This window comes from Shewanella marina JCM 15074 (assembly GCF_000614975.1).
GTDB classification, from domain to species: domain Bacteria; phylum Pseudomonadota; class Gammaproteobacteria; order Enterobacterales; family Shewanellaceae; genus Shewanella; species Shewanella marina.
Genome location: NZ_BALM01000028.1, coordinates 1 through 54,784 on the forward strand (window position 1 = coordinate 1; position 54,784 = coordinate 54,784).

Genomic DNA, 54,784 nt, shown 5'->3' on the forward strand with positions numbered 1-54,784 from the left:
CACTATGACTATATATCGGACGCGGGATGGAGCAGTATGGTAGCTCGTCGGGCTCATAACCCGAAGGTCGTCAGTTCAAATCTGGCTCCCGCAACCACTTTATAGTTAACAATTTAACGTAAAATTTGCCAGCTTATGCTGGTTTTTTTGTATCTAAAAATAGCACTTCCAGTCAATAACAAGCTAATGGCGCAGTATGGTAGCTCGTCGGGCTCAACTCTTTCCATAAAGAATCGAAGGTCGTCAGTTCAAATCTGGCTCCCGCAACCACTTTATAGTTAACAATTTAACGTAAAATTTGCCAGCTTATGCTGGTTTTTTTGTATCTAAAATATGCTAATAAAAATCATCAGACTCAGCCTGTAAGTCCATTGGGTAAAATCCTGCGCGGAATATCGGACGAGCGATGAAGCAGCATGGTAACTCGTCAGGCTCAACTCTTTTCATAAAGAATCGAAGGTCGTCAGTTCAAATCTAGCTCAAACTTTCATTTAAGCCAGCAAAGGTACAGCTTCAAACCTAGCGTATACAACATCTAGTTAATATTAAAGACTAACTATATCCCCTCTTCAATTCGCTCTTAATAGCATAATTGACACCATTAAGCGCAGGATAGAGCGATATGATTACTCATTGGACATATTCCAAGTATTGGCTTCTAATCAAATCAGGTTCTTGAAGCCAATTTTAGGTAATGATTGAACAGCCCCTCTTTTACTAGTTTTATATCTGAAATTCGATTAGTAAGATTGTTTAAGTAGTCTTCTATAATTACAAGCAAGAGCGTAGATTCAAGTCTACATTAGCTAATCGTCAGTCTAGTGCCGCATTTTGCTTCTTATAAGTTCGATAAAACGCACTATTTTCACATTAAAATCAATACAGTCCATTTATAATAACTCCGCCATATTAGAATATTTACTCAGTTCGAACGATATTAACGCAAATAAATAACATAAAAATAATCAAAGGTAATATTATCAAACCAACTCCTTATTAAAATAACCGTCAAGACAACAAAGTTCTAAATATCAATCGCCACATGTAATAGTTAATATTTAAAACCATTTAAAACACATGAGATAACATGTTAATTACAACTAGCGTTTAATAACCACATTCTTAATAATTAATAACAACTCTATAAATATCAATAAACTATAACCATTCGACAAAAATTTACTTTATTCCATTATTTAAATTACCGTTTCATCAATAATAATTGCATTTAATTGATACATTAAAGATCAAGTTCCAATTTATTACATTAAAAACTTAAGTGGATTGACTTAACAATAAAATTAGTGGTAAATAAATACATGTGTTTAGAACTTATAGCTAAACAATTTTAAATAAATAAATGTATAACAACTTAGCTTATTAATCACTCAGTATTGATACATAAGAACTCCATATATTTACATATTTATTAACAATAATATTTTATTAGACCTTGTCTATTTGCAATCACAAAATGGGATAAATGAATGAGTGCAGTAAAATCTCAAGGAACGTTCCTCGGTCACCCGAAAGGACTTTTCTTGCTTTTTACCACTGAACTGTGGGAAAGATTTAGTTATTACGCGATGCGTGCCGTTTTGGTTCTGTATTTAGTTGATCAAGTACATAACCAAGGTGGTGGTGGCTTAGGTTGGAGCCAATCTGATGCATTATCTTTATATGGCACATTTACCGGCCTAGTCTTTTTAACCCCCTTAATTGGTGGTTGGCTTGCTGACAACTTTTTAGGCCAGCGCAAGTCAATCTATATTGGTGGCGCAATGATGGCTACTGGGCAATTTCTACTCGCAGCGCCACATGCATGGTTTCCGAGTAATGAGATAACCATCTTCTATATTGGCTTAGGTGTATTAATTTTAGGTAATGGACTATTTAAGCCTAATATTGCAACTATGGTGGGTGATCTTTACCAAGAAGGTGATCATCGTCGAGACGGTGCATTTACCATCTTCTATATGGGCATCAACATTGGTTCTGCTTTATCTGGATTTGTTGTTGCTTGGGCTTATACTCATTTTGGTTATAATGACGTCGTTAATGGTCAAGATGTATTTATCAATAACTGGCAAGCGGGATTTTTCTGTGCTGGTGTTGGTATGCTTTTCTCACTAGTGATTCAGTTTATATTTGGACACAAACTGTTAGGAAAGATTGGCACTGTACCAGCGGCAAAATTGAATAAACATAAAAACCAGAAAAATGTAGAAAAACAGCCCTTAACCAAAATCGAGCGTGATCGTATTAAAGTTATTATGGTTATGGGCTTATTCACCATCATTTTTTGGGCTGGATTTGAACAAGCTGGTGGTCTAATGAATTTATTTACCAATGAATTCACTGATCGCCATTTAGGTTCATGGATTATCCCAACTACTTACTTCCAATCATTAAATGCTATTTTTATTGTACTTTTTGCCCCTGTAATCGCATCAATTTGGATCCGTTTGGGATCAAAAGAGCCAACCTCTCCTGTGAAGTTCGCTTTGGGCCTAATCTTCTTAGGTATTGGTTTCCTATTTATGATTGGTGCAGTATTACAAATTGACGGTGATGCAAACGCAAAATCTAGCATGTGGTGGCTTGTAGGTGCCTATTTCTTCCACACCATGGGTGAACTTTGTTTATCGCCTATTGGCTTATCGATGGTAACCAAACTAGCCCCACTCCGTATTGCCTCGCTATTAATGGGCTTTTGGTTCCTATTTATGGCGGCAGCAAATAAAGTCGCCGGTATTGTTGGCTCATTTATTGGTAATGATGGCAGTAAAGAGGAACAACTGGCTAACGCTATTTCAATTTTCTCGGGTATTGCCATTACAGCTGTTGTTTCTAGTATTATTTTATACTTTATGGCAGATAAACTGGTTGATTGGATGCATGGTGCTGAAAATAAAGCACATCACAATGAACCTTTAAATGAAGAAATTGAAGTTACCGCTGAGCATGAAGCTATTTCTGTAAAGCCAAACTAATTTAATTAGCACCGTATACCAATATATGCGGTGCTTTTATTTTCTATCATAAGCTGACATTAAACTTAACTTCAGACTAATCCACGAATCCCCCCATCTGAACTTTGCTATTTTAATCATCCAATTTATGTTGATTAATTATGTCTAAAAATACTTGAGTCAAACCAGATAATTCTATTGCAGCTTTCGTAATACAATAAAATTGTGAACTCAGTTGATATGGATAGATCTGTTTCAATTGCTTTTGTTCAACCCATTGCTGAGCATAATGCTGAGGTAAAAATCCGATATAATGCCCAGTATGTATTAGCGTCGCTTGTGCTTCAATATTATCAATAATAGCCGCGGCCTGCTCTACCCCCAAAATACTCAAGTCACGCCCAAATAAATACATTCTAGACACGACAGCAGCTTGATTTAACATTGCAGAGGTTACTATTTCCGATTCAAAAAAAGGATGTAAATGAGAACAATATAGGCAATGTTGCTCAACATATAACGCACGATATTCTAATCCTGGAATGTGTTGTTGGAACGGCCCAATGGCTAAATGGAGCTTCCGATTTAATACATCTTGTTCAAGTTGATATGGCGTGCCAATTTTTATATTAGGTACAACAGCACCTGATCGTTGCAAAAGTTGTTTTAATCCATCAATCACCGGCATCTGTTGATTCGAGATGGTGTTATCAATCATACCAATATGTAAATCACCTCTAAGATCTTGATGAAACTCACTCATTTTATCTTTAAAACAATCAATTGAATCAAAAAGTTGTTGGCAAGCTTGATACGTATGTTGCCCTGCTAACGTTAATTTAAAACCACTTCTTCCCCGTTCGCATAACTTGAGACCGAGTCGAGTTTCTAAGCGAGTCATATGCTCACTTATCGTTGAAGCACTAATATTTAATACTGATTGTGCAGCGCTAAAACTGCCTGCACGTACAATAGCGTCAAACACTCTTAACAATCTAATATCAGTATCTTGCAACTGCATCTATAGCCTCGTTTATAACTTGAAAATTAATAGCGTTAAATTACCTCATTTAGTTCGTTTTTATACGAATTAGACTTCTCATATTTGTTATTTATCTGCATCAATAAATAACTGATATTAATAAATGAGAGTTTGATCTTAATTTATAGAGAAAAAGCAATGAATGATAATACTTACGCAGCCGGCCGTTTAAACCTTCCTTTTGTTGGTCACTGCACATTTGCAAAATCACCAGTATGTACCGATTGGAATACAATTAATGCAGATGTCGCCATTCTTGGTGCACCTAACGATATGGGTTCACAGTGGCGCTCAGGCGCACGCTTTGGCCCAAGAGCAGTAAGAGAAGCATCAACATTATTTTCTTTTGGTCATGCTGGCGCATATGATTTTGAGGATGATAAAATGTATCTCACCCATGACCAAGTCACCATGGTTGATGTGGGAGATGCCGACATTGTTCATACCGATATGAATCAAAGTCATGCCAACACTAATGCGGCTGTTAGACAGATCCTAGCTCAAGGTGCGATGCCAATAATCATTGGCGGCGATCATTCAATTCACATCCCAGTCATTCAAGCATTTGATCAACAGCCACCACTCCATATCATTCATATTGATGCCCATCTTGATTTTGTCGATGAACGTCATGGGGTTCGATATGGTCATGGTAATCCATTAAGACGCGCATCTGAGATGTCGCATATTAGTGGTATGACTCAACTGGGGATCCGTAACGTATCCTCCTCTAATCGCAGTGATTATGATGCAGCTAAAGAGGCGGGTTCAAATATTTTATCGGTCAGGCAAGTGAGAAAACTTGGGGTTGCAGATGTATTAGCTCAAATACCAGCAGCAGAACGATACTACCTGACGATAGATATTGATGCCTTTGATCCTTCTATTGCACCGGGTACAGGCACACCTAGTCATGGTGGTTTTCAATATTATGAAGTACTGGAAATAATTAAAGCATTAAGTCAACGCAGTAAGGGGCAAATTGTAGGGATAGATTTAGTTGAAGTGGCTCCCGCTTATGATCCAACAGGAATTACGGCAATTTTAGCGGCTCAATTATTAATGAACACGATTGGCGCTATTTTTTACGACCGACAACAGGCCGCTAATTAGATAATAATTTAAGGGCGCTAATAATTAAGCGCCCCAATTATACCACTCAAAAATTAATGAGCAGAAGCATGTCCGTGAATACGGTGTTTCGTCACAAAGCCAACTAACACACACATAATAAACACTACTGCATATAAACCATTACCGGTTAATAGTGCCGCATGTGCACCGTAATATTTAACAATTGGACTCGTCACAATAAATGTCAGCATAGTACCAATAGTACCGCACAACAAAATAAAGTTGACTAATTTAGGTGATGCTTCTTTGGTTTGCTGTGAAGCAAGCGTAATTATTGTTGTATAAATAGCACTGCTAAAGAAGCCTAATACTGAAATAATTATCAATAAATGATCGGTATTACTATCCATATTAAAGCCCAACATTAATAATGTTGCTAAACCAGATAGCACTAATACAAAATAGTGAATATCAAAGCGTTTCATTACAATACTGAATATCCACATGCCAATCATATAGGCGCCCCAGAAATAACTCACTAATTCGCCAGCAGAGCTAATAGACATCGCCAATGTTTTAGTCGCATATTCTGGGATCCATGATATAAATGCCAGTTGACCTAAGATATAACATAAAGCAGCAATGGCTAAAAACAGCACACCAAGGCCCCACTTCTCAGTCGAAGCGGTAGTAACTTGTTCATCATCATCTTTACTTAATACAGGAAATACGGCAATAAGCGTTAAAATAAAGATACCAAGATAGATCACACCGATTGCAGCATAAACCCAATACCATTGAATATGTCTTGCTAAAAATGCAGCAGAGATCAGCGGGAATATAATACCTGCCATACTGAAAAATGAATCAGTAAACAACAATCTAGAACCTCGCTGTTTACCATCATAAAGATGAGTAATTAAATATGTACCAATTGACATAGTAATACCGCTCACCACACCAAGTACGAACATACAGGCAGAAAACAACGCAAGATTATGACCAAATATCAAACCTAATATGGCTAATACCATCAGTATAAAACCAAAAATGAGTTGTCTTTTTAATGAGACAATTTCCATTAACCACACGTTTAAGAAAATTGAAATTAAAATACCAGAATTCAAAAAAGTAAAAGTATTACTCATACTGGATATCTGTAAATTAAAAAATTTAGCGATATCTCCCATCACGATCCCGGTGACGATAATCAATGATCCAGTCAGTGCATAAGATAAGTAACTTATCCATGTAAGTAATCTGCGATTGTGATCTGTCATAGCAAATCCTGTAGTAATAAAACAAAAAAATCGACTTAATTGTTGCCGATTAAAAATTAAATACTAACACAGCAGACACAGGGGTTTGCGATCTAGCTCTCGCTTTGTAACCATACGTATCAAGGTGGTCTAAGTTTAATTTAGGTGACTTTAAAATAAAAAAATCACAAACAAAACCCTTACTTCATGCGGAATTAGCTGCGCTCAAATAATTAACTTTTGTTAATTATTTAAGCAAATATGGCTGTTCCTACAAAAAAGCATAAAAAAAAGCCCCCTCAAAAGAGGAGGCTCAATCATAAATATGATTAATTAATGGCTAGATGAATGACCATGAATTCGATGTTTTGTTACAAAACCGACTAATAAACACATAACAAATACGACTGCATACAACGCATTACCTGTCAGCATGGCGGCATGAGCGCCATAACTCTTTACAATAGGACTGGTCACAACAAAAGTTAACATTGTGCCAATACTGCCGCAGAATAAGATAAAGTTTACAATGCGAGGAGATGCTTCTTTGGTCTGTTGTGATGCTAATGTAATAATAGTCGTATAAATAGCGCTGCTAAAGAAACCTAACACTGAGATAATAATCAACAAGTGGTCAGTATCTGTATCCATATTGAACCAGAACATTAACCCAGTGGCTAAAGCAGAAAGCGTCAATACAAAATATTGAATATCAAAACGCTTCATTAAAATACTAAAGCCCCACATGCCAAGCATATATGCGCCCCAGAAATAGCTAACAAGTTGACTTGCACCACTTAAATCCATGCCAAGCTTCTTCGTTGCATATTCAGGTATCCATGAAATAAAAGCCATTTGCCCTAAAATATAACAAAGCGCAGCAATCGCTAAAAATAGAATTCCTAAGCCCCACTTCTCTTTTACAGCTTGTTGCTGATCATCCGACTTCACCAAGACTGGAAATTCACAAATAAGCGCAAGTATAAAGATAACAACGTAAATCATGCCAATGGCAACGTATACCCAATACCATGCAATGCTATGTGCGAGTAATGCGGCAGAGATTAATGGGAAAATCATGCCTGCCATGCTAAAAAATGAATCAGTAAATAGTAAGCGCGAGCCACGTTGTTTACCATGATAAAGACGAGTAATTAGATAAGTACCAATTGACATGGTAATACCACTCACCACACCAAGAACAAACATACTCGCAGAGAATATTGCAAGGTTATGACCAAACATTAACCCTAAAACAGCCAGCACCATAAGGATAAATCCGAAAATTAGCTGTTTTTTCAGTGATACAATTTCCATTAGCCAAACATTAAGAAAAATAGAAATTAATACGCCAGTATTTAAAAATGTAAAAGTGTTACTCATGCTGGAGATAGGTAAATTGAAAAATTTAGCAATATCTCCCATCACAATCCCAGTGACAATAATCAAAGATCCCGTTAATGCATAGGATAAAAAGCTTATCCATGTAAGTAGGATGCGATTGCGGTCAGTCATAGCAAGTCCTGTATCGGTAAAAATTGGATAAAAAAAATCGACTTCTAAAAGTCGATTCAAACTAGCCTATTTTAACACGATACAATTAGATACATAAATAGAAATCAAAAAACGTGCCAAAATAAATTAGCTTACACTAATTTATTTTACGATATAGATACGCCAGCACACTTACCCAAGCCAGTTTGCGCAACATATGTTACCTTGCGCCAACAAATACCACCTAACCACAACCAGCAAAAATTTAAGTGATAACAAACCTCATTATGTTTTGCTGCACAAAAAAGCCACAATGAATGTGGCTTTCAATATGCTTCAATAAATCAATATCAATACAGATTAACTTGCATAAACTAAATTATCTTAAGCTATTTTCAAATCAGCTTTGTCTTTAATTATCTCAAGATCAAAGTCAAATTCATCAACACGAATCGCTCGCTCACGTTTTAGATTGTAATCTTGCAATTTCTTGTGTTCATACTCGTTAATAATATTCGCTGCAAGTGCATTATCTACTGTTTCAGCAAACTTAACTCCAGCACCAAACTGTTTTCGACGCAGTGCTTTTTTGAGTTTAGCCAATAACTCTAAACAGTCGATTTTAGCTAGATAAGCTTGCTCATTAATATAGTTACCATCACCAACCACAGGTTTGACTAAATGAGTTAACTGTTTTTTTATTTGGGTATTGAGTTGTGCTTGTGTCGCTAACTCACGTACTAAATCATCACTTATTTTGGGCATTTTGGCGCTATAAGTACAAGTAATTAGTCGCATAAACTTTCGCGTAGCCGAAGATGGGAAGTTATCTAAGAAATCCAAAATCGCTTTTTCTGCATTTTGTAATGCCCAGCGCGTTGCGTAATGGAAGTATGGTGCAGCTTCCTCACGGTCAACACTGGCAACTTTAGTTTCATAATAACGAATTGATGCCATGGCGGCATAGAGATAACTCATGACATCACCAAGACGTGCGGACAACATCTCAGCTTGCTTTAACTTACCACCAAGCACTAATAATGAGAAATCAGCATAAACGCTAATTTAGACGCCAACAATTTGATCTTCTTCTCATATTCAATCACTTCAGCGATCTCTGAACTTGATTTAGCCGATGAGTTTACTAACCCTAAAGCAAACGCTCTTAGTGCATTGCGACTACTATAACCAACCGTTTTAACGAACAGACGATTAAATTCTTTTTCTGCATTCGCCTCATTGCTGTGGATAGACTCCACCATAGGCTGTAAATAAGGATGACAGCGCATTACCCCTTGACCAAAAATCATCAAATTACGGGTTAAAATGTTGGCACCTTCTACTGTAATGGCAATTGGCTGAGCCACATAACCAGAAGCTAGTGTATTTTGTGGGCCACATTGAATTGCTTTACCCGCTTGAATATCCATTGCTGAATCAAGTACATCACGTCCGATTTCAGTCATATGGTATTTTGCAATGGCAGTCACAACCGATGGTTTTAACCCTAAGCCTAAACCTTCAGTGGTCAGTACTCGCATAGACTCTTGCAAGTATGTTTTACCTGCAATGTCAGCTAGCTTTTCTTGAATCCCCTCAAACTGGCCAATCGCTAGGCCAAATTGCTCACGGACAGCAGCATATTCTGCTGATGATTTAAATGCTGCCTGACTAACTGAAACACCGAGTGCAGGCAGAGATATGCCTCGTCCTGCACCTAAGCAACTTACGAGCATCTGCCAACCGCGGCCAATATTGTTTTGACCACCGATGATGAAATCCATAGGAATAAATACATTTTCACCGCGGGTTGTACCGTTATAAAAACGGATCCCCATAGGATCGTGTCGATTACCTAACTGAACACCAGGATGGCTCTTAGGAATAAGTGCACAAGTAATACCTAAATTCACTTTGCCACCAAGTAATCCTTGCGGATCTTGAACCTTAAATGCTAGCCCAAGTACAGTAGCAATGGGCGCTAAGGTAATATAGCGTTTATCCCAAGATACTGATAATCCGAGCACTTCTTTACCTTGATAGTCACCTTTAGTCACGACACCTATGTCAGGAATACCACCAGCATCAGAGCCAGCTTCAGGACTTGTTAGTGCAAAACATGGTATTTCACGACCATTAGCTAAACGAGGTAACCATTGTTGCTGTTGTTCTTGCGTACCATAGTGCATCAATAACTCACCAGGACCGAGTGAATTAGGCACCATTACCGTTACCGCAACAGCAGAACTCTTTGCAGCAATTGTCGCAACAATCGTTGAATTGGCATAAGGAGAGAACGCTAAACCGCCAAATGATTTCGGAATAATTAGCGCAAAAAAACGATTTTCCTTTAAGTAACTTAGAATTTGTTCAGGTAAATGTTTACTTGATTGGATTTCAAAATCATCAATCATTTCAAGTAAAGTTTGTACTGGGCCATCTAAAAAAGCTTGTTCTTCTTCATTTAATTTTGCGTCAGGAATTGCACGCAATGTGTAAAAATCTGGATTACCTTGATAAATTGAGCTTTCCAACCACACATCACCCGCATCTAGGGCTTCCTGCTCCGTTGTTGAAATGCTCGGTAGAATTTTTTTTAGTTGTGTACGTAAGCTCATAGTAGTCACTCATCCGACTAGTTAACATAGCTCTATTACGTCACAAACAATTTAAATATGCAACAATTTTCAAACAAGCGTTTAACACGATCGTTTGAAAGATGTTTATTTACTTATAATTCAGTAATTTAATGTTTAACGCTATTCTGAACTGCCATTAGAATGAATCACAACCTGATTGCGTCCAGCTCTTTTAGCTTGATATAACGCGATATCAGCAAGTTTATATGCATTAATAAAATCACTGTCTTCAATACAGATACCACCAATCGATATGGTAATAGGTAACTGCTCAATCATTTCATCTGCGATATGCGATCTAATGCTTTCGGCCTTGGCTTCAAGTTGACTAGCTGACATTTGACTAAACAGTAATACAAACTCTTCACCGCCCCATCTAATCGCAATATCCGTTTTACGCATTTTATTATTGATTTTATGCGCAATGGCTTTAATAACCTGATCCCCTTTTAAATGACCATAATGATCATTAATCTGCTTAAAATTATCAATATCAATAATTAGCATAGAGAAACATCTGAATTTATTTAATTTATTTTGATAGTAATCACGACGATAAAACATGGTCATTAAATCGTGTTGTAATAAATAACTGCGATACTGAAAACAAGTCACTAAGCATAAAATAACCAAGCTAATAACCAAGGTCAGAACACAAAACTTAATAAAGAAATCTAGTATGTCTACGCCAATATAATTGTCTAGTTTCTGTTCACACGGCAGTGATAGTGGCAAAGACACATGCTGCGGCACCTTAGCTAACATTAACGAACTAAAATAATGAAGATTATTTTTTTGAATAAAATCATGGATAAAACTTTCTTTAATATCAATGACCAATAAAGTCTGTGCTTTTTTATTAATGTACACCGGATAATAAATAGTACGTAAATGTTCACCGCTATAGTCTTCAAAGTAAGCTGGTGACATTTTCATTTTACAGCGCTCTAGGTGCTTATATATATCAATTTCGACCCGATTACGACTCAATATTTGACCAATGGTCAACTGAGTATTCATCTTATTAAATGCTGCATAATTACTGCGCATAGGCATAAAATAACCATAATCAATGTTATCAGCTTTAGACTTTTCAAATGCCGCAACAAGCTGTAAATGATCAGGAATGATCGTCTTTAACTTATTGGTAATGCCCTGTATACCAACACTTAAATCTTTCACTGGTCCCGTTTTATTAATGAATAAGCCTATATCGCCGTCTTGTTTAAAACCTAATCGACTTTCGCGAGTTTCTGTATTAAGAAAATAGATTGCATAATCCGCTGCTAAATCAAATACCTGAGTGTATGTATCACTAATCTCATCAGCAATACTTTGCATTTGCGTATAATTATAAAAAGCCAAGCCACTAAAAATAACAAATGCATTAAGAATTAGTATCTTACAAAATGAAATAACACTTTTTCGAATAATATTCGCATCAATATATTGTGTAAATTTATAATTTAACATGACTTATATGCCTAAAATTCCAACAATAAGTGTCTAGCTAAATCTTAAAAAAAAGCAACAACACGGTTTGTCTAGTGAGCGTTAGGCAATTTTAAGCATATTAACCTTAGTTAAAGCTTAAATGTAATACATTCAACTGACTAAGTGACTATTTTTCAAGCAATTGTTGTTTGGTTACGTCCTTGTTGTTTAGAACTATATAACGCTTTATCTGCCACATTAAATACATCGACAAAAGAAAGCTCATGACTACAAGTTCCCCCAATAGAAACTGTAATTGTTAAGCTATTAATCGCTTCTTGTTCAACGGCCATTCTCAGTTGTTCAGCTTTATCAAATAGCTGCGCTTTAGTCATATAACTAAATGAAATTAAAAACTCTTCCCCTCCCCAACGGATGGCAACATCATCATTACGAATTTGTGCCCGCAGGCGACGACAAACCGTTTTAATCACCTCATCCCCCATCTTGTGACCATAGTTATCATTAACTTGTTTAAAATGATCAATATCGATGATGAGAATACTGAAAACTTTCATCGTCTGTAATTTCGCTTCAAAGTAATCACGACGGAAAAAATTAGTCATATGGTCTCGATGTAATCGCATACGTCTAAATTTAATCAATTGCACAAATACTGAAACAATAAACGACATAAATAGCGACAATATCCCTGAGGTAGCCACGAGATATTTATAATTAATACCTATAATAACGACCCCTTCTGATGAGCAAGGCAATAGAAACGAAATACTAAGTCCACTTAAATTAGATTCACGTTGTAAGAAAGTAAAATATTCATCATTAAAATCAGAAATGATCTGACTGATAATCCCAACTTTTAAATCTACGACTAATAATGAAGCAAGTGCCCTATTTGTATATACGGGGTAATAAATCGAACGGATCTTCTCATTACTGCCGTTTTCCACATAAGGCTCTGATATTTTAAGATTACAGCTATAAAAATCTTTATAGGTATCAACTAAGTCTTCTTTTTTAACAATATCATCTATCCACGAGGACTGATCTTTTTCATTTTCATTAAGCTTTATATACTCGGGTCTTAATGGCTTAAAATGCGCGTAATTATTAGCTGGTGATGTTTTTTCTAATGCGGCAACCGTCCACACATAATGAGGGGCGAGATCATTTAACCGTTTAGACAACTTATTCAAGCCAGTTGAAAGCACTTTTACTTCACCGGACTTATTAACCATTACACCAACATGGTTAATGTAATGAATACCCTTGTTTAAATATAAACTATCAGTGTTGTCATAATGTGAACCAAAACGTTGTGTCACATTGTATATATCATCAAACCTCTCGCTAATTTGAGCTTTTACAAGTTGTTGATTATGCAAATTGTACAAAAACAGCGCAGCCAAAAAGAGCAATAAAAAAGGAAAAAATATCAGTATAAATAAACGAAAATGTTTATGTTCAGAAAATAAATTAGAAAGGAATTTTTGCTGCAATTTTGAACTCATTAGAGTGTTTGACTAAAACACTAATCAATATTAATTTTTCGAGATTTATTATACCGCTACGGCAATTAACAACAAAAATGAATTTAAGTTAATTGTCCTTTTTTTATACCTTTTTTGTAAAATAGACCACCTTTTCAGTTAAACCATTGATTAATTCTGTTTTAGTCTCAACAAACTCCATCCCTAACTTTTTCATAATATTGATTGATGCAAGATTACCTTCTAAAGCGATAGCAGAAAGATGAGTAATTTGTGGTTGTAAAACTAAAGCTTCTGTAATCGCTAACGCCGCTTCAGTTGCATAACCTAATCCCCAGGTTTTGCGCTTAAAGCGCCAGCCAACCTCTAAATCATGAAACCTAGGTTCATCTGTATAATAATCCATAGGTCTAACAAGCACCCAACCAATAAAATAGGGGTCCTCATCCGCTAACAAGTTTTCCTGAACGCTGTGCGTCATGACCTTCCATAACCCCCACCCTTGTTCATTATTGGTAAAACCTTTTACTCTTGGCACAAAAAATTCATTTATCCTTTGCCAGCTCGTCATCACACCACCATTAATGTAACGCATCACCTCTGGGTCTTGATCAAGCTCATGCATTAAATGAGCATCTGCCGCTGTCATTAACTCAAATGATAACCGAGCTGTCGCTTTGACTTTCATAAAATTCCCCAATAAAAAAGATAACGTTAAGCTAACGCAAACCTAAAAAAGATTAAACCTCTGTTTAAGTGTTTGTGCCTGACGCCGACTAATCTCTATTTGTTTCCCCGATTGCATAACAGCCACCAAACCACCTGCACTAATAGCATTCTCTAATCTGACGATATGCTCAATACGAATAATCTCACTGCGATTCGCTTTAAAAAAAAGATTAGGATCTAAGCGTGTCTCGACCTTAGTTAAACTTGCGTATAAAAAAGCCTTTCCCTGTTCACAATAGACAGCAACATGGTTTCCAATTGACTCAAACAGCTCAATTTCATATAGCCTAACAATCTCTGCATTTTCACCAAACTTAAGTAATAAACCGTGATTATCATCTAAAAAGCACTCTGCATTTATCGACGGCACAATTCTAGATTTATCGATATAACGCTCAAGCGTTTGAACCAGCCTTTGTTCTACCACTGGTTTAACAATGTAATCAAGGGCATTTAAATCAAATGCATCAACGGCATGCTGATGAAAAGCGGTACAAAATACAAAATGAAGATGGTTTGGGAGCTGCTGTGCTAATTGCAAACCACTGATCTCAGGCATAGCAATATCTAAAAATGCGATATCTATGTCATGGCTGATAACTGCTTTAATGCATCATCAGCACAATTAGCTTCATAAATATCTGTAACATACTGCTGTTTACGCAATAATCTAACCAACTCGGCCCTTGCTAACCTCTCATCATCTACAATTAACACCTTGATATTTTGAGTCATTGCTTTCTCCAAGGTAATTGCATGATGACACAAAATTGATTATCTGATAATTGCCAAGTAATTGCGGCTCGGTCTGAAAACATCAACTGTAAACGCTGTTTAATATTGCTAAGTCCTGTACCATTTGATTTATTTGCTTTTCTGCTGCCAACACTATTGATAATCTTTAACTGCCAATAGCCAGACTCATTATGAGTTGCAGAAATAGCAAGATAACCAACGTCCTGATTGGGGGCAATTCCATGCTTGACGGCATTCTCAACCAACGTCAGCAAAGTTAAAGTCGGCAGTTTCTGAACTAAACATGATTCATCAATCTCAATTTTAATCTGCAATCGCTCTTCTAGGCGCATCTGTTCTATCGCTAAATACTTCTGAGCTAAATTCCAATCTTCATTTAATGTGACTTTTTGGCGTAAATTAGTCTGTAATTGCACGCGAAAGATTTCAGACAGCTGAGTCACCGCCTCTGCGGCTTTGTCCTTATCTTCATATATTAAAGCTCGAATGGTATTAAATGCATTAAACAAAAAGTGTGGATTTAACTGATGAATTGCGCTTGTTTTAATTGCTGCTGTAATTGTTGGTGTTGTAACCATTGGTGCCAAAAATAATAGAGAGCTGTACATATCAATAAAAACAGATACTGTTCAATTATCATCACAATCCATAACATTGATTGCTGTAGATTTGCATGATGAGCGGCAGTCTTATCACCTGTCATAAATTGAATGTTTTGGATATCAAATTGACTAAATATCGCTAATTTCATGATCCCATATTGCAATAAACTATTAGCAATAGCCACTATAGCCAAGTAAGCCGCTGTCTGAGCAAAACACTTTATCGTTAAACGCGCATGAATAAAATAAAGCTTAAGGTAAGCTCTTACAAAAAAATGCAACACAATAAATATAAGCAGAGTTTCAATTAATTGCCGCAAAACAAAAACTGGTATATTAATCATTAATGATGGCAACACGAAAGACACCGCCATCCATCCAAATACAGCATGGCAGGCCAAATAAAATACCATCGCTAACCAATAAGCACGACTCGCAGATGAACTCACTAAAAACATCTGTTTGATATGTTGTTTCAATATCATTGTCGTCATACACATCCTTAGCAATTAATTATTATGATGTTATTTATTCGTACCTTAACGCATCTACAGGATCGAGATTAGCAGCCTTAATAGCTGGCACCAATCCAAACACAATCCCAATCACAGCAGTGAAACTTAATGACAAAATCATCGCCCAGAACGGAATCGAAAATGCGGCATTCCCCGGAATAAATAACAGGATAAAAGCGGTCAGGCTCACGCCTAAAAAGAGACCAATGACACCGCCAAAAAATGACAATAAAACAGCTTCAATCAGAAACTGCAATTTAATGGTATTAGGGGTTGCTCCTAATGCTTTACGAATGCCAATTTCACGGGTCCTTTCAGTCACCGTCATTAGCATAATATTCATGACACCAATGCCACCCACCAATAAACTAATCCCTACTACCGCAGATGCCACTATCGTCACTGAATCAAAAATTTGATTAAATTGCTGTTTTAATTTATCTGCCGTTTCAAATTTAAAAAAATCACTCTCTTGACTACTTAACTTATATTTATTACGCAAAATGTCACGCATATTATCGATAATATCATCTGTTTGATTGATATTATGTGGAATAAACAACACTTCAATATTTTCAGTTGCATAGTCATTATAAATTGATCTAAACGTGCTAAAAGGGGTAATAATATAATTGTCTTGATCAATGCCAAATAAACTGCCTTTTGCTTCTGCAACACCAATAATTTTAAACCAGTCACCTGCGAGCATTAAATAATGACCGACGGGGTTTTGTGGTAATTTAAGTTGCTCAACAACCGATACGCCTAAAACAGCAACACGCCGCCTACGTATATCATCACTATGATTAATAAATCTGCCATATTGAGGATAGAGTTGTACCACTTGCTGATACTGCGCATTTGTCGCCTTTATATGAGTTCGACTCACATGTTGGCCATATTGTACTTCTAAGAATGAGCTCATCGGTGACATGACAGGCGCCATGACTTCAATATTTGTCATTCGACTTTTAAGCAACTGATAATCTGCATATTTAAGTCTATTTTCCACACCAAGTAACGCTTCATCAAGACGAGTATCAGCGCGTAAACTCACCATATTACTGCCTAGATCATCAAATTGTTTTGTGACATTACTTGCAAGCGCATTCATCACCCCAATAACGACAATCACCGCAGCTACACCAATGATAATGCCTAGCGTTGTTAAAGCGCTCCGTAATCCTTGTGATGACAAAGAAACAAATGCACTGCGATAGCTTTCAACCATCAAGTGAAAAAAATTATGCATAATCCTTCCTTGGTTGCCGGCAATCTTCAACAATTTGACCATCAACTAACTCAACTCTACGCAAACAATGTTGAGCGATATCATTTTCATGGGTCACTAAAATAATGATGTGCCCTTGCTGATGAAGACAATCAAACAATGCCATTATTTCTGTGGTTGTTTTACTGTCTAAATTACCGGTTGGCTCATCACCTAATAACACCTGAGGTTCCGTGACTAATGCTCTTGCAATTGCGACTCTCTGACGCTGACCACCAGATAACTGCGAGGGTAAATTCATAGCTTTATCGATTAACCCCACCTTTTCTAACTGTCCCATCGCCCGTTCAATTCGCTGTTTCTTAGTTTGAAATTGATAAATAAGTGGCAATGCCACATTTTCAAGCACAGATATCCTAGGTAATAGATGAAAACTTTGAAAAATAAAGCCAATGGTTTGATTACGCATTAATGCGAGTTGTGCCTCATCAAAATGAGCCACATCTTGTTGTTCAAACATTAATTGACCACTACTGGCCGTATCTAAACAACCCAGTACATTCATTAAACTTGATTTACCACTGCCTGATGGCCCTGTAATGGCAAGGTAGTCATTCTTATCAATTTTCAAATTAATGTTATGTAAAGCGATAAAAGCCTGCTCACCCGACAGGTATTGTTTACTGACATCAATGAGTTCAATCATAAGTCACCTCTGAATTAAGGCTATTAACACTCATATTTTCAACTAATTGATCCATCACACGAGCAGGTCCAATAACCACTTGTTGAGTTTGTTGTACGCCCTGCTTAATGATTTGTAGCATTTCGTTTGCCATGCCCAGTTCGACATATTGTTTCTTCGCAATACCCGCCTCAACTATCCACAAATAATATTGTTCCCCTTCCACTCCGACAGCAGATAATGGCACAACGGCAGACAATTCACTTTTGGCTGTAATCACTTCGGCGCGGCAACTCATACCAGGAAAAAGCATTGAATTGTCTTTTATCAGCGCTTTCACTTTAAAATATAAACTCTGAGTTCGTGGGTGCGCTCTTGCTGAAGCAGCAATACTCGTCACGCTGGCAGTTAATTTTTGATGAGGTGCCGATGCAATAAAGACATTAACTGTTTGACCTAGCTGAACATTAGCAATGTCAGCTTCATCAATACGAAGTTCGGCTAAAATTGACTCAGGATCTGCTAGTGTCATTAATGATGAACCAACAATATTGGTCGTGCCAGCTACGACCGTTTCACCGACCTTAATATCAACAGAAGCAATCAACCCATCCATCGCGGCCACAAACCTTGTTTTCGCTAATCTATCATTCGCAAAATCAAGTAAAGCTTGCTCTTGAGATAACCGAGCCAGTGCTGCATTAACACCAATATCAGCAAGTTGTAATTCATTTTGTAACCGCGCAATCTCATCATCACTCACTAACTTTTGCTGATATAAAGATTGCTTTAATAAAAGTTGCCTTGATAGTTCATTTTTTAAAGCCTGTACTCGTTCAATTTCAATTTGTTGACGGTTAACCAACGCTTGGTTTCTATCCACCTCCGCTTTAAATGAAGTGGGATCAAGCTCAAGTAAAAGCTGACCTTGCTTAACATACTGCCCTTCATCTACATAAATGGCCGTTACAATACCTGTTATCTCTGATCGAAGTTTTATTTCAGTGTTAAAACTCAAATTACCTGAAGCTAGAATCGTATCGCTAATTTGCGCGTGTGAGACCTCAGTAATCATAACGTCAGGCACACTATTCATTGATATTTGACGCCATTTAATTAAACCAAATATTAAGAAAAGCATCACAATGAGTACGAGTAATTTTTTCATATGAGTCTCTTAAATCAGTAGCAATAATAAAATGCAAAATAGCCATAGTGATAAATAAGCCGCTTTAATGCAACTTATTGAAAATATTTTCATTACCCGCTCCTATATGGCTAATACAAACCAAACACTAAATAGCAATACATAGGGAAGTGAGGCAATAAATACAGCTTTAATGATATCGACCTGACAACATTGCTTGATGCCTATGCTAGTGATAGCAATCACCCACAAATAAAACAGGTTAATTGTTTGCGTTAATTCAAAAAATGAAGATTGTGGTTGCAGTCCTAAAAATAGTTGATTTAACGATGCATAATCGGCCAGTAACAGAGACACGTCTGGACTTGGTGCCATTAATACGAATATAAACAAGCCCAATGCATTAATTGCTAAAGGCATAAAACACCAAATACTAAAAGCAAACCAATCCTGATATTGATAGCTAGAAGATAAAATTTTAAACTGACTTAATCCATACAGGTATAGCCCATTAAGCGCCACAATCACGACAATAAATACCGCACTGCTTAACAATGTAATCAGCGCCATATTGGGTGCAAGTTCAACTAGCATATTTGCAGTAGCCTTGCGCTCATTCATGTTTAAGTCATTCATTTGCATCATTTGTTGCTCAACTAACCAATGTAATGACATACCATCTACAAAAAAGTAATTAATGCCTGCAACAAATAAAGCTAATACCGCCAACGCCAACCAGCCGACTTGTCGGTATTGAGTCAACTCAGAAAAAATACTTTTGGGCCTAAGATATACGTCAATTAAAGCGCTGTAACGAGATGCATGAGTTGTCATCAGTAACTCCTTAATCATTAAGATTGATTACAAGCTAACTGAACCACACACAAACATGCTCAATATATGACAAGCGGTCAAAATAACTGATGAATGGTCACGGCTATCTAACACCGTTTGTATAAGCACATAAATTTATAAAGACAACTAGATTAGTAGTACATTAATGATTATTTAAAACAGTATAGATATTGCTTTAATTCATTAGTAAACACATAGAAAATAGACTGTATGTAGTAAAATAATATTTATTAAATCAATGAATTGACAGCCTTACTCATATCTGAAATAGTAATAACAACTATTTGAATCTCTTTTGGTTTATCAATTTTTAATGGGCTATTAATATGAGTATTACCTATAAACAACAGCCAGAAGCCGTTATTGCATTTCTAGAGCAAACTTATCACCGCATTAGCATGTTAACGACCCAATTAGCACAACAATTATGTGAGCACACTAGCTATCGCTATTTACCTAGTATTGCAAAATTTGGCGTATCGGCTCATGAGTCGTTACCCGAAAAGATACTTGTCACCCAAGATGGTGATGATGAGATAATTAAAGATGCGCAAACGTATCGCGCATTCACCAGTTTTAAAGCAGAAATAGATCAATCAACTCGGCTCGTAGAGCGATTCCCGGGTGTTATTGCTATTCCAAAAAATCAGCAACAGCCAATACAGGCATTAATAGAAGAAATTAATAAACAAAAGCAAACGTTTGCAGAGTTTGTGCGTAGCAGTTTTAAAAACCGTCAAACAGCACACCAAGTGTTACACGATCTGCTCCCTAACCTCATGTATCAACAGTTAATTAGGCCGATATACCTATTAGAGCAAGATCTCAGTATCTACTTTTATTGGTCAATACGGCCAATAGTCAGACGACTCAACAAAATAGATGCCATAAAAGAGTTAGAAGAAAGCCGTAAAACAAGGCAGTTCGAACTTGAACAATTAGACGAAAATCAGCGCGAGCAGCGAATTAACCATGAGATCGATCTTATTGCTCGTTTGAATAGTAAACAGTGCATCGTTGAACGCAGGATTGCCCGAGTCCAGCCCTATTATGACTGTTATCAAGCAAAACTCGGTACAGGTAAAAATAAAAAGATTGCATGTCGTAATGCAAGTTTACCCATTATCGTATTTGGCGAAGTACATTTAGCGAGTCCACTTATTAGTTATAACGCCAAACAACAACAAGCCAGTAAAATGCCAAATAGCCAATATATTGAACCATTAATCGCCAGAAAACATTGGTATGTTAGCGATAACAATTAACAAAGTACCCCCTATGTAGATACTTCTCATGGGTTACTGGTCATATATACAGCACTTGAATAACAAAACACCTTGAACGCGCAATATTTAAACAAACTCAAATTGCAGCAGTATCTAAAATCAAGCATACTGCCGCGCATTTTTCTTTTTAGATACAGGACTCAATGAACAGTTTCATCCCCTCTGTACAACAAGACCGACTCAAATTTATTGATTTCAAATTAATGTTTCAGGGTCACTTTACCCGCGCAGAAATTGTTCAACAGTTTAAGCTTGGACTCTTTTCGGCTACCCAAGACATTAATTTATACCGTGATACTGCACCGCAAAATTTTGTCTACGATCATCAGCAAAAGTGTTATTACCAAGCAAACCAGTTTCGTCCCTTATTTGTACATGACACCAAAGCTGCTTTGGCCAAATTAGCTTATCAAGATACTAATACTACGGGATTAAACTACCAAAGCTGCACTCAACTTAATATGCCCAATGTTGAAGTGTTTGCCTGTATTAGTCGTGCGTTACTGAATAATAAAGCGATAGAAATAGAATATGTTTCATTAACGACTGGCAATACTAAACGCACCATTGTGCCACACGCCATTGCAGATAGTGGCTTACGTTTACACGTGCGAGCATTTGATTGTTTGAGCCAGCAATTTAGAGACTTCGTCATCTCACGAATTGTTCGTGCAAGCTTGTCTGAGCAAATCATTACTGATGAACAACATCAGCAATATGATCAGCAATGGCAGCAAACAATAGAACTTGAACTGGTGCCACACCCGCATAATATAGCCCATCCAAGTGCCATAGAATTAGATTACGGTATGAGCCAAGGCAGATTAGTGATCAAGACTCGCATAGCACTGGCGCAATATATTCTAAAACGCTGGAATGTAGATTGTTCAACCGAAGCAAATCAACGCAGCTCGATTTATCAGCTATGGTTACAAAACAGTACTGCACTACAACTGTATTTGAATCCGCAGCCGGAACAAGCAGCTTATTATACCTAGGTAGCTTGGGAATGTATAAAGCCTTAACTTTTATAAGTTAAGGGCTTAAATTTATAAAGATTCATTTTATATTTCAGTTATAAAGTCAGGTAAAATAGATAACGCCAACTTCTCTAACTCGCGATCAATTCCTGTCAAAATAGCGAGCCCTAATAAAATAAGGGTAATGCCGAGGATATATTTACTCTTAGCCGCTATGTTACCTATTTTAGAGAACTGTTTCGCTGACATATACCCAATGATAATGAGTGGTAAGGCGGTTCCAAAGCCAAAAGTTAGCATCACGATAAATGCTAAAGGAATACTCTGTCCTGTCGACGCTAAGGCAATTGCTGTACCTAATGTAGGGCCCACACAAGGCAACCAAACTAAACCAAGTGATGCCCCAATAACCAATTGCATCGCAACAGAATCCCCCTGCCATTGCTGACTTGCGGCGTTACTGGTTAATCTAGACAACATAAATGACAACTTGTCATTTAATTGAGGGATCACTAAGCTAAGCCCATCAATATCATCAATGTAATTGAGAAATAACGTAACCACTCAGTGGAAATACCTAGACTTAATAATACAAAAGTCAGTACTGTTCCGGCTAATGCAAAAGATAAACTAAGTCCTAATGCCAAACTCAATAATCCAGCACGATTACTGTTCATTGATGCTGCCGTCACCGCTGGTAGCATAGGTAATACACAAGGCGAGAGAATACTCAGCAACCCTGCAATAAAAGCTAAAGGGATCGCCGTTAATTCCATTTATTTCACCTCTAATGACTGTAACTTATTAAAGATGCGTTCTTTATTGGTCTCAGCAACTGCAAACCACACTTTTTTACCATCTTGGTACGCAACAAACGTTGATTGGCGCGGCGCTTTAAAATAGCTTACCCACTCTTTTTGAGTATCAAAATTAAGCTGGAATTTTTTAATCTTACTCTCTGGATGGGCAGCAAAGTAATCGGCTAATATTTGTTGCTGCTTACGACAAGTCGAGCACCAATCAGCATAAATATCAACTAGCACGGTCTGATTTTCTGCAATAGCCTTTTCAAAAGCCGCTTGGGTAAAAGGCTCTGCAGATACCTGTATATTCACCATGAAAACTAACAATAATGACCATAATAACTGTTTCATAAACAACCTCACTCAATTAATAAACAGGGATTTACCGTGCCATAATTAGCAGCGTTATATTAAAAGACCGAGAAAGTAGGAATTTATGACATAAAAATTAAGGTGTACTATCAAAAGTACACCTTAATAAATAAAGCTTAACTGACCATCAACTTAATTCATATTATTGGTTAATCCAAAAATAGGTATGTTCATTTTTATTCTGAGCAGGTGCAGGAATACGCTCACCTTTTTTAAGAAACACTTTGTCATTGCTTAAATTAGCCCACCAAACACCATCACAAGGGCATTCATCACCGGCAAAAAGTATGTGATGCTTTGTAAAGTTTATCTTGTTGTAGCCTTGTGCTCGGGCATAATCTACAAAATCTGCAGGGTAATACAACATATGTCGATAGCTGCTATCATCTAAATCATATAATAACGTCACTAATCCAGCCTCAAATGCCCAATAGCCAAAAAAGGTTGGGAAACGTCCTTTATGACGGTTGTACCAATAACAATGCTTCATACCTTTATACCAACCCTTTAGGTACAAAGTGAGACTTTGCTGTCGTTCTTCTTTGGTTGGATTAACACCATCACCTTTTATCGCATCAAATAAATGTTTATACGAGTTGGGAAAAACTAATTCTTCTTGTCTTGGTAATCCCTCAATCCCCAAGCGAGCAAGTAAAATACTGAGTAAAGGATCATCATCTCCCATATTATTTTTTGCCAGCCAGCGCGTAATTGAGACTATTTGTTGAGACTCTCCGGTCATCACTGCCAAACTGTATAGCCATAGTAAATATTGGTAAGCATCAGGTTCCCAATATTGTAAAACATCATTTGGGAATTTATCTTTATGGGTTGTATAAAACGCTAAACTATCGCGCATGCGCTGAACAACTTCAGAAATTGGGCAACCCGCAGAGTAATCAAGAATTGTCTTTTCAAAATATTCACTAAAAACAGTCCAACTAATCCGCTTTCTATGTATAAGCGGCTTCGTTGAATTATCAATTAATTCGAAATATTCAATATCATTTATAGTGTCTTCAAAATAATTAATGGTTTTCTCATTAAAAACATCCTCTGTTAATAATGGTTCTCGTTTCTTTATTTCGAAATTATTCATATTTTTTCCAATTTAGAAATATTTACGTTAGATTCAGAGATAAAGTAACAGCTAGAAAACTTCTAATTTTTGATAATGTTCAGCTTGCCCAAAAGGCGTATAACCAGACAGTAATCCACATCTACTGACCTGAATAATAGCTGATATACCTCTCTTGTTTATCCATACCCACAGTTGTACGTTGGTATTAAATAGAGTGATACAGCCTCATTTATTGATATAAAAAAAGCCATTACATTTCATAACGGCTCTCAATCAATTTTGCTATCTGGCATGGGCTGCGTCGGTATAAAGCACCATATTCATGTTATCTATGTTTTGTTGGGCGAGTATTTCAGCTCTTATTTTTTCTTCTCCATGTAACGACAATGTAAATTTTAAATATCTATCACTCTTGGATAATAAATATATGGTTTGTGCTATCACGTATAAATCAAAATTTGAGACATTATTATCTTCTTCATTAAAATAATGACTTGCCCATGCTTTTCTTGAACCAAGTCGCATCCCCTGCTCAACTAACTTATAATACTCATTATTTTTTTTTGTTTTCAATACTCTAGCTTGTTTAGAGTAATGGCCCTTTAATGAATCAATCGCTGGAATGAAGTTATGATGGGCTAAATAGGTCAAGAGTTTTATCCTTAACTCAAGTTCATATTGATTTGCATCGTAAAAAAGCAGTTTTGCATAATCAAATAGCGGATAGTAATAATGATTATTGGCGGCTTCGATAATCGCGTCGACTCGAACACTGTAATCTACAGGTAGCATCTTGCTGTAATAGACAGCTCTTACATCACCCGTTGTTTGTGCTTGCTCTGCAAATATTTGCTGCGCCATCGTAATATATTTTTCATCACAATAACTGGAGAAGTATCTTTGACACATCGCCTCTTCAGGTGAAAATGCCATCATGGCATAAGGATTGCCCTGTTTTATCGACTCCAATAACATACGTGCAGCAATAGGTGTATTCTTGATACTCGATGCATAAATAATTTTTGCATGCCAAAAAAGCGCATCTGCATCATTTTGCTCAACATAAGGGGCAAGTAATATTTTTGCATCAGCATATCTATCTTGTTGATAGGCCAATACCGCAAAATACAATTTATCCAATTTAGAATATTGGCTGGCAATGTTCACCGGCGTGACGGGCTCAGAGACAGGATTCGCGGCTAAAAAAGTTTCTAACTTTTGGTACTCTATGTCATGTCGAGAAGGGCCACACGCACTCATCAGACAACAAATACTGATAACAGCAATTATTCTATTGATCATTGTGACTCCAATTCACTTGTTTGGCATTAACACGCTCAATGATGAGTTTTAAATTATTACGGGCAGTAATGTGCTCATCTTTGGTGAGCGGTATCTCTTGGTTTTCAGCATCCTTAGCTGCGTAATAGCTGATATACCTCTCTTGTTTAGCCATACCCACCGTTATACGTTGGTATTGAATATAGTGAAACCGCGTCATGTTTCTGCAAAGAAATTTTGAATGTTTATCAAAAATTTTAAAGAACTCATCTTCTTCGTTATCAAACTTATTGACAAAATCCCTTAACTTCAACCAATTCTCGGTAAAGATTTGCCACTGCTGGGTGGCTCCCGGAATAGTTTCTATATCAGTGCCCATTTTCATCAAGGTTTTTTCAAATTGACGGCATTTTTGCGCCGCTAATGGATCCTTATCACTGCTAGGCGCGATCCAACCCATCATCAGTAATATTGCATTCATCTGTAATTGATTATCTGCCAATACAAGATCACTGGCTTTTTTCAACTCATCTCTAGCATCATTACTATAAATGGATTTAGCGTAATTGAGCGCATAATCTGTAGTAACATCCACGGATTGCTCTTGAATTAAACACAAAAACAAATTCCCTAGTGTTTCAGGTGGCATGGTGGTCACCCATGCTTTCATCACTTGCTCTTTTTCTGTATCAGTAATACGCCTCGCCAAAAACGGCGCATATTTTTCTGACAACACCTCTTTTTTGTACTCAGATAAACTCACCAATGGGAACAATAATACTTCTCCTAGGGTTAGGCCTAACGACACTGCCACCAACAATAGATCGTTCAGCATCATGAAGTCTTGGTTAACCCCGTTTTTATCGACATCTCCGAATATGGCTAAACGCTTAAATCCCGATTGTTGCAATATGCCTAATAGGCACCCTATAAATCGATCCGCATTAGTATGATGTAATTTAATACCGACTTTACCACTGCAACCTGGGCCCAATACGGCTCTGGCTGCTGTTACAATCACAATAAAGCCCGCTTGAAAGGTCACCCTAAATTCAGCGCCAAATCCCGCCCCATAACTGGCAGAAAACTCACCACTGAGACTGCCAAGCAATAATAAATCCGTTATTGGGTTATCATTTTTACTTATTGGGGCTTGGCCCTTTTGTGAGCCTTCTTGCGTGTCACCTTGCTTAGCTTCTTGCTCGTTTTGGGCCAAGGTCACTTGCGGGGTTTGCCAATAGACACTGGAAGATAGCACCCCACCAGCTTCAACCCCTGCAAACACATCAATGGCCGCTTTAGCCTCAGCAGCACCTTTTATCTCTGACGTAGCACCAACCAAACGGGCTTTAGCTTGCTGGTTAGGTTGTTGATTATAATCAGCAATGGCAATACTGCTGCCTCTGATACCTAATTCGTTACCCGTATCAGCTGGCCCAAAAGCAACATTGGTACTTAACTGACAACTGGCCCCCGCCATGCCATATACTTTGCCTTTTAAATTCACACAAATATTTCCAGCATCATATTTTTTTACTTGGGTTTTATTGCTATCAGCCTCGGTCATTTCATAAGGAATACTTAAGGCATAGCCCTTCACTTTGCGTTTAGTCGCATTGATATTGTGAGCCACAAAAGGTAACCACACCTCAAAATCCATTTGTGCACTTAAAATGGATAATTGCCCCTTAATTTCGCCGCCAACACCCACTTTAGTGGCAAAGTTATCAACTAAATTTGTTGATTGGTTCAACATACCTGATGATTCAGAGGTAAAGCGCATAAATTGTGCGCCAGCATTAACGACATAGGCTGATTGACCATTAGGCCCTATGCCGCCTTGCCAGTGATAATTATCTTGCCAAAAAATAGAGTCAAATTTGGCAACGGTTTTAGAAAGGTTGAACAGTTCACTCTCCACTTTTGCCAGTGAAGTTAATGTATCAGTCAGCACTTTTTGGGGAGAAGTACCTGGTGATTCAGACGTAGACTTGATTAACTCAGCTTCAAATTTTTGAGTAATATCTTTTACATGACCAAGATTAGTCACCAAGTCGGTTGACATATACCAAGCTGGCCCTCTGATCCAGAACACCTCTCCTTCTGATAACAAGCTACACTCGACCACTTGTAAATCATGTTCACCCGCTTGATTAATCAGTTTACCTAAGCGTTTTTCTTTAGGCTTATAGGGTGTTTCATCCCATAGCAAACTGTAACGGGGTAATTGTTCAGCTTGTTTAAGCATCATGTAATTGAGGTTCGCTTGTTTAGCCCGGGTATGTGCCTGCTGTTTTAATATTTCTATTCGCGCTAACGTGACTTGTTTAACCCAAATTAATTTATGTAAAAACTTAGGCGCGTTATCGGCATTGTTTTTTTCTACGCCTTGTTGAGAGTATTTAGTGCCGAGCACAGATGCTAGCTCTGTTTGCAAGGTATGGAAGGTTTTATCAATCACCTTAATTAGTGCTAAGCAGGTATAAAAACTCCAATCGGCAAAACCTTGTTCATTTAATAGGGATTCTACCGTAATCTTATTTTTTGCGTGATCATTGCTAAAATTTTGCCCACCCCCCAATTCTTTAAACATCTGATTAACAATATTTTCATCATCATCACTATTTACAAAATCAAGTGCTTTAGGCTTAGCTCCCGTCCCCCAAAAGGTATCTGATTTTCGCCAATCGGGATATTGTTTGTTTAAACACTCAGGCCCCCAGTGAGTAGCTTCTGTGCCAATCAACTCTGCTTCAGTGAGACATTGCTCTTTAGTGACATAACCTAAACGATTAATCATCATTAATGCGTGGGCAAACAAATACCTCTTATCTCTAATTTCTCCATCCTTCGAAAAATGGATATTTTTACCAGATGCACCTTCTTTGAGCGCATCATCCCAAACATCCTTTAAGTATTTTTGATTATCTTCAACATCATCAATGGCGACTTCGACATCGGTTTTATAGCGCGCTTGATGCCATTTATTGACCCATTCATTAATATCCACTTGTTTAGTGCTAGTGAAATAGCGACAGTTCTCGTCATACACAAAATAAGTACCATCATCACTTTTATGATTTTTGGCAATTTTTTCGGCCAATTTTTCTGATTTAACGATTTCATCATCTAAATGTTCAATTAATTCAGCATGAAGCCCCATCAAGATTTTTTTCTTAGATGGGACTTTCTCTGTATCCGTTACATAATCATAAAATAGAACTGCATTATTATAAGTTCCAACACCAGGTGTAAACGAATTGCGTATTGTTTCATTTAAAATATGCCAATACTTTTCATAACGATACCAAGCATCAAGGTTAATACCTTCTTGTTCAGCTAAAGTTTTGACAAAATCATCAGCACCGTGTTGATAAAAATCTTCTGCTTGAGATTGCAGTACTATCTTTGCCAGTAGTAAATCATGATAGCGATCGCTTTGTGTTTTAGTTAAAAATTGATCATGTGGCTTACGGGTAAATTTAGATAAAATACTTAAGTCGGATAATTTTTGTAGCGTGGCTATTTTATCGTCCTTAACATACACATCAGCCAATGTTGCCTTTTCAGCCATAATTGCTTGTTGTGTTTGCTCTGTAATGGCAAGCCACATTTTTTTGCCGGTTTTGGGGTGAGCAGGAATATACAAAATATCAATATAATCCACGTTATCTACCGAGCAGGTCGTTTGCAAATTGGCGCATTCAGTCGGCGCTGCAGGTAATTGCGTTCGTGTATCAATTTCAAGCTCAATTGGATTCACTATCTCATCAGGCAGTTTTAGTTCATTGCCTTCATAAATAAGATTAATGTCTTTAATTTGATCGCTATTTAATTGCTCCAATACCTTTATATCTAAACCGTATTTTTCAGCAATCATACTTAAACATTCACCCTTTTTAATCTTATGCGTCGTCATATTAACTCCATGCTAAAAAAATAGGTGATATAAGGTGGTATTGATTAGTGTCAATTGGTGAGCTCAGCCGTGTTAATGATTGAGCTTGTAATTGTTTATCGCCCCAAATTAATACTGATGCAGGGCCTAAAATGGTTTGAATATCTTCATCTAGCAGTTGAGTCGCGGTTTGTTGCCAAATCACATTGGTGTAATAACGGAACAGCATCTTTTTACCGTTAATATTGACCGATAATAATTGCTGTAAATGATGAATTAAGGATGATTGATCTTGAGCTGCGACGACAAAGGCCACAGAACTGCTAGCAAAATCGGGTAAGTATAGCCATGCATTAAGTGCTGCCTCATCTGCCTTTATTTTGACCATTAACGGACTTTGATCTAGTAAATGTTCGAACTCACTGTTCGTAAATAACGACTTAGACTCGATGATGGTTAACACCTCATTTAACTCAATAAAGGCATCAGGTATGCGCACTGTATCGACAATCAGCCAATAATCAAATTGTGCTGGGGCAAACTCATCTAAAATTGACTGAATTTGTGCAGCACTCATTCGCTTTTCCCTCTACACGGACAATCAGCTAATGGGCAGCTACCATCGGTTTGTTTTTGACATAATTGCACTAGCGGTATGTTTGCCACCGCCAACATCTGCATGGTTGCGGGTGCGAGTTGTAACGGTAATGGATTGGAGATTTCAGGCTGCAATATATTAAAAGGCAAAGCGGGATTATTACCGCCATACTCACTGCCCTGACTGGCACTCCCCCCTGAATTAATATTGACTATAGCGCCAGATAGATGCACGCCAGCAGGGTCAACTTTGGCAAAGCTACTGCCTGCTTTTAAGGTCAGCTCAGCCCCTGCTTCAATGACAATTTTACTGCCCGCTTTTAAATGAATTTCACTACCTGCTTGCACCATGGCTGATTGTTGCTTTAAATGCTGTTTAGCCTCAGTGACTTGTGATTTATCTGCTTTAATATGTTCACGGCTGTCTTTATCGATCGTGGCATAGTCATTGACTTTTATTTCACTAAACTGATGTTGTTCAACTTCAAGATGTTTATCATTCAATATTTGATCGGCGCGATCATGTTGTACCAGCAAATTGAGATCTTTTTGCGCATGTAAGTATATTTGCTCTTGCCCTGCTTGATCTTCAAAACTTAATTCATTAAAACCTTGGCCTTGGTGGGTCTCACTACAAATTACAGTGCGAGTTTTATTATCTGGTAATGAATACGGACTGTTATTGACGGCGTGATAGGTTCGGCCGGTAATAATGGGCTGATCGGGGTCCCCCTCTAAAAAACTAACAATCACTTCATGACCAATCCGTGGCAATGCTAGCATGCCATATTGGCCACCCGCCCAATCATGACTGACTCGCAGCCAACAGCTGGATTTATCATCACTGTTACCATAACGATCCCACGGGAACTGTACTTTTACACGACCATATTCATCACAAAATATCTCCTCACCTTGAGGGCCCACTACGGTCGCAATTTGCGGGCCGTGTACTCTTGGTTTGGCATTTGGTTGTGGTCGCCATTGTCTATGTGCAGGTAGCAAGGTCAATGTATTATTGTAGGTAGTTGCACCTTCCCCACCTTCCTCTTCTAATGACTGAGGTTGCTTGCCTTCACATTGAAAATACGCAATAAACCAATCTCGATTAAGATGATCTTGGTTATGGTCAATCAGATCAAATAACGAAGCAGCTTGTATACCTATAATGTTTGAATTAGCGGTGGCGACAATAGAGTCTCGACGTAAATACTCGAGTCTTGCTTGGCTAATGGCTTTGCCAGCATCATCATCTTTGTATCGACCCGGGGCATCAAAATGCTCATAATCACCCGCTTGATAAGCTATCTCACCGCCTTGTTTGTGACTTAAAAAACTATATTGCGGCTTTTTAAAGCTGTAATCTTTTAAGCTGACATTTGACGGCGCAATTTGAGTGTGTAGCTGTAAATGTTGAATATAAGGTTCACTGCTTACGCCACCTGAGGTTGCATTGTAAGGATAGGGAATTGGCTGCTTTGTTAAGGTTTGGCTGTCATCACTAAATACGATGGTATGCTTGTTTTGCTCATAGATAAAAGCGTAAAAAATGCCTTCTTCTGCGGCTAAGCGTTCAATAAATTCCAGATCGGTTTCTCGATATTGCACACAGTATTCACGTTTAGATAAACTGCGAGACAATGAAAAACCATAATCATCAATTTGCATCTCTTGCAAAATAATACTAATGATATCTGCAACCGATTGCTGCTGAAAAATACGGCTATTATGGCGCAGTGCTAATCTTGCAGCGGCGGGTACAAGTGTTAATTGGTAACGAGTAAAATGGTGACCACTATCGCCTTTGGTAAATTGACTAACAATGCCACTCACTTGATGCTGCAACTCACCATCTTGATAAATCGCTAAACAAGCATGTCTATCAACTGTTTGCTGCGCATTAATTGTCTCATCTCGACTGGCAAGATTGATTTGATATTTATATAAGCTTGATAAACCTTCATCACCAGTAAAATCAATCAGGACAAGTTTATCAGCAGTTAAGCCATCTATTGTTAGCGTAAATTGTAATCCACTTGGGCTATCCATAGTCGCTCTTCATTATCGTTATTTATATCCATTGAGCTTTATTGTTCAAACTCAGAAAGCATTACTTTCAATTAGTTATTCAATTTTCAAGCCATAGCTATTAATTTGATAAATAAGAAGTTTTATTGATAGTTTTGTTTTACAGGCAATATATCGCCTAATCTTGGGCAAAAAATTGCCCGCTAAGCAACAAATTGCTCGGCGGGCAATCACTCATACATAATCATTATTGATTATCGGTCATATAATCTATACTCAGTTGTGATAATAATTTAACCCCCACATCGAGGGCTGCTTCATCTGCAAAAAACTGGGGGGAATGGTTGCTTGGCGCCGTTTTAGCGTCAACATCTACTGGTGTTACCCCTAAAAAGACAAATAACCCTGGGGTTTCGAGTGCGTAATATGAAAAATCCTCAGCACCTGTAATCAAGTCGGTGCGTATCACTCGCTGTTTACCTACCACTTTTTCTAACGTTGGTAACATTTGCTCTGTTAATTCAAGATCATTAATGGTCACAGGGTAACCATGTTTGATCGTAACATCGGCTGTCGCACCCGCTGAATCTGCAACGGTTTTAGCGGTATGCACTAAACGCTTTTTAATATCTGCACGCATCTGTTGATCAAAGGTCCGAATAGTACCAATTAATTCGACTTGATCTGGGATAATATTACTGCGAATACCCCCATTGATGGCACCAAATGAAATCACTGATGGCGCTTTAGTTACATTCACTTGCCTTGAGCTATCGTTTGTGTCGCCATAATAATTTGTGCGGCGGTCACTATCGGATCAACACCATTCCAAGGCCGTGAACCATGGGTTTGGCGACCATTAACCTTAATGGTGAACGAGTCTTCACTGGCCATTAACGGTCCTTCGCGATATCCAATAACTCCCATTGGCATAGACGAGGTTACATGTAAACCAAATACCGCATCAGGTTTTCTATCAGCAAAAATGCCTTCTGCTAACATGAGTTTAGCCCCGCCTTCTTCACCTTCTGGTGCGCCCTCTTCGGCTGGTTGGAAGATAAACATCACATCGCCATGTAATTGTGCTTTTATTTTACTCAAGGATTCAGCAACGCCCATTAATATCGCCACATGATTATCATGCCCACAGGCATGCATCACACCCACTTGTTGACCTCTATATTGCGCCTTTACCGTGGACTTAAAAGGTAAATCATTATCTTCAGTCACGGGCAGAGCATCCATGTCAGCTCGCAATGCCACTAATGGCCCCGCATGTCCTCCTTTTAACACTGCGATAATCCCTGTATGAGCAATATTAGTTTTGACTTCTAGTCCCAATGATTTTAAATGTTTGATGATATAAGCTGCCGTTTTAAATTCACGATTACTTAATTCGGGATACTGGTGAAGATGACGCCGCCACTCAATGACTTTATGACTGACGGCTTGATTGGCGTTATCAAGCGCTGGTTGAACTGGATTAGCATAGCTATTGACGCTAAACAATAAACACGTCACCAGCATAAATCCATGATATTTATTGCGCATTGTAATCTCCCTAATTATTGTTATTCCTATTCTTTACCTAAATCAGTAGTTAAAGCTTGGTACTGTCCGTCCCTAATCCAGCGATTAAATTTAGCTTGTAACTCTGCCAATCCTCCGGGATATTGGTTAACAATATCAATAGTTTGGTTATCCAAGCAGCGTTGTTTTTGGAGGTGGATCATCAAGCGTTTAATCAAAAGTTGTCCACCGCGATGAGACATCAAAAAATGCACAAAAGCATGTGACTTTAATTTAAGCTGCTGATTTTGTAGAACTTGCCAGTCAGTAATTTGTGCTTGAATTAACCAAGCAACATCTACTTTTTGATCAATAAATAACTGTTGCCACTGCAATGGCATGATGACTATGGCATCATCAGATAGCTGAAGTCCGCTAATTAGCCGTGCCATGCCTTCATTGAGCCAAACCGGGGTTGTTGCAAAAGCACTAGCGTTAATGAGATGAATTAATTGGTGTTTAATTTGTTGTAAGGTTTGCTCATGATTCAGCGGTGCCACGTAAATTGTTAATTGTGCAGGATCATAATAACTTTCACTAATCGCTAATCCATGCTGACTTATTGTGTTTGCCGCTTGTTCAAATTCAGATAGCGGCTCAAATAATTTGATCTTAAATCTTATAGGCGCTAACTGCTTAATGGGTAAATATTGTCGATAGAGCTGGTCAATTGCATCAACCTCTGCGCTTATTGTTTTGTCCAATAATGGCATCTTGTCAGTCGGTAGACCCATTATTTGATAACTCAATTGATAGGGCTGTGGCGATTGAATATTGTCATCAATAGACCGTTGAGCTGACTGATAAGTGATTGGCTCATCACTGTATTGATTATTACCCTGTTTATTTTGCGATTGATAAACATTTTGCGTGGCTTGATAAATAGCCTGCTGCTTTTTAAAACAAACATTGCTATCTCCCCCCATTAAATAGGCACAATTTGGTGCCGTTAATTTAGTCTTTAGTAGTTGTTTATTTATCGCAACATGGGGAGTAACGTAATTACTAATATAAGTCCGATACTGCTGGCACAAATGCTCAGTTTTTTCTGAAATATGAACTTGTAAGCAGGTTTGTTGGTAATGTGAGTGTACCGCGTGTTTTAAATTAATACGGCCAACATAATCAAGATTCAACCAACGCTCATTGATAAAAAGTAATATCAATAACGATGCGATGGAAAATATAATAATACTAATAAACCGTATCAGTTTAACCAAATTAGTATCCTTTAAATTAAATAGCTGTACCTCCACTTTGAAATATTCAGATAAGACTTGTCAATTTTTGCACAAAAAAAAGCCCAAAGTAGCACTTTGGGCTTTAATTGATTTGGATAAGTTAGTTTTGAATACCAACAATCAACCATGGTGAATTAGGACGGGTTAAATCACGTTCTAAATGCCAAATATCAGTAATGTTTTGTTCTGGCTCATTCGCATTGTCACGGTAACGGCCTGTGAACTTAACACTGATTTCGCCTAAACGAGGGCTATGGTCAATACGCACAACCTCAGCATTAACAAACAATACTTCAGTATGTAATTGTGCAGGCTCTTGCTGACGTTCTTGTTGTAATTCATTTAAAATTGCAGGTGAAACATATTCTGCAATCTTAGTTAAATCATTTTGGTTCCAAGCATTCTGAATCGCAACATAGTGGTCACGGGCACGAGCTGCAAAACCATTAACATCAAAACCTGCTGGTACGTTAAATGGTACATCACTTACGCTACCATTATATTGATTTTGAGCTTGATAGTTCATTGGCTGCGGCGCAGGTTGTTGATACGCTTGACGTGGAGCATTACCAGCATAGGCTTCTCGGTGACCTGTTGGCGTCGCTTTCTGGCGGCGCAACATCTTAAATAGCTTAAAGCCAATAAATGCTAAAATGGCAATGAGTAAGATATCCATAAACTGAATACCTTCAAATGCGCCGCTACCAAATAGTGCAGCTAACATACCACCTGCTAATAAACCACCTAACAAACCACCCATAAAGCCTTTTTTAGCATTACTGGCTGGTGCAGCTTTAGTTGGTTGCTGTTTTTGTAGGTTATTAGTTTGCTGTGGTTGTTGACGTGGTGCGGGTGCGGTCTTATAACTTTTACCAAATGATTTACCACCACCAAACCTTTTTGCTTCAGCGTGCGGTGCCACTAAGGTAAAGGCAAGAATGACAGTAAACAGGGTTAAAAACTTCTTCATGTTAATCCTGAATGAAAATTGACAACTTAGGTTGAGATTGCATCCTGAGTGATCAACAAATAAAAGTCAATCACTCAAGTGTAATATACAAAAATGGTTACATTTTTGTATCGTCTAACCCACTCTGTTACTTATAAAATTTGAGCAATTGCACGGCAAATAACAGGCACATTAGTCGCCGTCATACCGGCAACGCTAATCCGACCTGAGCCGACAATATAAATGGCATGTTCATCACGTAACAGATCAACTTGCGCTTTGGTTAAGCCTGAAAAACTGAACATGCCCGCTTGATGGCGAATAAAATCAAAATCTTGTTTAACACCGTTTGCAGCCAAAGTATCAACGAATAATACGCGCATCTTAGCAATACGTTCGCGCATTTCGGTTAATTCAGCTAACCACATAGCCTTTAACTCTGGCGTAGCCAAAATAGTACTAACAATCATGGCGCCATGAGCTGGTGGATTTGAATAATTAGCACGAATAGTACGTTTAACCTGACTAAATGCACGCTCAGCTTGTTCATTAGCTGCTGCAACAACGGTTACTGCACCAATACGCTCATTATACAAGCCAAAGTTCTTAGAAAATGAATTGGCAATAATCAATTCTGGTACCAATGCCGCCACAGTGCGTAAACCTAATGCATCTTCCTCTACACCGTCACCAAAACCTTGATAGGCAAAATCAAATAGCGGTACTAATTGTTTTGCGACACAAAGCTCAGCAATCGCTTGCCATTGCTGAGCATTTAAATCGATACCGGTTGGATTATGGCAACAGCCATGTAGCAGCACCAAGTCACCAATTTGCGCGGCTTCTAAATCAGTTAACATGGCATCAAAATCAAGATCATGCTGCTGCGGACGATAATAGCGATACTCTTTTACCGTAAGACCCGCCGTTTCAAAAATATTATGGTGATTAGCCCAAGTCGGGTTACTCACCCAAATCGTACGCGTATCGGTATTACACATCACAAATTCAGCGGCAACACGTAATGAGCCGGTGCCACCTGGTGCTTGAGCTGTTTTAGCACGCTTGTTGCTAATAATCTCACTTTGCTCACCAAATAATAGGACTTGCACCGCATCGTTATAAGCTTGAACCCCTTCGATACCGAGATAATTCTTGGTTGTTTCATGCTCTAACAAAATGGCTTCAGCCTCTTTTACCGAACGAAGCACTGGAGTATTGCCAGCTTCATCCTTATAAATACCTACACCCAAATTAATTTTATCTGCACGCGGATCGGCTTTAAAAGTATCGGTTAAACCTAAGATAGGATCTGCTGGAGCTTGTGAAATGGCGGTAAAGATCATTTAAGTAGTACCTATTATTTTATTGATGTAGGGAAATATTTAGCCGTTATAGCATTGGTACTAAGATTGCTCTAGTACTAATGTTCATAATTTAAAATATTCTGTAACTCGTTATAGTTTATCTAATTTTATCCATTAAAAATTATTTTTAATCTATTGATTATGCGATTTTAGTCACAAAAAAATACCGCCAATTGGCGGTATTTAAATTAGCAATATCTTAGATATCGGCAAGTGCTTGTTGGCACAACTGGGTAATTCTATCCCAATCACCACTATCTACTGCATCTTGCGGTGCTATCCAACTACCGCCAATACAATCAACATTAGGTAATGCGAGATAATTACGATATGTCATTGGTGAAATACCGCCTGTTGGACAGAAACGTACATTTGCAAGCGGACCTGCAAATGCTTTTAATGCGCCAACGCCACCAGAAGCTTCAGCAGGGAAGAATTTAAAATGAGTATAACCTAACTCAAGCCCTTGCATAATCTCTGAAATACTTGCCACACCAGGAATTAAAGGGACGCTACCCGCTTTGGCCGCTTTTAATAACTCAGGGGTTGCCCCCGGAGTAATGACAAATTGTGCGCCTGCATCGGTAGCTTGCTTTAGTTGTGCAACATTTAAGATAGTACCCGCACCAACAATCGCCTCAGGTACTTCTTCTGCAATCTTACTAATTGCAGCTAAAGCACATTCAGTACGTAACGTCACTTCTAAAACAGAAATGCCACCAGCAACTAATGCCTTAGCAAGTGGTACTGCTTGATCAATATGATTAATCACCATCACAGGCACAATTGGACTTTGTGCAAAAACTTGCTCTGGTTGAATGTTCCAAGAATTAGCTGACATTTGCGTTTCCTTAATAATTCATTTGTTCATCAATGGCACTGGTTGCTCTTGCACCTGTTTCAGGGCTAGACAAATTAGCACGCAGTGCACTAAACAATTCGCGCCCCATGCCAACGCGTGAATGACTTAAATCAACAGTTAACGCTTCACGAGCATCAAGCTCTGCTTGACTCAATAGTATGGTCAGTTCGCCTGTATTGGCATCAACTCGAATCACATCACCATCATTAATTTTAGCAATCATGCCGCCATCTAATGCTTCTGGTGTTAAATGAATAGCAGCAGGTACTTTACCTGACGCACCAGACATACGACCATCCGTCAACAATGCAACTTTAAAGCCGCGATCCTGCAAAATGCCCAAAATTGGCGTCAATTTATGTAATTCAGGCATACCATTGGCTTTCGGACCTTGACCTTTAACCACTACCACACAATCTTTATCAAGTAACCCTTGTTCAAATAGTGCTTGTAGTTTGTTTTGATCATCAATCACTACCGCAGGCGCTTCAACTAAACGATGTTCAGGTTGTACTGCAGAAACCTTAATCACTGCGCGACCTAAATTACCTTTCAGTAATTTTAAACCACCATTAGCTTGGAAAGGTGCATTCACTGAGGTTAAGACTTCAGGATCTAAGCTAACACTTGGTCCTTCTACCCATGTAAGTTCACCATCTATTAAGCGAGGCTCTTTGGTATAACGGGTTAAACCGAAACCTGCGACTGTATAAACATCTTCATGCACAAGGCCTGCGTCAAGCAATTCTTTGATCAGGTATGCCATACCACCAGCAGCATGGAAATGGTTAATATCAGCATGGCCATTAGGATAAACTCGCGCAATTAATGGCACTGCATCAGAAAGCTCAGAAAAATCATCCCAATTAACAATAATGCCAGCAGCACGTGCTGCTGCAACAATATGCATAGTCAAGTTAGTTGAACCACCGGTTGCCAATAATGCAACAATGCCATTCACGATTGATTTTTCACAAACAACTTCACCAATTGGCGTGTATTGACCGCTATTCTCAGTTAAACGACAAACTTGTTTAGCCGCCATTTCAGTAAGGGCAAGACGTAAAGGTTGATCAGGGTTAACAAATGAAGAACCCGGTAACTGCAGTCCCATCATCTCTAACATTAACTGGTTACTGTTTGCAGTACCATAAAAAGTACAAGTACCAGCACTGTGATATGACTGAGATTCCGCTTCTAACAGCGCACTACGGTCAATTTCACCTTGTGCAAAGAGTTGACGAATACGCGCCTTTTCTTTATTCGGAATACCAGATTTCATTGGTCCAGCTGGCACAAATAACATTGGCAAGTGGCCGAAACTTAATGCCCCCATCAATAGACCTGGGACAATCTTGTCACAAATACCGAGCAGTAAACCGCCATCAAACATATTGTGTGACAAGCCGACGGCTGTTGCCATCGCAATCACTTCACGGCTTAATAGACTCAGCTCCATACCCGGCTGACCTTGAGTCACACCATCACACATCGCTGGAACACCGCCAGCGACTTGAGCAACACTGCCGATTTCATGACAAGCACGTTTAATAATATCTGGATATTCAGCATAAGGTTGATGCGCAGATAACATGTCGTTATAAGCGGTGATAATACCAATGTTAGCTTTGTTTAACTGGCGTAATGCATTCTTATCATCAGGATTACACGCAGCAAAACCGTGCGCTAAGTTACCGCAGCTTAAACTACTACGGTGAACACCTTGACTTTTGGCGTCTTTAAGTGCGGCAAGATACGCAGCTCTTGAAGCTTGGCTACGTTCAATAATTCTGTCTGTAACTTGTTTTACTATCGGGTGCATAAAAAGCCTCCTTTTTAGACGCTCCAGTAAACGTCAACTGGGGTGGAATGCTGATTTAATACAGCCCGGATCGGCATTGCCTGTTCATCTATGTCAGCTAAAGCTTGACGATAAACAGTTAACTTCGATTCCCCCACTAAATGTAAATATATTTGGCGAGCATTTAAAATGGCGGATTTAGATAGAGTAATCCGCTCATAAGGTGCACTTGTAGGCGTAACGGCCACACACAATTTGTCAGTATTTAAGGCAGATTGTAGTTGTTCAGTCTTTGCACATGGGAACCATGAACAAGTATGACCATCATTCCCCATGCCTAACACCACCACATCAAAAGGTTGTTTGATGTGCGCTAGCTGTTCGCTAGTCATTGAGGCACCTTCAACAGCTGTTGCATACATGTTCTTAAGTCCAGTGAACTTTGCATTAGCAGCAAAATGTTGAAGTAAATGGGCACGAACCAAACGCTCGTTTGAATCCTTATCGGTTACCGCAAGCCAACGCTCGTCGGCTAAAGTAATGTATACCTCAGACCAATCAATTGCTATTTTGCTTAACGCTTCAAACAAAGGTAATGGCGTTGAACCACCAGAAACAACTAACGAGGCTTTACCACGTTTATCAATCGCTGTTTGTAGCTCATCGGCAATACGCTTAGCTAATTGCTCGGCTAAGTTTTGCGCTGAATCAAATGACTTAAATACTGACTCTTTAATCATGTTAGCAACCTACTCGTCCCAAGAACGACCATCTTTAGTAATCAATGCAACAGAAGCAACTGGACCCCATGTTCCTGCAGGATAACCTTTTGCAGGTTCACTGCTGACTTCCCACGCTTGAATAATTCCGTCAACCCAAGTCCAAGCTTGTTCAACTTCATCGCGACGCACAAACAGCGCTTGATTACCTAGCATTGCCTCTAATAATAGTCGTTCATATGCATCAGCAATACGATCGGTTTTAAAGGTATCAGAAAAGCTTAAATCGAGCTTAGTGGTTTGTAGACGAATTTTTTGATCAAGACCTGGCACCTTGTTCATCATCTGAATTTCAACCCCTTCATGCGGTTGCAGACGAATGGTCAATTTATTAGGCGGTAGGTTACGGTAACTTGAACGATATAAGTTATGAGGTGGGTTTTTAAAATAAACCACAATTTCAGAGCTCTTAAACGGCATACGCTTACCACTTCTCAAATAGAATGGTACGCCTGCCCAGCGCCAGTTATCGATATCAACACGCAGTGCCACAAATGTTTCAGTAGCAGATTGTTTATTCGCGCCCTCTTCCTCTAAGTAACCAGGAACTGGGCTGCCTTTTAAAAAACCTGCGGTATATTGGCCACGCACGGTTTTTTCATAAACGTTATTTTCATCAATCGGACGCAGCGATTTTAACACCTTCACCTTTTCATCACGGATGCTGTCTGCATCAAGGTTTACCGGCGGATCCATTGCCACAAGCGTTAATACTTGCAGTAAGTGATTTTGGATCATATCGCGCATTTGGCCCGCTTTATCAAAGTAGCCCCAACGACCTTCAATACCCACTTCTTCAGCGACAGTAATCTGTACATGATCGATAGTACGATTGTCCCACTTAGAGGCAAATAATGAGTTAGCAAAACGTAATGCAATCAGGTTTTGTACTGTCTCTTTACCTAAGTAGTGGTCAATACGATAGATTTGGCGTTCGTTGAAATATTCAGATACTTGGTTATTGATTACTTTAGAAGATTCGAGATCTGAACCAATCGGTTTTTCAAGCACAACACGTGTATCAGAATGAATGAGGTTTTGTTCATGTAGACAACGGCAAATGTCGCCGAAAATTGAAGGAGGAGTCGCAAAATAATTAACCATCACTCGATGTTCTGGTTTTAGCAACTCATGGAACTGAGCGTAACCGGCTGATTCTGTAAAATTAGTACCAATATAATGACAACGATCTAAAAAGCGCGCCATTGTCTCTTCACAAAGAGGTTCTTTTACAAAGGTATTTAATGCCTTTGTGACTATTTCGCGATAATCAATTTGTGAAAAATCATCTTTAGCAACACCAATTATTTTAGTCTCTTTATCTAAGAGACCAGCTTTGTCTAACTGATATAGTGATGGCAATAGTTTACGTCGAGCCAAATCACCTTTTGTTCCAAAGAGGACAAAATCACAAGCTTTTGCCTCTGATATTTTTCTGCCCATAGCGTAAAGCACTCCTTATGGCTGTAAGTGAAGTCCGATTGATTCGAGACTTACACTCTTTGTTGTAATATAACAACAGAATTTGTTAATTGCATCTATATTTTCAAAATATTGATAACTAGATACTCTAGCTATCCAAGCGCTAAATCTGCTATGATTTTTTGCACTTACAGATTGAAATCTAGTTAGTTTATTTCATTTACATTTGTATATTACTTACAATTTATATTAGGTTATGTACAAACTAGTTTCGGTTTTGATCTTAATAAAAAAATTATTACAACACTTTGAAAAAAAGCGGATGTGCTCATATGAACACCTTAGAAAAGGTACAAAAGAACCTCACCCATTTTAGCAAGTCAGAGCGCAAAGTGGCTGAGGTGATTCTTGCTTCCCCACAAACGGCTATCCATTCAAGTATTGCAACCCTAGCGAAAATGGCCGATGTGAGTGAACCAACGGTTAACCGCTTCTGTCGTCGTCTTGACACTAAAGGCTTCCCTGATTTCAAACTGCATTTAGCTCAGAGCCTTGCAAACGGTACACCCTACGTTAGCCGTCATGTTGAAGAAGATGATACACCTGATTCATACACGACCAAAATATTCGAATCATCAATGGCAGCACTTGATACAGCTCGCCAAAGTTTAGACACCAATGCCATCAATAAAGCCGTTGATGTATTAACTCAAGCCAAAAAAATCTCATTCTTTGGTTTAGGTGCCTCAGCCTCTGTTGCCCATGACGCACAAAACAAATTCTTCCGTTTTAATGTCCCAGTCATCTGTTTTGACGATGTGTTAATGCAACGAATGAGCTGTATTAATAGTACCGAAGGCGATGTTGTCGTGCTTGTATCACATACTGGCCGCACCAAATCATTAATCGAAATTGCCCGTATAGCGAGAGAAAATGGCGCTGCGGTGATTGGCATTACTGCCCGTAATTCACCGCTGTCGCATGAATGTACACTACCTGTCACAATGGAAGTGCCAGAAGATACCGATATGTATCTGCCAATGGCATCACGCCTAGCACAATTAGTGATTGTTGACGTGCTAGCGACGGGCTTTACACTACGCCGAGGCCCTCGTTTCCGTGATAGTTTACAACGCGTCAAAGAAGTACTAAAAGAATCACGCATAAATAAAGATCTCGGATTATAATTGACCACAATAAATAGCCTGTTCTAGTTTAAGATATTGGCATCGTTAAATACCGCAGTGACTAATAAGCTCTGCGGTTTTTTTTAAAACAAGGTGATAGTTCACAAATTTAGATATTTTAATAAAATATTTTGTTTGTAAGTTTCCTACATATAGAGGTATTGTTGCCTTAGATAAGCATTTTTCAAGTAAGATTTTTTCAAACTTAACGGAGTATCATATGTTCCGCAGAACTAAAATCGTTACAACCCTTGGCCCTGCTACTGATCGCGACGATAATTTACGCAAAATTATCAAAGCAGGTGCAAATGTTGTTCGCTTAAACTTCTCTCATGGCGCCCCTGAAGATCATTTAGCCCGTGCTACTCAAGCTAGAGAAATTGCAAAATCCCTCGGCACTCATGTTGCTATTCTAGGTGACCTACAAGGTCCAAAAATCCGTGTTTCAACTTTCAAAGATAACAAAAAAGTGCAGCTTGATATTGGTCAGGCCTTCACACTTGATGCTGAACTTGAAAAAGGCATGGGTGATGAACACCAAGTTGGTATCGACTATAAAGAACTGCCTGATGATGTAAACATCGGTGACATCTTAATGCTTGATGACGGCCGCGTTCAGCTTGAAGTTGTTGATGTGGTAGGTCGTAAAGTACATACCAAGGTCACTGTTGCTGGTCCTCTATCAAATAATAAAGGTATCAACAAGAAAGGCGGTGGATTATCAGCGGCAGCGTTAACTGAAAAAGATAAAGCTGACATTCTAACAGCGGCGCAAATTCAGGTTGATTACCTTGCAGTTTCATTTCCACGTAGTGGTGCTGACCTAAACTACGCTCGCTCTCTTGCTAAACAAGCAGGTAGTGATGCACTTATCGTCGCTAAAGTAGAACGTGCCGAAGCTGTAGTATCAGACGAAGCGATGGATGATGTGATTATCGCATCTGATGCAGTTATGGTTGCTCGTGGTGACCTAGGTGTTGAAATTGGTGATGCCGCGTTAGTTGCAGTACAAAAGAAATTGATTAGCCGCTCACGCCAGCTAAACAAAATCGTTATTACTGCAACACAAATGATGGAATCAATGATTTCAAGCCCGATGCCCACTCGTGCTGAAGTGATGGACGTAGCTAACGCAGTACTTGATGGTACAGACGCAGTTATGCTTTCAGCAGAAACGGCAGCAGGTGACTTCCCTGAAGAAACCGTATTAGCAATGGCAAATGTATGTGTGGGCGCAGAAGCACACCCAAGCGTACAAGTGTCTAAGCATCGTCTAGATGAGCGCTTTACTTCTGTAGAAGAAACCATCGCGCTATCAACTATGTATGCAGCTAACCACCTAGAAGGTGTTAAAGCGATTATCGCATTAACAGAATCAGGCAGCACACCATTAATGATGTCTCGTATTAGCTCTAAGCTCCCTATTTTAGCGCTATCTCGTCATCAAACTACACTGGCAAAAATGGCACTTTATCGCGGTGTACAACCGGTATACTTTGACTCAACTAGCTTTGCCGCTGATGCAGTAGCACAACAAGCATTAGTTGCAGTTAAAAATGCAGGTTATTTAAAAACTGGCGATATGGTACTAATGACCAAAGGTGACGTAATGGAAACCGTTGGTGGTACAAATACTTGTAAGATCCTTGTGGTTGCATAGCAACTCAATTTAGATCTCAGTAAAATAAAAACCAGCATATTAATATGCTGGTTTTTTTATAACATACACTCACTAAGAGTTAGAAATATTAAAATCGACACTCGTTAGAGTCGCGCTTTAGAGGTATACATCTTAAAAATATACTGTTTGTTCAGCAGTACAAGTTGATGTCCCTGCATCACAAGCTTTATAGATATAAGTACCACCGCCCTTTGAATTAATATTATCTGTATACGTTGTTGATGCTGCAACAGTCGCTATTTTAGTGCCGTTACGATAATAATCGACAGAATTAGCAGATGCACCACTAACACTTAAATCAACATATTTAGTACCTTTGCGCTTATACCCATTCGCAGATAACGCAAAATCACCACCACCGCCAGTTCCACCACCGGCACAACCTTGTGTATTAAGATATTCATTAGCTGCCGCAGCATCTACAATACCGTAACCAAAATAAACGTCTTTACCCGCAGCACCGCTATCCATCGCAGTTGCCTTTAATGCATCCCTAATTTCAGTACCAGTACAATCATTATGATTCGACCATACTAACGCAGCAAGTCCTGAAACAGCTGGCGTTGCCATTGAGGTTCCGCTCATAAAGCCATAATCAGAACCGCCAATACTTAATGATGCAGAAGATGCACCCAATAATGAATTACGGTCTTCTAGCGCTGCACCTACAGCAGGAATAGAAGTAGAGTTTGTATCGCCCAAAGTTGCATAGAGCATACCGGCTTCATTGTTAATGATGATTGCACCAACCCCACCTGAATTCTCACAATTTGCTACTTTATCGTGGAAAGAGATATTACCACGATCGATGACACATATATTGCCGTTAGCAGCGCCATCAACAGACTCTGCAGTTCCCATATAATACGTTGTGCTCGATACGTTGCCCGTATTTTCCATTGCGGAACTTGCGTAACTTACATTATCAGCAGATAAACTTGCAGACGTTGCTAAACCTGCAGGATAAGTTGATAAGGTATCAACACCCCCAGCAGTGACCTCAACACAAATATGCTCATCAGTTTTAACTTTTTTACCTCGCCCAGTCTTACAACTTGGGAATTGTGAAAAGTTAGCAATATTATTATCGGCATCGTTAGCACCAATCATCATCACTGAAGGATAGCCTGCAGGATATGAGCGAACACTATTGCCATCATTACCCGCAGCAGCGACGACTAAACCACCAGCATCAACAAAAGATTGGAATGCATTTGATTCTGTTGAGTTAGAACCACCACCACCAAGACTCATGCTGATGATATTGGCACCAGCATCACTACATAAATTAGCTGCATGAGCTAGATCAGATGAATAGCCCCAACCACTTGCATTAAATACTTTAATAATATGAAGGTCGGCACCAGGAGCCATACCTATAACTCCGAAACCATTATCAGCAGCGGCAATCGTTCCAGCAACATGAGTACCATGCGGCCCACCATGCTCATTCCAATTTCCAGTACCTGAATCATTATCGCCAGTAATATTAGCCCAAACAAAATCGTTATTGCTTGAGTCTAAACCTGAGTCGATAACACAAATTTTCATACCGGCAGCGGTATTGAAGTTGACTTGATTAGCTTTAGACTGGTAAACGGCATAAGGAGTCACTTGTTCCGTCATAGGGTTACCTACATCATCATTATACAAAGACATTAAATGTCGTCGCTGATCGACTTCAACAAGTTTAATATGGGGGTTATTCAGTAGACCTTTGACTTGACTAAGATCTTTCCCTGAAAATTTTGCAGCAATAAAGCCATTTCCATCAACCTTCAACTCACCACCGATTTTTTTGGCTAGTGCTTTTACTACACCTTTTTTATTATTATCAACTTGAATAATATATCTATCATCATCAGCAGATACTGCAAATGATGTACATATAGATAAAGTCATTACCGCACTAGCTATTTTTGTTAATTTCATGTTCCACTCCATATATATTTTTTAATTCAAGTACAACTCACATTTTAAAAATTACTACATAGATAAATAACAAATAAATATTTAACAAAAATCAACCTAGCAAGGTTATTTTTTCATAGCAATAATGGATTTACTTTCCATACTATACAAATGTAAAGATATTGTTCCGAAAAGCAAGATAACAAACTTTTACACACAAAGTTATTTATTAAATTCAAAACTTTACGAAAAAACAAATAAACATGACCACACAACAAAGATAACCCTAAACTACTATAGTTTAGTATCTAAAATTACTATTGACAAAGATGTAACGCCGAAAAAGCGTTACATCCGGCATCTTAAAAGTGTTATAAACCATTAATCATTTATAATTGCTCAACCTTAGTTTATTCATCACTATGTTTAACAAATCATCATATACAATAAAATTGAGAAATAACTTTTATTTAAGTTGATAAATATAATTTATTTAGAATCACTTTATATTTTATTTACACTTAGCTTTATAATATTTAATATCCTGCATGCTGATAATATATTCTGTATAAATCACGCTATATAACAAAATCATAATTTATCAATAATATATTGTTTCTTATTGCTCAAAATCAGTTGATAACGTTTGGATATGGCTATTTACCTATAATAAAAATATACTATCGCCATCATCCTCATTAGTACGATTCAATGACAACCAACAAAATTGATTTTTCGACATTAAACAAAAGCACAGCCAAATCATTTAATGATCAAAAAAACTTAATCAAACGGCTGTTTAAGGGGCAAACTGTAGCGTGTGAACAGTGCAAACAACCACTACAGCTTACATTGCCAGCCAATAAAAACCAGCTTGATAATCAACATGGTATTAAGTGCAAAAAAGGCTGTACCGATATTCAGCTTGAAGTTGATCTATAACGGCCCCACAAAAGAGATAAGGCGACTCGCCTTATCTCTAATCTAATACTTCCAATCAATAGTCCATCAGATAAAATCCAGCAACAACGGCCTGACTAACTCTAATGCCATTAACGTAAGTATCTTGTGTTAATCGCCCAGTTTGTGCGGCATTCGGCATCAAGCGAGCACTCATTTCATTAACGGCCTCTGCTGCAAATACCTCAGTTACAGGTGGATCGCCCACATAATTGGTATACCAAGGAAACCAGTAAAGATCACTACCGCTAACCGTTGCGCTTGGTGTATAGGTACCACTTACCCATCGATCAAACACTAAACTGTCAACACTGAATAAACCAAAGTCAGCTTGCACCATACACGCATCGGCAGCTTGATATTCTGGATAACTGGAGCTTGCAGAAAACTCATTACAGACATTGTGAGGTAAATTTGACGTATTAGCCGCAGCATATTTTACCTCTCTAAACATTACAGGTTTACTCGCACTCCCTATTGGGTAAATGATATTGGCCGCAACAGGAGATCCCCAGCGATAATGATACATTGCTGTTGCTAACGCTAAATGCTGCTTACTGCTTGCCGCATTATTAGGATGCGTCCATACCCCGTTAGGATCAACGGCAACACCTGCATCAGTGAAGATATTGCCATAAAGATTATCTTCTAACTGATTCATTAAATTAGGCGTCGTATTATCCACCACAGAAGTAGGAATATTGGCCGCTGCAGCACTTGGCGTGTATGTCAACGTTGGGTTATTTAGTGCCTTCCAGCAAAGTAATCCATAACCGTAACCATCATCAATATTTGGACAAGTAGCAACATTCGTTGCCGACTGGTTCATTTGATATGAATGATATACCGTTGCACGATTCGCTTCTCCCGTGCCAACCCTTATGCCCCAACGCCAAGGTTTAATCCACAATTGATTAATCTGCGCACTAGGGAAGTCAAATTTAGTTGCCGCGATAACGTCAAAGCTCGGCGTTAACTCAAAGATATACAAATCTTGCATACTGCTTAAATGTTCAGTCGGATACTGTACTAAAATGGGTACTCGACTCGCTCTAACCAAAGGTCCTTTATCAATTGCGCAAACAATATAGAGTCGATTTCTGATATATCGACTGGCAATATGGCGTTTTGAACAGGCGTTAAATTTTCGATTTTTAACAATAATATTACCGGTATCGTCAATCAACATTAGCTGCTTTTTATAATTAACCAACATTAATTCATCAACGAAAGTGAGCACTTTAGTTTTTGTTAACTGTAAACGTTGTTGATGATTATCATTAATAATATCAACTTGATCGCTGCTACCCGTCAAACGCTGCACATAACGTGCTTGGTTATCGTTAATATCAACCAATTTACTTTGCTTATATTCTCCAATTAAGCTGGTCAACTCGAGTTTTACCGCATCATCATCTGCAGTAACCAGCCATGTTCCTGCCTCATCTTGACTAAAATTGGCCCTGCGATATTGTCCCTCTCGATCAATGCTAAATGCCTGCCAACGGTAAGAACAAGGTGACTTACAGCCCCTAATGCTACGCAATAACGTCTGCCCATTCTCAATTACTTGACTGTGCATTTGATCATTAAATGTAAAGCTGATTTGTTTAAGTCGCTGTGACAGTGATAAAGAAAACAGTACTCGGCGTTGATTACCACTCATCACTAATTGACTTTCTAAATGTCGGCCCAAGCTTAATGTCGAAAAAGTTTGCGCCGCTTTTAAATGCCCAGGTTGACCAATCAGTAATTGCTGACGAGCAGGCTCACTAGGTTCAGGTTGCTTAAAATGCTCAAATACTATGGCTTGCTTGCAAGCTAACGTCGCGCAGGTAGAGAGATTGACTTGCTGTCTTTGATAGTTAAGTTCAAACCATGGGCTATTTGCCACATAACCCTGTGGCTCAGCATAAAATAATAATGGCAAAATGGTGACATCATAATTAGTTTGTTTAGCATTAAGCTGGCTAGAACATATAACTGCCAGCAGAAAAACAGTTACATAGGTTAAATATTTCATGTTAATTACCTCACAATATTCATCGTAAGAGATTGAGGCACCACACGCATGCAGTGCCATTGTGATTAATGAATAACACCTTGTTGTGCTGAGGCATTTACAGGCATCGCTAGGTGAATTGATAACCAGTTTTCAACGTCCGCTTGCAGTGAATAAAGATCTAATGGGCCAGATTGATTGGCATAGAACCACAAGCCAGTAGGTGCTGGGGGATTAACATCAGCTGAACAACTAAAGTTATTGGCGGCATACATCACAGCACCAGAACTGCCATATTCAAAGTGACTATCAGAGTATCCACCATAACCTCTTGCTTTGACTCTCGCTTTTGAATCTAAAGCAAAGTGGTAAACCTCGTTAGGTTGTAATCCGAATGGGCTGACATCGGCAGAATCAAAACGTGCCTTCATGGTTAAATTAACAATGGCTTCGTTACCTTCACGGGTAATAACACCAGCAAGATTAGAAATAAGATCGTTATATAAATCTGCTTCTAATAACGAACCGACATCTTCATTAATAATTGCTGAAGTAATTCCCAATGCAGCGGTTAGCGTGCCCATGACGGCGTTTAAGTCCCAACCTGTTTGGTATTTCATGACTGCACCAGCAGCTTTATTAAATAGAATAATTTCAGGCGCTGGCCCCGGTAAATCTACTGCAAATTTGGCACCGTCAGATGAGTGTGAATTAGTTGCCTTACTCCATAATTGGGTTGCGGTACCTTTTACATGATAGTTAGAAGCATACGTCCCTCTCACCTCTAGGTTACCACTACAGGTATTACTTAAATTATCACAAGCTTGACCAGAAGGTTTTACACATAACATATGCGCATAAAACTCGGTTGAATTATGGCCACTGGTATCATCAAAACTGATGACCTTATGCTTTGACCAACGCTCACCATCACCAGAATGAAAAGCGCCATATGCAGTCTTAGTTAAACTGATCCCATGTTTTTCATGCCGCTATTATCATTATCGGTATAAGTCGATGACCAAGGCGTTGCAGGATAATTAGTCACAACTGTACCCGATGTCGTACTAGGTAAAATCATCTGGCAACTACAAACACTTTTTTCACCACCTAACGGGCGCTTTGATAAAATGCTCATGATCTCTCTATGATTTTGTTCATCCATATCAGGGTCAAAATTAAGCAGTGATAACCCTTGAGTTTTAGGCGCCGCAAATTGTTCGAGCCATATTTGATAATCATTAGGAAACTTATGTTTTACAAATTCAGTTAAACTCGGTTGTTGCTGCTGTTGTAACCACTGATTAAATACATCTGGTTTAAACCACAACATATAGCGAATTAAATAATAACTTTGTTTTGGTTTTTTATCTCGATATGCATCTTTCCAAAATGCTAATACTTGTTTATCAATTGCTTTAAATTGCCTTAATAATTTTCGACCACTCAATTTACGTGTAATCACCTCAACATATTCATCAACTAATGGATTATTTTCTTCAAAAGCATATTCAAGTAGTGAAATCTTATCTGTTGACCAATTATTTATAATTTGCCACGTAGACTCACTGACTTTAGATGGAGCCATTTCTCCATATTTAACTTCATCACTATTTAATGTCGATACATTTGCATCAACAGCCTGACTATAAATAAAACATAAACTGGCTACTGATAATGCCGCTATCAATTTTTTAGGTTGAAACTTTCTTGATTCATAATTGAATATCATCATATATCCCTCTTATTAATGAGTGTGATAAAAAAGAACTCAGCTCAAGTTATTACCGATAGCTTGATAAAAATAAAGCGATTAAGCGGGACAAGTGGGATCTGTGCAGGTAAAGTTATGGGCAAACATAGTTGCTGTTATGGATGCTAATTAAATTAAATCATCATTTATACAATAACCAATACTTATCAATATATTACAATAAAAATCTACCCACTTTTACCCTAATTACCCGCTTCAACACGTGCTAATTCAGGCAATAGCAGACAAAATATCTCTATCAAATAAATATGGCTAAACAGAAAAGGATTTATTGTTATGAAATATTCACTATTATTATTAAGCTTTGGTATATTCATGAGTACACATGTAGATGCCCACAGTGATAAAGTTATTCAGCAATTAAAACTTGAACGTGCTAATGCATGCTCAAATCAACAAAGTGTTTTATTAGGGAAAATAAATCTCACCGCAGGTACATTTAAATATTTAAGAAGTGAAGGCAATGATACTTGTGAGACTAATAATAATGGCATAATCCAACCAAAAATGGACTGTGGTCAATTTGACGATTGGCAACTTGCATTCCAACTGGGCAATAAAATGTGTAGAGCATTAAAAAGAAACATGCTTAAATTTGATAACACCATACAACCTGAAATGCGAATATTTAGTCAATTTGAAGCCCCATATGAATTTAAAGGACCTAATCATCATATCGATTACTCAGGCAAACTCGGTATCAGCTTAGCTTGTTATATATGTGACCCGTATCAAGAATGAATTATTACAGCAGTGGTAAATTTATTTAAACACTATGCAAAAATGTGCAGAGCGAGTTTAATATTCTGCACATTTTAACATGAGTAAATCATAAAACTAATAATAAAACAAAACGAATTAAAAGCTTACCTCACATTTAATGTAAGATTTGATGAAAATATATTTAAAAATAAGGATAATACAACATTAATTAATAAGCTAGTAACTCCTCACCTAGACTATTAGATCATAAACACTAAAGCAGAAGTAACAAAAATACCAAACATTAAAAATCCGACTTGAGCGCTTTCTTACGTAACACGAACTCGGCGCGATAACCACACACGCTTAGTTTTTTACAAAGAGTTTATTTACAATTTATTTAAGAAAAGTTTATTTATGCCACCCATTTTAATTCCCAAAATTTATTTATGCCACCCATTTTAATTCCCCACAAATTTATTTATGCCACCCATTTTAATTCCCCACTAAGTTTATTTATGCCACCCATTTTAATTCCCCATACAATCTGCCTTACCCATATATAGAATTAATAACTCAAATATGCAGAAATTTACTTCGATATTGGTTGATTTTAGGAGTATTACATATTCATCGAATGTTAAAGCCTAATCATCCCATAATTCCCCCACACAAATGCTCGAATAATTAATCCGATACATTTTGAATATAATTTCGAGTGTTACTTAAGAATTACCCTAACATCTGCTGGCACATTTGCGCACCATGCCGTCGTCGTTTTTCTAGATGTTCACAATACTGAGTCAGCTCTTGTAGCGTACCTACAGCACCTTTAAATAATTCATGAAATTCTGACGTAATTTTAAGCCAATTTTCTAGCGGAATATTAAGCCTTGAAAGAATATCAAGGGTACTTGTAGCAATTGCACAGTTTATTTATGCCACCCATTTTAATTCCCCATACAATAAGTTTATTTATGCCACCCATTTTAATTCCCCATACAATCTGCCTTACTCATATATTAAGTTTATTTATGCCACCCATTTTAATTCCCCATACAATCTGCCTTACTCATATATAGAATTAATAACTCAAGTATGCAGAAATTTACTTCGATATTGGTTGTTTTTGGGAGTATTACATATTCATCGAATGTTAAAGCCTAATCATCCCATAATTCCCCCACACAAATGCTCGAATAATTAATCCGATACATTTTGAATATAATTTCGAGTGTTACTTAAGAATTACCCTAACATCTGCTGGCACATTTGCGCGCCATGCCGTCGTCGTTTTTCTAGATGTTCACAATACTGAGTCAACTCTTGTAGGGTACCTACTGCGCCTTTAAATAATTCATGGAATTCAGAAGTGATTTTAAGCCAATTTTCTAACGGAATATTGAGCCTTGAAAGAATAGCAAGGGTGCTTGCTGCAATAGCCCCAAGCTTACCATCACGCAGTTGTCTGCCCGTGTCATCGACCAATTGTAAGTAGTCTTGCACCGAAAACATTAAACCATTGTGCATATTGGCATGTTCGTTACCAATAAAGGGTAATAATTCTGATGGTTGCTCACCTTTCATGGCGGCTTTGATGCGGCGTTTGACACTAGTGTAATCTGAAGCTTCTGGTGTTTTAGCAATCTGCGCTCGAATTGGATTCAAATCGACATAAGCCATACACGCAAGTACAGCAGCTTCATCAAGTAAGGCTTGTGATTTAAACCGCCCCTCCCAAAATCTACCTGTGCATTTATCTTCTTTATTAGCTTTGCGAGCAATAGGCTCATTAAGACTGCGCATAAACCAACTGATATCAATTAGCCGTTTACGATATTCAGTAATAGTTTTATTTAAGGTTTCAAGTTCATAAGTTTCAATATTGTCACCTTTTAATAACTTCTGAGTCAACAAGGTACCTTTAAACAGTCTTTGCCACTGCACTATCACTTCTTCATCAGACCAAGATTGCGCTCGCTCAACATCAACCTTTAACACCACATGCAGATGGTTACTCATCACAGCATAAGCACAAATATCGATGCTAAACACCTGAGCAAGCCGTAATAATCGTTCTTCTATCCAATCCCGTCTATGTTCATAAGACTGTCCCGTATAACTATCAACACCGCACAAATAAGCCTTACGAACACAACGACTCACACAGTGATAATAAGACGTATCTTCTAGACTCACTAACCGCTCTCTTGGTATCGCCATAACATGCCTCCCAAAATCTCAATTTACTAAGTCTAGTCCAAGCTCAAAATATCACCACTATTATGGGTGGCTTAAATGATCCT

The 54,784-nt window shown here is 38.2% G+C and carries 42 protein-coding genes, 1 tRNA gene and 3 pseudogenes; 9 read left to right on the top strand and 37 right to left on the bottom strand.

Features of this window, described 5'->3' with window-relative positions:
• Positions 1-20: 20 nt before the first annotated feature.
• Both JCM15074_RS16580 and JCM15074_RS16585 read left to right on the top strand, forming a co-directional pair.
• Positions 21-97: transfer RNA gene (locus JCM15074_RS16580), tRNA-Met, on the top strand.
• A gap of 1,390 nt (positions 98-1,487) precedes the next feature.
• Positions 1,488-2,993, top strand: a complete 1,506-nt coding sequence (locus tag JCM15074_RS16585) for a peptide MFS transporter (protein WP_025822585.1) — start codon at positions 1,488-1,490, stop codon at positions 2,991-2,993.
• A 112-nt stretch (positions 2,994-3,105) separates the two neighbouring features.
• Here the strand turns inward: JCM15074_RS16585 and JCM15074_RS16590 are convergent, their stop codons facing one another.
• On the bottom strand, positions 3,106-3,993 hold the full coding sequence (locus JCM15074_RS16590; RefSeq protein WP_025822587.1) for a LysR family transcriptional regulator: 888 nt from the start codon (positions 3,991-3,993) through the stop codon (positions 3,106-3,108).
• Positions 3,994-4,152: 159 nt separating this feature from the next.
• Here JCM15074_RS16590 and speB point away from each other — a divergent pair, with 159 nt between their 5' ends.
• Positions 4,153-5,127 (top strand): agmatinase, encoded by a 975-nt coding sequence (gene speB / locus JCM15074_RS16595; RefSeq protein ID WP_025822589.1) that lies wholly within the window; start codon positions 4,153-4,155, stop codon positions 5,125-5,127.
• A gap of 53 nt (positions 5,128-5,180) precedes the next feature.
• Here speB and tsgA (JCM15074_RS16600) read toward each other — a convergent pair whose 3' ends face one another.
• The 14 genes and pseudogenes from tsgA (JCM15074_RS16600) to JCM15074_RS16660 form a co-directional block, all read right to left on the bottom strand.
• Positions 5,181-6,368, bottom strand: a complete 1,188-nt coding sequence (gene tsgA, locus JCM15074_RS16600; RefSeq protein ID WP_025822591.1) for an MFS transporter TsgA — start codon at positions 6,366-6,368, stop codon at positions 5,181-5,183.
• Positions 6,369-6,680: 312 nt separating this feature from the next.
• Entirely contained in the window at positions 6,681-7,922 is a 1,242-nt protein-coding gene (gene tsgA / locus JCM15074_RS16605) for an MFS transporter TsgA (RefSeq protein WP_234400262.1), read from the bottom strand.
• Positions 7,923-8,225: 303 nt separating this feature from the next.
• A pseudogene (locus JCM15074_RS22715) lies at positions 8,226-10,459 on the bottom strand (acyl-CoA dehydrogenase).
• A gap of 141 nt (positions 10,460-10,600) precedes the next feature.
• Positions 10,601-11,953 carry a GGDEF domain-containing protein gene (locus JCM15074_RS16615; protein WP_025822595.1) on the bottom strand — a complete coding sequence of 451 codons (1,353 nt, stop codon included), beginning with the start codon at positions 11,951-11,953 and terminating at the stop codon, positions 10,601-10,603.
• Between the two features lie 155 nt (positions 11,954-12,108).
• Positions 12,109-13,434 (bottom strand): GGDEF domain-containing protein, encoded by a 1,326-nt coding sequence (locus tag JCM15074_RS16620; protein ID WP_051536939.1) that lies wholly within the window; start codon positions 13,432-13,434, stop codon positions 12,109-12,111.
• Between the two features lie 115 nt (positions 13,435-13,549).
• Positions 13,550-14,113: a GNAT family N-acetyltransferase gene (locus JCM15074_RS16625; protein ID WP_025822599.1), complete on the bottom strand. Its 564-nt coding sequence runs from the start codon at positions 14,111-14,113 to the stop codon at positions 13,550-13,552.
• Between the two features lie 42 nt (positions 14,114-14,155).
• Positions 14,156-14,713, bottom strand: coding sequence for a LytR/AlgR family response regulator transcription factor (locus JCM15074_RS22720; RefSeq protein ID WP_051536940.1), 558 nt, complete (start codon positions 14,711-14,713; stop codon positions 14,156-14,158).
• 23 nt (positions 14,714-14,736) lie between these two features.
• Positions 14,737-14,889, bottom strand: coding sequence for a response regulator (locus JCM15074_RS24235; protein WP_148300829.1), 153 nt, complete (start codon positions 14,887-14,889; stop codon positions 14,737-14,739).
• Complete coding sequence (locus tag JCM15074_RS22725; RefSeq protein WP_025822601.1) at positions 14,886-15,488, bottom strand: sensor histidine kinase; 603 nt, start codon at positions 15,486-15,488, stop codon at positions 14,886-14,888. Before JCM15074_RS22725 ends, JCM15074_RS24235 begins: the two co-directional genes overlap by 4 nt.
• A complete protein-coding gene (locus JCM15074_RS16640; protein WP_025822603.1) occupies positions 15,431-16,006 on the bottom strand; it encodes a hypothetical protein in 576 nt (191 codons plus the stop codon). Before JCM15074_RS16640 ends, JCM15074_RS22725 begins: the two co-directional genes overlap by 58 nt.
• 34 nt (positions 16,007-16,040) lie before the next feature.
• Complete coding sequence (locus JCM15074_RS16645; protein WP_025822605.1) at positions 16,041-17,279, bottom strand: ABC transporter permease; 1,239 nt, start codon at positions 17,277-17,279, stop codon at positions 16,041-16,043.
• On the bottom strand, positions 17,272-17,964 hold the full coding sequence (locus tag JCM15074_RS16650) for an ABC transporter ATP-binding protein (RefSeq protein WP_025822607.1): 693 nt from the start codon (positions 17,962-17,964) through the stop codon (positions 17,272-17,274). The genes JCM15074_RS16645 and JCM15074_RS16650 overlap by 8 nt, the downstream gene beginning before the upstream one ends.
• Positions 17,957-19,111, bottom strand: coding sequence for an efflux RND transporter periplasmic adaptor subunit (locus tag JCM15074_RS16655; protein WP_025822609.1), 1,155 nt, complete (start codon positions 19,109-19,111; stop codon positions 17,957-17,959). The genes JCM15074_RS16650 and JCM15074_RS16655 overlap by 8 nt, the downstream gene beginning before the upstream one ends.
• A 102-nt stretch (positions 19,112-19,213) precedes the next feature.
• Complete coding sequence (locus JCM15074_RS16660) at positions 19,214-19,924, bottom strand: YIP1 family protein (RefSeq protein WP_025822612.1); 711 nt, start codon at positions 19,922-19,924, stop codon at positions 19,214-19,216.
• A 347-nt stretch (positions 19,925-20,271) separates the two neighbouring features.
• Here JCM15074_RS16660 and JCM15074_RS16665 point away from each other — a divergent pair, with 347 nt between their 5' ends.
• Entirely contained in the window at positions 20,272-21,210 is a 939-nt protein-coding gene (locus tag JCM15074_RS16665) for a DNA replication terminus site-binding protein (protein ID WP_025822613.1), read from the top strand.
• Between the two features lie 164 nt (positions 21,211-21,374).
• Positions 21,375-22,229 carry a BrxR family transcriptional regulator gene (locus JCM15074_RS16670; RefSeq protein ID WP_025822615.1) on the top strand — a complete coding sequence of 285 codons (855 nt, stop codon included), beginning with the start codon at positions 21,375-21,377 and terminating at the stop codon, positions 22,227-22,229.
• A 66-nt stretch (positions 22,230-22,295) separates the two neighbouring features.
• Here JCM15074_RS16670 and JCM15074_RS22730 read toward each other — a convergent pair whose 3' ends face one another.
• The 16 genes and pseudogenes from JCM15074_RS22730 to zwf all read right to left on the bottom strand — a co-directional run bounded on the left by JCM15074_RS22730 (position 22,296) and on the right by zwf (position 42,282).
• Positions 22,296-22,724: a cytochrome c biogenesis CcdA family protein gene (locus JCM15074_RS22730; protein WP_267880195.1), complete on the bottom strand. Its 429-nt coding sequence runs from the start codon at positions 22,722-22,724 to the stop codon at positions 22,296-22,298.
• Positions 22,724-22,987 (bottom strand): cytochrome c biogenesis protein CcdA, encoded by a 264-nt coding sequence (locus tag JCM15074_RS25315; protein WP_267880196.1) that lies wholly within the window; start codon positions 22,985-22,987, stop codon positions 22,724-22,726. The genes JCM15074_RS22730 and JCM15074_RS25315 overlap by 1 nt, the downstream gene beginning before the upstream one ends.
• Entirely contained in the window at positions 22,988-23,365 is a 378-nt protein-coding gene (locus tag JCM15074_RS16680; RefSeq protein ID WP_025822617.1) for a thioredoxin family protein, read from the bottom strand.
• Between the two features lie 163 nt (positions 23,366-23,528).
• Positions 23,529-24,485: a PoNe immunity protein domain-containing protein gene (locus tag JCM15074_RS16685; RefSeq protein WP_025822619.1), complete on the bottom strand. Its 957-nt coding sequence runs from the start codon at positions 24,483-24,485 to the stop codon at positions 23,529-23,531.
• Between the two features lie 264 nt (positions 24,486-24,749).
• The gene (locus tag JCM15074_RS16690; protein ID WP_025822621.1) at positions 24,750-25,769 is read right to left on the bottom strand and encodes a hypothetical protein; all 1,020 of its coding nucleotides are present in this window, start codon (positions 25,767-25,769) and stop codon (positions 24,750-24,752) included.
• Positions 25,759-29,667 (bottom strand): LysM peptidoglycan-binding domain-containing protein, encoded by a 3,909-nt coding sequence (locus JCM15074_RS16695; RefSeq protein WP_025822623.1) that lies wholly within the window; start codon positions 29,665-29,667, stop codon positions 25,759-25,761. Before JCM15074_RS16695 ends, JCM15074_RS16690 begins: the two co-directional genes overlap by 11 nt.
• A gap of 1 nt (position 29,668) precedes the next feature.
• Positions 29,669-30,223, bottom strand: a complete 555-nt coding sequence (locus JCM15074_RS16700; protein ID WP_025822625.1) for a DUF4123 domain-containing protein — start codon at positions 30,221-30,223, stop codon at positions 29,669-29,671.
• Positions 30,220-32,292, bottom strand: a complete 2,073-nt coding sequence (locus JCM15074_RS16705; RefSeq protein ID WP_025822627.1) for a type VI secretion system Vgr family protein — start codon at positions 32,290-32,292, stop codon at positions 30,220-30,222. Before JCM15074_RS16705 ends, JCM15074_RS16700 begins: the two co-directional genes overlap by 4 nt.
• Positions 32,293-32,518: 226 nt before the next feature.
• A pseudogene (locus tag JCM15074_RS22735) lies at positions 32,519-33,822 on the bottom strand (amidohydrolase).
• A gap of 26 nt (positions 33,823-33,848) precedes the next feature.
• Positions 33,849-34,976 carry a hypothetical protein gene (locus JCM15074_RS16715; protein WP_148300830.1) on the bottom strand — a complete coding sequence of 376 codons (1,128 nt, stop codon included), beginning with the start codon at positions 34,974-34,976 and terminating at the stop codon, positions 33,849-33,851.
• Positions 34,977-35,181: 205 nt separating this feature from the next.
• A complete protein-coding gene (locus JCM15074_RS16720) occupies positions 35,182-36,051 on the bottom strand; it encodes a Tim44 domain-containing protein (RefSeq protein ID WP_025822631.1) in 870 nt (289 codons plus the stop codon).
• Between the two features lie 131 nt (positions 36,052-36,182).
• Positions 36,183-37,376, bottom strand: coding sequence for an amino acid aminotransferase (locus JCM15074_RS16725; protein WP_025822633.1), 1,194 nt, complete (start codon positions 37,374-37,376; stop codon positions 36,183-36,185).
• 220 nt (positions 37,377-37,596) lie between these two features.
• On the bottom strand, positions 37,597-38,238 hold the full coding sequence (locus JCM15074_RS16730; RefSeq protein ID WP_025822635.1) for a bifunctional 4-hydroxy-2-oxoglutarate aldolase/2-dehydro-3-deoxy-phosphogluconate aldolase: 642 nt from the start codon (positions 38,236-38,238) through the stop codon (positions 37,597-37,599).
• Between the two features lie 10 nt (positions 38,239-38,248).
• Entirely contained in the window at positions 38,249-40,081 is a 1,833-nt protein-coding gene (edd, locus tag JCM15074_RS16735; protein ID WP_025822637.1) for a phosphogluconate dehydratase, read from the bottom strand.
• A 14-nt stretch (positions 40,082-40,095) separates the two neighbouring features.
• A complete protein-coding gene (pgl, locus tag JCM15074_RS16740; protein ID WP_025822639.1) occupies positions 40,096-40,800 on the bottom strand; it encodes a 6-phosphogluconolactonase in 705 nt (234 codons plus the stop codon).
• Between the two features lie 9 nt (positions 40,801-40,809).
• Positions 40,810-42,282 carry a glucose-6-phosphate dehydrogenase gene (zwf, locus tag JCM15074_RS16745; protein WP_025822641.1) on the bottom strand — a complete coding sequence of 491 codons (1,473 nt, stop codon included), beginning with the start codon at positions 42,280-42,282 and terminating at the stop codon, positions 40,810-40,812.
• A gap of 311 nt (positions 42,283-42,593) precedes the next feature.
• Between zwf and JCM15074_RS16750 the strand changes: the two genes are divergently transcribed.
• Together JCM15074_RS16750 and pyk are read left to right on the top strand one after the other, a co-directional pair.
• Entirely contained in the window at positions 42,594-43,448 is an 855-nt protein-coding gene (locus JCM15074_RS16750; RefSeq protein ID WP_025822643.1) for a MurR/RpiR family transcriptional regulator, read from the top strand.
• A gap of 220 nt (positions 43,449-43,668) precedes the next feature.
• Positions 43,669-45,108 (top strand): pyruvate kinase, encoded by a 1,440-nt coding sequence (gene pyk, locus JCM15074_RS16755; RefSeq protein WP_025822645.1) that lies wholly within the window; start codon positions 43,669-43,671, stop codon positions 45,106-45,108.
• A gap of 132 nt (positions 45,109-45,240) precedes the next feature.
• On the opposite strand, the gene JCM15074_RS16760 is transcribed toward pyk, so the two are convergent.
• Positions 45,241-47,061 carry a S8 family serine peptidase gene (locus JCM15074_RS16760; RefSeq protein WP_025822647.1) on the bottom strand — a complete coding sequence of 607 codons (1,821 nt, stop codon included), beginning with the start codon at positions 47,059-47,061 and terminating at the stop codon, positions 45,241-45,243.
• Positions 47,062-47,751: 690 nt separating this feature from the next.
• Between JCM15074_RS16760 and JCM15074_RS16765 the strand changes: the two genes are divergently transcribed.
• Complete coding sequence (locus tag JCM15074_RS16765; RefSeq protein ID WP_025822649.1) at positions 47,752-47,982, top strand: hypothetical protein; 231 nt, start codon at positions 47,752-47,754, stop codon at positions 47,980-47,982.
• 55 nt (positions 47,983-48,037) lie between these two features.
• Here the strand turns inward: JCM15074_RS16765 and JCM15074_RS16770 are convergent, their stop codons facing one another.
• The 3 genes from JCM15074_RS16770 to JCM15074_RS24245 all read right to left on the bottom strand — a co-directional run bounded on the left by JCM15074_RS16770 (position 48,038) and on the right by JCM15074_RS24245 (position 51,737).
• A complete protein-coding gene (locus JCM15074_RS16770; RefSeq protein WP_148300831.1) occupies positions 48,038-50,023 on the bottom strand; it encodes a hypothetical protein in 1,986 nt (661 codons plus the stop codon).
• A 65-nt stretch (positions 50,024-50,088) separates the two neighbouring features.
• Positions 50,089-50,853, bottom strand: a complete 765-nt coding sequence (locus JCM15074_RS24240; RefSeq protein ID WP_148300832.1) for a hypothetical protein — start codon at positions 50,851-50,853, stop codon at positions 50,089-50,091.
• Between the two features lie 113 nt (positions 50,854-50,966).
• Positions 50,967-51,737, bottom strand: a complete 771-nt coding sequence (locus tag JCM15074_RS24245) for a hypothetical protein (protein ID WP_148300833.1) — start codon at positions 51,735-51,737, stop codon at positions 50,967-50,969.
• 315 nt (positions 51,738-52,052) lie between these two features.
• On the opposite strand from JCM15074_RS24245, the gene JCM15074_RS16780 reads away from it, so the two are divergent.
• Positions 52,053-52,517, top strand: coding sequence for a hypothetical protein (locus JCM15074_RS16780; RefSeq protein ID WP_025822653.1), 465 nt, complete (start codon positions 52,053-52,055; stop codon positions 52,515-52,517).
• A 693-nt stretch (positions 52,518-53,210) separates the two neighbouring features.
• On the opposite strand, the pseudogene JCM15074_RS25045 reads toward JCM15074_RS16780, so the two are convergent.
• A pseudogene (locus tag JCM15074_RS25045) lies at positions 53,211-53,405 on the bottom strand (transposase); the annotation flags it as partial.
• 321 nt (positions 53,406-53,726) lie between these two features.
• The gene (locus JCM15074_RS16785; protein WP_025822655.1) at positions 53,727-54,701 is read right to left on the bottom strand and encodes a transposase; all 975 of its coding nucleotides are present in this window, start codon (positions 54,699-54,701) and stop codon (positions 53,727-53,729) included.
• Between the last annotated feature and the right edge of the window lie 83 nt (positions 54,702-54,784).

Excerpts from the sequence above, each read along its gene's own strand:
- JCM15074_RS16585 (WP_025822585.1), top strand. The coding sequence starts at position 1,488 with ATGAGTGCAGTAAAATCTCAAGGAACGTTCCTCGGTCACCCGAAAGGA.
- JCM15074_RS16590 (WP_025822587.1), bottom strand. The coding sequence starts at position 3,993 with ATGCAGTTGCAAGATACTGATATTAGATTGTTAAGAGTGTTTGACGCT.
- speB (WP_025822589.1), top strand. The coding sequence starts at position 4,153 with ATGAATGATAATACTTACGCAGCCGGCCGTTTAAACCTTCCTTTTGTT.
- tsgA (WP_025822591.1), bottom strand. The coding sequence starts at position 6,368 with ATGACAGATCACAATCGCAGATTACTTACATGGATAAGTTACTTATCT.
- JCM15074_RS16615 (WP_025822595.1), bottom strand. The coding sequence starts at position 11,953 with ATGTTAAATTATAAATTTACACAATATATTGATGCGAATATTATTCGA.
- JCM15074_RS16625 (WP_025822599.1), bottom strand. The coding sequence starts at position 14,113 with ATGAAAGTCAAAGCGACAGCTCGGTTATCATTTGAGTTAATGACAGCG.
- JCM15074_RS22720 (WP_051536940.1), bottom strand. The coding sequence starts at position 14,713 with ATGCCTGAGATCAGTGGTTTGCAATTAGCACAGCAGCTCCCAAACCAT.
- JCM15074_RS24235 (WP_148300829.1), bottom strand. The coding sequence starts at position 14,889 with ATGACTCAAAATATCAAGGTGTTAATTGTAGATGATGAGAGGTTAGCA.
- JCM15074_RS22725 (WP_025822601.1), bottom strand. The coding sequence starts at position 15,488 with ATGGTTACAACACCAACAATTACAGCAGCAATTAAAACAAGCGCAATT.
- JCM15074_RS16640 (WP_025822603.1), bottom strand. The coding sequence starts at position 16,006 with ATGACGACAATGATATTGAAACAACATATCAAACAGATGTTTTTAGTG.
- JCM15074_RS16645 (WP_025822605.1), bottom strand. The coding sequence starts at position 17,279 with ATGCATAATTTTTTTCACTTGATGGTTGAAAGCTATCGCAGTGCATTT.
- JCM15074_RS16650 (WP_025822607.1), bottom strand. The coding sequence starts at position 17,964 with ATGATTGAACTCATTGATGTCAGTAAACAATACCTGTCGGGTGAGCAG.
- JCM15074_RS16655 (WP_025822609.1), bottom strand. The coding sequence starts at position 19,111 with ATGAAAAAATTACTCGTACTCATTGTGATGCTTTTCTTAATATTTGGT.
- JCM15074_RS16660 (WP_025822612.1), bottom strand. The coding sequence starts at position 19,924 with ATGACAACTCATGCATCTCGTTACAGCGCTTTAATTGACGTATATCTT.
- JCM15074_RS16665 (WP_025822613.1), top strand. The coding sequence starts at position 20,272 with ATGAGTATTACCTATAAACAACAGCCAGAAGCCGTTATTGCATTTCTA.
- JCM15074_RS16670 (WP_025822615.1), top strand. The coding sequence starts at position 21,375 with ATGAACAGTTTCATCCCCTCTGTACAACAAGACCGACTCAAATTTATT.
- JCM15074_RS25315 (WP_267880196.1), bottom strand. The coding sequence starts at position 22,987 with ATGGAATTAACGGCGATCCCTTTAGCTTTTATTGCAGGGTTGCTGAGT.
- JCM15074_RS16680 (WP_025822617.1), bottom strand. The coding sequence starts at position 23,365 with ATGAAACAGTTATTATGGTCATTATTGTTAGTTTTCATGGTGAATATA.
- JCM15074_RS16685 (WP_025822619.1), bottom strand. The coding sequence starts at position 24,485 with ATGAATAATTTCGAAATAAAGAAACGAGAACCATTATTAACAGAGGAT.
- JCM15074_RS16690 (WP_025822621.1), bottom strand. The coding sequence starts at position 25,769 with ATGATCAATAGAATAATTGCTGTTATCAGTATTTGTTGTCTGATGAGT.
- JCM15074_RS16695 (WP_025822623.1), bottom strand. The coding sequence starts at position 29,667 with ATGACGACGCATAAGATTAAAAAGGGTGAATGTTTAAGTATGATTGCT.
- JCM15074_RS16700 (WP_025822625.1), bottom strand. The coding sequence starts at position 30,223 with ATGAGTGCTGCACAAATTCAGTCAATTTTAGATGAGTTTGCCCCAGCA.
- JCM15074_RS16705 (WP_025822627.1), bottom strand. The coding sequence starts at position 32,292 with ATGGATAGCCCAAGTGGATTACAATTTACGCTAACAATAGATGGCTTA.
- JCM15074_RS16720 (WP_025822631.1), bottom strand. The coding sequence starts at position 36,051 with ATGAAGAAGTTTTTAACCCTGTTTACTGTCATTCTTGCCTTTACCTTA.
- JCM15074_RS16725 (WP_025822633.1), bottom strand. The coding sequence starts at position 37,376 with ATGATCTTTACCGCCATTTCACAAGCTCCAGCAGATCCTATCTTAGGT.
- JCM15074_RS16730 (WP_025822635.1), bottom strand. The coding sequence starts at position 38,238 with ATGTCAGCTAATTCTTGGAACATTCAACCAGAGCAAGTTTTTGCACAA.
- edd (WP_025822637.1), bottom strand. The coding sequence starts at position 40,081 with ATGCACCCGATAGTAAAACAAGTTACAGACAGAATTATTGAACGTAGC.
- pgl (WP_025822639.1), bottom strand. The coding sequence starts at position 40,800 with ATGATTAAAGAGTCAGTATTTAAGTCATTTGATTCAGCGCAAAACTTA.
- zwf (WP_025822641.1), bottom strand. The coding sequence starts at position 42,282 with ATGGGCAGAAAAATATCAGAGGCAAAAGCTTGTGATTTTGTCCTCTTT.
- JCM15074_RS16750 (WP_025822643.1), top strand. The coding sequence starts at position 42,594 with ATGAACACCTTAGAAAAGGTACAAAAGAACCTCACCCATTTTAGCAAG.
- pyk (WP_025822645.1), top strand. The coding sequence starts at position 43,669 with ATGTTCCGCAGAACTAAAATCGTTACAACCCTTGGCCCTGCTACTGAT.
- JCM15074_RS16760 (WP_025822647.1), bottom strand. The coding sequence starts at position 47,061 with ATGAAATTAACAAAAATAGCTAGTGCGGTAATGACTTTATCTATATGT.
- JCM15074_RS16765 (WP_025822649.1), top strand. The coding sequence starts at position 47,752 with ATGACAACCAACAAAATTGATTTTTCGACATTAAACAAAAGCACAGCC.
- JCM15074_RS16770 (WP_148300831.1), bottom strand. The coding sequence starts at position 50,023 with ATGAAATATTTAACCTATGTAACTGTTTTTCTGCTGGCAGTTATATGT.
- JCM15074_RS24240 (WP_148300832.1), bottom strand. The coding sequence starts at position 50,853 with ATGTTATGTGTAAAACCTTCTGGTCAAGCTTGTGATAATTTAAGTAAT.
- JCM15074_RS24245 (WP_148300833.1), bottom strand. The coding sequence starts at position 51,737 with ATGATGATATTCAATTATGAATCAAGAAAGTTTCAACCTAAAAAATTG.
- JCM15074_RS16780 (WP_025822653.1), top strand. The coding sequence starts at position 52,053 with ATGAAATATTCACTATTATTATTAAGCTTTGGTATATTCATGAGTACA.
- JCM15074_RS16785 (WP_025822655.1), bottom strand. The coding sequence starts at position 54,701 with ATGGCGATACCAAGAGAGCGGTTAGTGAGTCTAGAAGATACGTCTTAT.